Here is a 57671-nt window from a genome sequence, read left to right as displayed (position 1 = left end):
TCTAAGGTAATTAGCTCTGATGTTTATATGAAAGTGGAAAATACAAGTGCAAAGGAGAATAAGATAGTTGAGATTAAAATTTCTGTACCTAAAGATAAATTTGTGGTAAAAAAGCAATGTAAGTCATTTGAGGAGGCTGTGGATTCAGCTTGTAGTTCGCTGGAACGCAGGCTAATAAAACAAAAGCAGAAATTAAGATTACAAGTTTGAGAAAAATTTTTCAAAATTTGTTTTGAATAAATAAAAAATACTATACATTTGCAGTCCGTTAGAAATAGCGGGCTTTTTTATGACAGAAAAAGTCGTGAAATAAGCCGATGTAGCTCAGCTGGCTAGAGCAGCTGATTTGTAATCAGCAGGTCGTGGGTTCGAGTCCCTCCATCGGCTCTGAAGTTCTTTAAAATAATAGTTTGAGGGGAGATACTCAAGCGGCCAACGAGGGCAGACTGTAAATCTGCTGACTACGTCTTCGCAGGTTCGAATCCTGCTCTCCCCACAAATTTTTTTTAAAGGGTTTTATTGAAATATTGTAATATTATAAGCGGGAGTAGCTCAGTTGGTAGAGCGTCAGCCTTCCAAGCTGAATGTCGCCGGTTCGAACCCGGTCTCCCGCTCTATAAATTTTGACAGAAATGTCATTCCTGCGAAGGCAGGAATCTGCTATTTGGTAGATTCAACACTTTACGCCGGTGTAGCTCAGGGGTAGAGCGTTTCCTTGGTAAGGAAGAGGTCACGAGTTCAAATCTCGTCATTGGCTCAATTAAGGTATAAATTTGTACACTAATATAAACTAAGATTAAAATACATTAAACATGGCAAAGGAAACTTTCGATCGTTCCAAACCGCACTTAAATATAGGTACTATTGGACACGTGGATCACGGTAAAACTACATTGACTGCTGCTATTACTACTGTTTTGGCAAATGCAGGTCTTTCTGAATTGAGAAGTTTCGATTCTATCGATAACGCTCCTGAGGAAAAAGAAAGAGGTATTACAATTAACACTTCTCACGTAGAGTATTCTACAGCTAACCGTCATTATGCACACGTTGACTGTCCTGGTCACGCGGATTATGTAAAGAACATGGTTACTGGTGCTGCTCAGATGGACGGTGCTATTTTGGTTGTTGCTGCTACTGATGGTCCTATGCCTCAAACTCGTGAGCACATCCTTTTAGGTCGTCAGGTAGGTATTCCAAGAATCGTTGTATTCATGAACAAAGTGGATATGGTTGATGATGCTGAGTTGATCGAATTGGTGGAGATGGAAGTAAGAGAATTACTTTCTTTCTATGAGTATGATGGTGATAATGGTCCTGTGATCGCTGGTTCTGCATTAGGTGCATTGAACGGTGAGCAAAAATGGGTTGATACGGTTATGGAGTTGATGGAAGCTGTTGATAACTGGATCGAACTTCCTGCTAGAGATGTTGATAAGGATTTCTTAATGCCAGTTGAAGATGTATTTACTATTACTGGTCGTGGTACTGTTGCTACTGGTCGTATAGAAACTGGTATTGCAAACACTGGTGATCCTGTTGAGATTATTGGTATGGGTGCTGAGAAATTGAACTCTACTATTACTGGGGTTGAAATGTTCCGTAAAATATTAGATAGAGGTGAAGCTGGTGATAACGTAGGTATCTTGTTAAGAGGTATTGAAAAATCTCAAATTAGCCGTGGAATGGTAATCTGTAAGCCAGGTTCTGTAAAGCCACATGCTAAATTTGAAGCTGAGGTTTACGTATTGAAAAAAGAAGAAGGTGGTCGTCACACACCATTCCATAATAACTATCGTCCACAGTTCTACGTAAGAACTACTGACGTGACAGGTAACATTTCTTTACCTTCTGGAGTTGAAATGGTAATGCCGGGTGATAACCTTACGATTACAGTTGAGTTGATTCAGCCAATCGCGTTAAGCGTAGGTTTACGTTTCGCTATCCGTGAAGGTGGTAGAACAGTAGGTGCTGGTCAGGTTACTAAGATTATAGATTAATTTAGTCTTAAAAGAGTATTGTGTATAAGGGTGTTCTGCTCAAGCGGGACACCTTTACATGCAAATAATAGAATTGGTGATTTGGTTCACCGTTCATACGGGTGTAGCTCAGTTGGTAGAGCACTGGTCTCCAAAACCAGGTGTCGGGAGTTCGAGTCTCTCCTCCCGTGCACAATAGAATTTGGATGAATAATCCTATTTGTTGAAATTGTAAAACAGTATTTAAATGTTCACATATATAAAAGAATCCGTTGAAGAGTTAAGGAATAATGTTACTCTTCCTTCACGTGCAGAATCATCTAATTTGATGGTTGTTGTAGCTGTGTTTTCTATCCTTTTTGCTTTGGCTACTTGGGGTGTAGATACGGTCTTTAGTAAAGTGATAAAAGCATATTTCAACTACGTTTTAAACTAATAGGACTATGTCAGAGGTTTTAGAGAAAAAATGGTACGTTGTACGAGCTGTAAGTGGTCAAGAGAATAAAATCAAAGGATACATTGAAAGTGAAGTAGAGCGTCATGGTTTTTCAGACTATTTAGAGGATGTTCTTGTTCCTACTGAAAAGGTGGTTCAGATTAGAAACGGCAAGAAAATTAATAAAGAAAGGGTGTATTTTCCTGGGTATATCATGATCAAAGCCAATTTAGGTGGGGAGATGGTGCATATCATACGTTCAATAACCAATGTTATTGGGTTTTTAGGGGAAACTAAAGGGGGAGATCCTGTTCCTTTGAGGAAAAATGAGGTTAACCGTATGCTTGGTAAAGTAGATGAGTTAGCTGTGAATACGGATAGTGTTGCAATTCCATTTGTTTTTGGTGAAACGGTTAAGGTAATTGATGGTCCTTTTAATGGCTTCAATGGAACTGTTGAGAAAATTAACGAAGAAAAACGCAAGCTAGAGGTTATGGTTAAGATTTTTGGTAGAAAAACACCATTGGAGCTTAGCTATATGCAAGTAGAGAAGATTTAAGAATTTAGATTAAGTGTTACATACATATAATTAAAGTAGTGTTGCTTCCGTAAACACGCTTTTAATTTAATTTTAAACAATGGCAAAAGAAGTAGGTAAAGTAGTTAAACTACAAGTTAGGGGAGGTGCAGCGAATCCATCGCCACCGGTTGGACCCGCCTTAGGTGCTGCTGGTGTTAACATTATGGAATTCTGTAAGCAGTTCAACGCTCGTACGCAGGATAAACCAGGTAAAGTATTACCAGTTGTTATCACCGTTTACAAAGATAAGTCTTTCGACTTCGTTGTAAAAACACCACCGGCGGCAATTCAGCTATTGGAAGCGGCTAAGATTAAAAAAGGATCTGGCGAACCTAACAGAGTAAAATTAGGTAGTGTTACTTGGGACCAAATCAAGGCGATAGCCGAAGATAAAATGGTTGACCTTAATGCGTTTACAGTTGAATCGGCAATGAGTATGATTGCTGGTACTGCACGTTCAATGGGTATGAAGGTAGCTGGTAAAAGACCTTTTTAAAATCTTAAAAGTAATTAAATGGCAAAGTTAACGAAGAAGCAAAAGGAGGCGCATTCTAAAATAGAGAAAGATAAACTATACTCTGTTACAGAAGCTTCTGCTTTAATAAAAGAAATTACCAATACAAAGTTTGATGCATCAGTAGATTTAGCGGTTCGTTTGGGTGTAGATCCAAGAAAAGCTAATCAAATGGTTCGTGGTGTGGTAACATTACCTCATGGAACTGGTAAAGATGTAAAGGTTTTGGCTTTGGTAACCCCAGATAAAGAAGCGGAGGCTCAAGAAGCAGGTGCTGATTATGTTGGGTTAGATGAGTATTTGGAAAAAATTAAAGGCGGTTGGACAGATGTTGATGTTATTATCACAATGCCAAGCGTAATGGGTAAATTAGGACCGTTAGGTCGTGTATTAGGACCTAGAGGTTTAATGCCTAATCCAAAAACAGGTACTGTAACTATGGATGTAGCAAAAGCTGTATCTGAAGTTAAAGCAGGTAAAATAGATTTTAAAGTTGATAAAACAGGTATCGTACATGCTGCGATAGGTAAGGCTTCTTTTTCTGCTGATAAAATAGCGGACAATGCTAAGGAGTTGTTAGATACTTTGAATAAGATGAAGCCAACTGCGGCAAAAGGTGTTTACATGAAAACTATTTTCATGTCTAGCACTATGAGTCCTAGTTTGCAATTAGATCCAAAGTCAGTTTAACAGCTGGTAGTTAAAAATTAATAGTATGACAAGAGAAGAAAAAGCAACGGTTATAAAAGATTTGACTACGCAGTTGGCAGATAGTGCCACTATTTATGTGGCTGATATTTCTGGTTTAGATGCAGGTACAACTTCTGATTTAAGAAGAGCTTGTTTCAAAGCTAATATTAGACTGGCTGTAGTTAAAAACACATTGCTTGCTAAAGCAATGGAGGCTTCTGAAAAAGAATTTGGTGAATTACCTGAAACGTTAAAAGGAAATACTTCTTTAATGTTTTCAGATGTAGCTAACGCTCCGGCAAAATTGATAAAGAATTTTAGAAAAAAATCTAATAAACCTTTATTAAAAGGAGCTTTTGTTGAAGAAGCAATTTACATAGGTGATGAGAACTTGGATGCGTTAGTAAGCATTAAGTCTAAAGAAGAGATGATTGGTGAGATTATCGGATTGTTACAATCTCCAGCCAAAAATGTTATTTCTGGACTTAAGTCTGGTGGTGGTAAAATCGCTGGTATCCTTAAAACATTATCTGAAAAATAAGTACGCACAATAAACTAAGTATATTTTAAAAATTTTATTAAACGATAGAAAATGGCAGATTTAAAAGATTTCGCAGAACAATTAGTTAACTTGACAGTTAAAGAAGTAAACGAGTTAGCTGATATATTAAAAGAAGAGTACGGTATTGAGCCTGCAGCAGCAGCAGTAGCAGTAGCTGCCGGTGGTGGTGGTGAAGCTGGTGAAGCAGCAGAGGAAAAAACTGAATTCGATGTTATTTTGAAAGCAGCAGGTGCTTCTAAGTTAGCAGTTGTAAAATTAGTTAAGGAATTAACTGGTTTAGGATTAAAAGATGCTAAAGATATCGTTGATAGCGCACCAAAAGCTGTTAAAGAAGGTGTTACTAAAGACGAAGCTGAAGGTATCAAAAAATCATTGGAAGAAGCTGGAGCAGAAGTTGAGCTTAAATAATAGCAACAACCATATTACTTTTGGTTTAGGTCTTTGCGCTTTTTGCGTTTAGACCTAAGCCTTTTTATAGAATTAGGTATATTGAGAAGTATACAACCCAACTAGTACTCACGATCAAAACACTGTCCGTAGATGTTCACAAATAATACTGAAAGAATAAGCTTTGCTTCTGCAAGAAACACACCGGACTATCCGGATTTCTTAGATATTCAGATTAAATCTTTCCAAGACTTTTTTCAACTTGAGACTAAATCAGATGAAAGAGGTAATGAAGGTCTTTATAACACCTTCATGGAAAATTTCCCAATTACTGATACCAGAAATCAGTTTGTATTGGAATTCCTTGATTATTTCATTGACCCACCTAGATATTCTATCCAAGAATGTATAGAACGTGGTCTTACTTATAGCGTTCCCTTAAAAGCTCGTTTAAAATTATATTGTACAGACCCAGAGCATGAAGACTTTGAAACTATTGTACAAGATGTTTACTTAGGTACAATTCCTTATATGACACCTAGTGGTACTTTTGTTATCAATGGTGCTGAGAGAGTTGTAGTTTCTCAATTGCATAGATCTCCAGGGGTTTTCTTTGGTCAGTCTTTCCATGCAAACGGGACAAAATTATATTCTGCAAGAGTAATTCCTTTTAAAGGATCTTGGATAGAATTTGCTACCGATATCAACGGCGTAATGTATGCTTATATCGATAGAAAGAAAAAATTACCGGTTACTACTTTGTTTAGGGCTATTGGCTTTGAACGTGATAAGGATATATTAGAGATTTTTGACCTTTCTGAAGAGGTGAAGGTTTCTAATGCCGGTCTTAAAAAAGTACTAGGTCGTAAATTAGCGGCAAGAGTATTGAACACTTGGCATGAGGATTTTGTTGATGAGGATACTGGTGAAGTAGTATCTATTGAGCGTAATGAGATTGTTCTTGATCGTGATACTATTTTAGAAAAGGAGCATATAGCTGAAATCATTGATGCCGATGTGAAAACTATTCTATTACATAAAGAGAATAATGCTCAGTCAGATTATGCTATAATTCACAATACACTACAGAAAGATCCAACGAATTCTGAAAAAGAAGCCGTTGAGCATATCTATCGTCAATTACGTAATGCGGAGCCGCCAGATGAGGAAACGGCACGTGGTATTATTGATAAATTATTCTTTTCTGATCAACGTTATAACTTAGGTGAAGTTGGTCGTTATAGAATGAACAAAAAATTACAGTTGGATATTGGAATGGACAAGCAAGTCTTGACTAAAGAAGATATCATAACTATTATAAAATATTTAATTGAGTTAATAAACTCAAAAGCTGAAATTGATGATATTGATCACTTATCTAACCGTCGTGTAAGAACTGTTGGTGAACAATTATCTTCTCAGTTTGGTGTTGGTCTTGCGCGTATGGCAAGAACAATACGTGAGCGTATGAACGTTCGTGATAATGAGGTATTTACACCAATTGATTTGATTAATGCGAAGACGTTGTCTTCAGTAATTAATTCTTTCTTTGGTACGAACCAATTATCTCAGTTTATGGATCAAACGAATCCATTGGCAGAGATTACACACAAAAGAAGATTATCGGCATTAGGTCCAGGTGGTTTATCAAGAGAGCGTGCAGGTTTTGAGGTTCGTGATGTTCACTATACACACTACGGTCGTTTATGTCCTATTGAAACTCCTGAAGGTCCAAACATTGGTTTGATATCTTCATTGTCGGTGTTTGCGAAAGTAAACCCAATGGGATTCTTGGAAACTCCTTATAGAAAAGTGGAGAATTCAGTAGTAGACTACAAAAACTATACTTATTTAAGTGCTGAGGAAGAAGAAGGGATGAAAATAGCTCAGGCTAACATTCCAATGAAGGAAGATGGTACTATAGATGCGGAAAAAGTAATTGCAAGGGAAGAAGGTGATTTCCCAGTTGTGGATCCATCGGAAATTCAATATACCGATGTTGCTCCTAATCAAATTGCTTCAATTTCTGCTTCCTTGATTCCGTTCTTGGAACATGATGATGCAAACAGGGCTTTGATGGGGTCTAACATGATGCGTCAAGCAGTTCCTTTGTTGAAACCACAATCTCCAATTGTTGGTACAGGTCTTGAACGTCAAGTTGCTTCAGATTCAAGAGTATTGATCAATGCTGAAGGAGATGGGGTTATTGAGTATGTTGATGCTCAAAAAATCACTATCAAATATGATAGAACTGATGAGGAAAGATTAATCAGTTTCGAAGAAGATAGCAAGACTTATTTCTTGGTGAAGTTTAGAAAAACCAACCAAGGTACTAACATTAACTTGAAGCCAATTGTACAAGTAGGTGATAGAGTTAAGAAAGGACAAGTTCTTTGTGAAGGTTATGCAACTGAAAAAGGAGAATTAGCATTAGGTAGAAACTTAACCGTTGCATTTATGCCATGGAAGGGGTATAACTTTGAGGATGCAATTGTAATTTCAGAGAAAGTTGTACGTGAAGATATTTTTACATCTATTCATGTTGATGAGTATTCTCTAGAAGTTAGGGATACTAAATTAGGAGCGGAAGAACTTACACATGATATACCTAACGTTTCTGAAGAGGCTACAAAAGACTTGGATGAAAATGGTATGATTAGAATAGGTGCAGAGGTTAAGCCTGGTGATATTCTAATTGGTAAGATTACACCAAAAGGTGAGTCTGATCCAACTCCTGAAGAAAAATTATTACGTGCCATATTTGGTGACAAAGCTGGTGATGTAAAAGATGCTTCATTAAAAGCATCACCTTCTTTAAGAGGTGTTGTTATTGATAAGAAATTATTCTCTAGATCAGTAAAGGATAAGAGAAAACGTTCTGAAGATAAAGAAGAACTATCTAAATTAGAATTGGAATACGAAGTGAAATTCCAAGAATTAAAAGATATTCTTGTTGAGAAATTATTTACTATAGTAAATGGTAAGACCTCTCAAGGTGTTCTTAATGATTTAGGTGAAGAAGTATTACCTAAGGGTAAGAAGTATTCAATGAAAATGTTGAATTCTGTTGATGATTTTGCTCACTTAGTAGGTGGTAGTTGGACAACGGATGCAGATACAAATGCATTGGTAGCTGATCTTCTTCATAACTATAAGATTAAGCTTAACGATTTACAAGGTAACTTAAGAAGAGATAAGTTTACTATATCTGTTGGTGATGAATTGCCTGCTGGTATTATGAAACTTGCTAAGGTGTATATCGCCAAAAAGCGTAAGCTTAAAGTTGGTGATAAAATGGCAGGTCGTCATGGTAACAAAGGTATTGTTTCAAGAATCGTTCGTCACGAAGACATGCCTTTCTTGGAAGATGGAACACCAGTTGATATTGTATTGAATCCGTTAGGTGTACCTTCTCGTATGAATATTGGTCAAATCTATGAAACAGTTTTAGGTTGGGCTGGTCTTAAGCTTGGAAGAAAGTATGCTACACCAATTTTTGATGGGGCAACTTTAGAAGAGATAAACAAGTATACAGATGATGCGGGTATTCCAAGATTCGGACATACTTACTTATTCGATGGTGGAACCGGTCAACGTTTTGATCAACCTGCAACAGTAGGTGTGATCTATATGTTGAAACTTGGTCACATGGTAGATGATAAGATGCACGCACGTTCAATTGGACCATACTCTCTAATTACACAACAACCATTGGGTGGTAAAGCTCAGTTTGGTGGTCAGAGATTTGGTGAAATGGAGGTTTGGGCATTAGAAGCTTATGGTGCATCTGCAACTTTACGTGAGATACTTACGGTTAAGTCCGATGATGTAATCGGAAGGGCTAAGACTTATGAATCCATTGTTAAAGGAGAAACAATGCCAGAGCCTGGTTTACCAGAATCTTTCAACGTTTTAATGCACGAACTTAAGGGACTAGGTTTGGATATTAGACTGGAAGAATAGTTCAATAGTTAGTATTGAAGACTATTAAGTAAAACAAATTAAAACATTATCAGAACGCTATTATGGCTAGAATAAAAGATAATAACCAAGTAAAAAGGTTTGATAAAATTTCCATAGGTTTAGCTTCTCCAGAATCTATTTTGGCAGAATCTAGAGGTGAAGTTTTAAAGCCGGAAACAATTAACTATAGAACTCACAAACCAGAACGTGATGGTTTGTTCTGTGAGCGTATTTTTGGTCCTGTTAAGGATTATGAATGTGCTTGTGGTAAATACAAGCGTATTCGTTACCGTGGTATCGTTTGTGACCGTTGTGGTGTAGAGGTAACGGAAAAGAAAGTGCGTAGAGATCGTGTAGGTCATATTAACTTGGTGGTACCAGTAGCTCATATTTGGTACTTCCGTTCTTTACCTAATAAAATAGGTTACCTTTTAGGTTTGCCTTCCAAGAAATTGGATATGATTATTTACTACGAGCGTTACGTAGTAATACAACCAGGTATCGCTAAAGGACCTGAAGGTGAAGAAATCAATAAAATGGATTTCTTGACAGAAGAAGAGTACTTGAATATATTAGATACTATTCCTCAAGAAAATCAATATTTAGAAGATACTGACCCTAATAAGTTTATTGCTAAAATGGGTGCAGAGTGTTTAATTGATTTGTTGGGTAGAATAAATCTTAAAGAACTTTCTTTTGAGTTAAGACACAAAGCAAATACTGAGACTTCAAAGCAGAGAAAAACTGAAGCTTTAAAGCGTTTGCAAGTAGTTGAGGCACTTAGGGAATCTCAAGAAAATAGAGAAAACGAACCAGAATGGATGATCATGAAGGTAATTCCGGTGATTCCACCAGAATTACGTCCATTGGTACCATTAGATGGTGGTCGTTTTGCAACATCAGATTTAAATGATCTTTATAGAAGGGTAATTATTCGTAATAACCGTTTAAAAAGATTGGTTGAAATAAAGGCTCCTGAAGTAATTTTACGTAATGAAAAACGTATGCTTCAAGAAGCGGTAGATTCTTTGTTCGATAATACGAGGAAAGCGTCTGCAGTAAAAACGGAATCTAATAGACCTTTGAAATCTCTTTCAGATTCATTAAAAGGTAAACAAGGTCGTTTCCGTCAAAACTTACTTGGTAAGCGTGTAGATTATTCTGCTCGTTCGGTAATTGTTGTAGGACCAGAGTTGAACTTATATGAATGTGGTCTTCCAAAAGACATGGCTGCTGAACTTTACAAGCCTTTTGTAATCAGAAAATTGATTGAAAGAGGTATCGTAAAAACAGTTAAGTCCGCTAAGAAAATTATAGATAAAAAAGAGCCTGTAGTTTGGGATATTTTGGAAAATGTATTGAAAGGTCATCCTGTATTATTGAACAGGGCCCCTACTTTGCACCGTTTGGGTATCCAAGCTTTCCAACCTAAATTAATAGAAGGTAAAGCAATTCGTCTACACCCATTGGCATGTACTGCATTTAATGCGGATTTTGATGGGGATCAAATGGCGGTTCACTTACCATTAGGACCAGAGGCTATTCTAGAAGCACAGTTGTTGATGCTTGCTTCTCAGAACATATTAAACCCTGCTAATGGTTCGCCGATTACTGTACCATCACAGGATATGGTCTTGGGTCTGTATTACATGACCAAAGAGCGTAAATCAACTCCTGAAGTTCCAATTATCGGTGAAGGTTTAACTTTTTATTCTGCAGAAGAAGTAGAGATAGCTTTTAATGAAGGTAAAGTAAATCTTAATGCTGGTATTAAGGTTAGGGCTAAGGATTTTAATGAGGAGGGTGAATTGGTTAATCAAATTATACCTACAACTGTTGGGCGTGTTTTATTTAATAAAAACGTACCAGAGGAAGCGGGTTATATTAACCAAGTATTGAACAAGAAGGCATTAAGAAATATCATTGGTGATATTTTAGCTGTAACAAGTGTTCCTGCAACTGCAGCTTTCTTGGATAAGATTAAGACTATGGGGTATGAATTTGCCTTCAAAGGTGGATTGTCCTTTAGTTTAGGTGATATTATTATCCCGGCTGAAAAAATGGATATGATCGGTGAGGCCAATGGTCAGGTTGATGGCATTATGGCTAACTATAACATGGGTCTTATTACTAATAACGAGAGATACAATCAGGTTATTGATGTATGGACATCAACAAATGCTATGTTGACTGAGTTGGCTATGAAACGTATCCGTGAGGATCAGCAAGGTTTCAACTCGGTGTATATGATGCTTGATTCTGGAGCAAGGGGTTCTAAGGAACAAATTCGTCAGTTAACAGGTATGCGTGGTTTGATGGCCAAGCCTAAAAAATCAACAGCTGGTGGTGGAGAAATTATTGAAAACCCTATTCTTTCTAACTTTAAGGAAGGTCTTTCAATTTTAGAATACTTTATTTCTACACACGGTGCACGTAAAGGACTTGCGGATACGGCATTGAAAACTGCGGATGCTGGTTACTTAACGAGAAGACTTGTTGATGTTTCTCAGGATGTTATTATTAACACCGAAGATTGTGAAACATTAAGAGGGGTGGAAGTTCAGGCACTTAAGAAGAATGAAGAAGTTGTTGAAAGCTTAGGTGAAAGAATTTTAGGTCGTGTTTCTCTACATGATGTTTATAACCCAATGACAGAAGAATTGGTTCTTCAAGCGGGTCAACAGATTATGGAAGCCGATGTTAAGAGAGTGGAAGCATCTCCTATTGAAAAAATAGAAGTACGTTCTGCACTTACATGTGAGGCTGAGAAAGGTATATGTGCTAAATGTTACGGTAGAAACCTTTCAACCAATAAAATGGTACAAAGAGGTGAAGCTGTTGGTGTTGTGGCTGCACAATCAATTGGTGAGCCGGGTACACAACTTACACTTAGAACATTCCACGTAGGTGGTATTGCAGGTAACATTTCTGAGGATAATAAATTAGAAGTAAGATTCTCGGGTATTGCTGAAATTGAAGATTTAAGAACGGTTACAGGCGAAGGTTCTGATGGTAAACCAGCAGAGATCGTAATTTCTAGAACAACTGAGATTAAAGTTGTTGATGCCAAAACCGGTATTACTCTGAGTACAAGCAATATTCCTTATGGGTCTCAATTGTTTGTGGAAAATGGAGCTAAAGTTGAAAAGGGCGATGTAATTTGTTCTTGGGATCCATATAACGGGGTAATCGTTTCTGAATTCCCAGGTAAAATTGCTTATGAGAATATTGAGCAAGGTGTTACTTATCAAGTTGAAATAGATGAGCAAACAGGTTTCCAAGAGAAAGTAATTTCAGAATCTAGAAACAAGAAGTTGATACCAACTTTGTTGATTCAAGATGCTAAAGGTGAAACATTACGTTCTTACAACCTACCGGTAGGTTCTCATATAATGGTTGATGATGGCGATAAGATTAAAGAAGGTAAGACTTTGGTTAAGATTCCACGTAAATCTGCAAAAGCGGGTGATATTACAGGAGGTCTTCCAAGAGTTACCGAATTGTTTGAAGCTAGAAATCCATCTAACCCAGCAGTAGTATCTGAAATTGACGGTGTTGTTTCTTTCGGTAAAATAAAGCGTGGTAATAGAGAGATAATCATTGAATCTAAATTAGGTGAGGTTAAGAAATATCTTGTGAAATTATCTAATCAGATCTTGGTACAGGAGAATGATTATGTAAGAGCAGGTATGCCATTGTCAGATGGATCAATTACACCAGAAGATATTTTAGCAATAAAAGGTCCTTCCGCTGTACAACAGTACTTGGTAAATGAAGTTCAGGAAGTTTATAGACTGCAAGGGGTGAAGATTAATGATAAGCACTTTGAAGTAGTTGTTAGACAGATGATGCGTAAAGTAAGAATTCAAGATCCAGGTGATACTATCTTCTTAGAGAATCAATTGATTCATAAAGATGATTTCATTAAAGAAAATGATGAAATCTTTGGTAAGAAAGTAGTAATGGAGGCTGGTGATTCTGACAATCTTAAACCGGGTCAAATTGTAACTCCAAGAGAGTTAAGAGATGAAAACTCGTTGTTAAGACGTGGAGATAAGGCATTGGTTGAGGCAAGAGATGCAGTTTCTGCAACGGCAACTCCAATCCTTCAAGGTATCACTAGAGCATCGTTGCAGACGAAATCATTTATTTCTGCTGCATCGTTCCAAGAAACGACTAAGGTATTAAATGAAGCCGCTGTAAGTGGAAAAGTAGATACTTTAGAAGGTCTTAAGGAGAATGTTATTGTTGGTCATAAGATTCCTGCTGGTACAGGTATGCGAGACTATGATAGTATTATCGTTGGGTCCAAAGAAGAATATGATGAGATAATGGCCAGAAAAGAGGCATTAAGATTCTAATTATAATACTGACCCTCAAATAAAATTTGAGGGTCATTTTTTTTAATATGAAATAAACATGAGTGAACATAAGAACCCAAATCAAAAGCAGATAAATATTGAGTTGGACGAAAAAATGGCAGAAGGTATATACTCTAATCTAGCTATTATTAATCATTCAGTTTCTGAATTTGTGGTTGATTTTATTAGTATGATGCCAGGAGCTCCAAAGGCAAAAGTTAAAAGTAGGATTATTTTGACTCCTCAACATGCTAAAAAGTTTTTAAAAGCTTTAAACGATAATGTGCAACGTTTTGAGAAAGCACACGGAACAATAAAGGATTATGAGCAACCTTCAATACCAATTAATTTTGGTCCTACAGGAGAAGCATAAAAAAAGCCCAATTTTTAAATTGGGCTTTTTTTATTCAAATTCTGAAGTAAAATGTAGTTTTACTGATGGATATTTTTGCTGGGTCATTTGAAGGGAGAATTGAGAATCTGCTAAAAATACCAATTGACCTCTCTTGTCCTTTGCAAGGAATTTTTGCTTAACTCGTTCAAATTCCTTGAATTCATCTGATTTTCTGTTTTCGGTTCCTACCCAACATGCCTTATATACATTGAAATTTTCATAGCTACATTTGGCACCATATTCATGTTCCAATCGGTATTGGATAACTTCAAACTGTAATGCACCCACGGTACCTATAACTTTTCTGCCATTCATTTCTAAAGTAAATAATTGTGCGACACCCTCATCCATTAATTGGTCTATTCCTTTATTTAGCTGTTTAGATTTTAATGGATCAGCATTATTGATATATCTAAAATGTTCTGGTGAAAAACTAGGTATGCCTTTATAATGTAAGGTTTCGCCTTCGGTTAACGTATCACCAATTTTAAAATTACCCGTATCATGAAGACCTACAATATCACCGGGATAAGAAATATCAACTATTTCCTTTTTTTCTGCAAAAAAGGCATTAGGACTTGAAAATTTTAAATTTTTACCATGTCTTACATGTAAGTAAGGTTTATTTCTTTCAAATGTACCCGATACAATTTTAATAAAAGCAAGTCGGTCTCTATGTTTAGGATCCATGTTTGCATGTATTTTAAATACGAACCCGGTCATAGCTTTTTCGTTAGCTTCTACCAAACGTTCTTCAGCATTTTTAGATCGCGGTGTAGGGGCAATTTGGATAAAACAATCTAATAATTCTCGAACTCCAAAATTATTAAGGGCGGATCCAAAGAAAACTGGCTGTTGGTCACCTTTTAGGTATAGTTCTTTGTTGAATTTTGGATACACACCCCATACCAATTCAAGATTATCCCTTAATTCCGATGCGGCGTTGCTTCCTATAATTTTGTCCAGTTCAGGATTGGTAACGTCATCAAAAGCAATCGTTTCTTCAATATTCTTTTTACTATCCCCACTAAAAAGATTAATATTCTTTTCAAAAATGTTGTATATACCTTTAAAATCATAGCCCATTCCAATAGGAAAACTTAACGGAGTAACGGAAAGTCCAAGCTTTTGTTCTAATTCATCCAATAAATCAAAAGCATCTTGACCTTCTCTGTCCAATTTATTAATGAATACGAGCATTGGAATTTTTCGCATACGACAAACTTCTACTAGTTTGACCGTTTGTTCCTCTACACCTTTAGCAACATCAATTACAACTATGACACTATCTACAGCGGTAAGGGTTCTAAAAGTATCTTCGGCAAAATCTTTGTGTCCCGGAGTATCTAAAATGTTAATTTTCTTGTTCTTGTAGTTAAAGGCAAGAACAGAGGTTGCGACAGAAATACCTCTTTGTCTTTCAATTTCCATGAAATCACTGGTCGCGGATTTTTTTATTTTATTGTTTTTTACGGCACCCGCTTCTTGAATGGCACCTCCAAAAAGTAATAGTTTTTCAGTAAGTGTAGTTTTACCAGCATCGGGGTGTGAAATGATACCAAAGGTTCTTCTTCGTTCTATTTCTTGTTTGAAGGTCATATAAAAAATTTGTGCAAAAATAAGATAAAATAGATTCTTACCATTTAAGAAAGCGCAGTGATAATTTAAGTAAGATGTTTTCAATGTAGACTATAAACAAGATATGTGAATATTATTTACAATTGTTTTAATGAATATGATCCATATTGCTAGATTGATCGTATTTAAAAGAAATGTTAATATATTAACGTCTATTTGTCCATTTTTTATGCAGATTGCCTATTGAATTTGAGGGTTAATCGAAAAAGAATTTGAGTTGAATTCATTTTAATATATCTTAGCAACGTTTTAATAAGACTGCCCCACTTTCTTATCGAAAACATTAAAAACACTACCATTTGCCATGGTGATTAGTAAAACACTAACACTTATGGGTAAAATTACTTTTAGAAAACATTTTCTTTTTTCATTCCAATCTTTAGTTGTTGTGACAACTTTGTTTTGGACTATGTCATTTACTCCAAACAATTACCTAAATGACAATTATTTTAGTTTGTATTATATGGATTCAGATGGTGACGGTATTCCAGATGAAGAAGATATAGATGATGATAATGATGGTTTAGTTGACTTTAGGGAAGATAGTAACTTGGATGGAGATGATAATCATTTGACAAATCCAACTGATACTGATGGTGATGGGATTCCCAATTATTTGGATGTAGATTCGGATAATGATGGGTTATTGGATATTATTGAAGCCCAATTTTCTAAAAATATTGTTCTTTCCTCGGGAGTAGATAATGATAGAAACGGATTGGATGATATTTATCAAACAGAAATTGGAGAAGGATTGATACCCATAGATTCTGATAAAGATGGTGTGTTTGATTTTTTAGATTCAGATTCTGATAACGATGGAATATTCGATAGCCAAGAGTCAAGTGAGCTTAGTTTGGATTTTGATTGTGAAGTTGTACCAAACTTAGATTTTAGCAACACACCGATTCTTGAAGAAGGTGCTGCATTAAGTGAAGGTGCGGTATATCGATTTCCAAACATTACATCGGATCTTGATGCTATAGTAACTATTGAGGAAATTGTAAATGGTAGAATCAGTACACTCGATCAAAATTCTGTAGATCCAGAATTTTTTAAACCAGAAATCGAATTTACTACAACAGATGATATAAGAAGACCATATGTTGATTTACGTATTAGACTTGTTAAATCCGGTACCACAGAAAATGAATTTTTAGATGAGTTGATTGCTAATTTTATTGACGTAGATGGTAATGAACAATACCAGGAATTCAATAGATTTGATACTCCAGCTAGTTATACCTATGACAATCCAACTGATGTTGGAATTAATTATACTTCAGGGGGACTTTTGATTAATGGGGGAATGAGGGAGTATGATGGGATATCTAATTCGAATCCTTCTGTTAACGTTGCCGTAGAATTCATTAATATAAATACGTTTGTATTCCGTTTTGGAATAGAGACAGACACTTCTAATAATTTTACTACAAATGTACCTCGTCAATCTGGAATTCAATTTTCTTGTTTAAATAATTTTGTAGACCCTCAGACGATTTCTTTTAGTCAAGATGTTGACTCCGATTCAGATGGTTATCCAGATAGGGTCGATATTGATTCTGATAACGACGGCATACCCGACAACGTGGAAGCACAGACCACCGATGGTTATATAGCCCCTAACGAGGACGATGCCGCGACCTACGCTTCCAATGACGGGGTGAACAGTGCATATCCTGACGGATTGGTGCCTGTGAACACGGATGGTACGGATAATGTGGATTATCTTGATGACGATAGCGACAACGATCTTGTTCCTGACGATAATGAGGGCAACGACTTTAATTTTGACGGAGTTCCGGATCAGACCTACACCGGTGTGGATACCGATGGTGACGGTCTGGACGATGGTTACGAGGGTTCCGATGTGAACGATGGATTCGATGTGAACGATGAGATCGACGATCCGGCGAACGACCTACCGGATACGGACGGTACGGAGGACGTGAACTACCGCGACCTTGACGATGATGGTGACGGCGTTGATACCCCTGACGAGGATGTCGATAATGACGGCGACCCGACCAATGATGACAGTGACAATGACGGCACTCCTGATTATTTGGACCCTGATAGCCCGGGTCCGGATACGGACGGGGACGGAGTTCCGGACAGTGCGGATCTTGACGATGATAACGATGGTATCCTGGATACGGAGGAAGATCCCAATCTTGACGGTGACAATGATCCTTTAACGGATCCGCTGGATACCGATACCGATGGTATACCGAACCACTTGGATATCGACAGTGATAACGATGGTATTCCCGACAACGTGGAGGCACAGACCACCGATGGTTATATAGCCCCTAACGAGGACGATGCCGCGACCTACGCTTCCAATGACGGGGTGAACAGTGCATATCCTGACGGATTGGTGCCTGTGAACACGGATGGTACGGATAATGTGGATTATCTTGATGACGATAGCGACAACGATCTTGTTCCTGACGATAATGAGGGCAACGACTTTAATTTTGACGGAGTTCCGGATCAGACCTACACCGGTGTGGATACCGATGGTGACGGTCTGGACGATGGTTACGAGGGTTCCGATGTGAACGATGGATTCGATGTGAACGATGAGATCGACGATCCGGCGAACGACCTACCGGATACGGACGGTACGGAGGACGTGAACTACCGCGACCTTGACGATGATGGTGACGGCGTTGATACCCCTGACGAGGATGTCGATAATGACGGCGACCCGACCAATGATGATAGTGACAATGACGGTACACCGGATTATTTGGACCCTGATAGCCCGGGTCCGGATACGGACGGGGACGGAGTTCCTGACAGTGCTGATCTTGATGATGATAACGATGGTATCCTGGATACGGAGGAAGATCCCAACCTTGACGGTGACAATGATCCTTTAACGGATCCGCTGGATACCGATAACGATGGTATACCGAACCACTTGGATATCGACAGTGACGATGACGGTATACCCGACAACGTGGAGGCACAGACCACCGATGGTTATATAGCCCCTAACGAGGACGATGCCGCGACCTACGCTTCCAATGACGGGGTGAACAGTGCATATCCTGACGGGTTGGTTCCTGTGAACACGGATGGTACGGATAATGTGGATTATCTTGATGACGATAGCGACAACGATCTGGTTCCTGACGATAATGAGGGCAACGACTTAAATTTTGACGGAGTTCCGGATCAGACCTACACCGGTGTCGATACCGATGGTGACGGTCTGGACGATGGTTACGAGGGTTCCGATGTGAACGATGGATTCGATGTGAACGATGAGATCGACGATCCAGCGAACGACCTACCGGATACTGATGGTACGGAGGACGTGAACTACCGTGATCTTGACGATGATGGTGACGGCGTTGATACCCCTGACGAGGATGTCGATAATGACGGCGACCCGACCAATGATGACAGTGACAATGACGGCACTCCTGATTATTTGGACCCTGATAGCAATGTTGATCTAGATGTGGTAGACGATGCTGTGACCACTCCTGTGAATACACCGATAGAAATCGATATGTTGGATAATGATTTCGGTATTCCAACCGATGGAACGTTAACGATTACCGACCCTTCTAGTGGAACGGTTGAAATTAATGACGGAACGCCGGATGATATTTCGGATGATACGATTACCTATGTTCCAAATGATGGTTTTGAAGGAACCGATACTTTCGAATATACCGTATGTGATTTAGAGGGTAATTGTGATACTGCAACAATTACGATTACTGTAGGGGAGCCTATTGAATTAGATGTAGTAGACGATGCTGTGACCACTCCTGTGAATACACCGATAGAAATCGATATGTTGGATAATGATTTCGGTATTCCTACCGATGGAACATTAACGGTTACCGACCCTTCTAGTGGAACGGTTGAAATTAATGACGGAGGAACGCCGGATGATATTTCGGATGATACGATTACCTATGTTCCAAATGATGGTTTTGAAGGAACCAATACTTTTGAATATACCGTATGTGATTTAGAGGGTAATTGTGATACTGCAACAATTACGATTACTGTAGGGGAGCCTATTGAATTAGATGTAGTAGACGATGCTGTGACCACTCCTGTGAATACACCGATAGAAATCGATATGTTGGATAATGATTTCGGTATTCCTACCGATGGAACATTAACGGTTACCGACCCTTCTAGTGGAACGGTTGAAATTAATGACGGAGGAACGCCGGATGATATTTCGGATGATACGATTACCTATGTTCCAAATGATGGTTTTGAAGGAACCGATACTTTTGAATATACCGTATGTGATTTAGAGGGTAATTGTGATACCGCAACAATTACGATTACGGTAGGGGAGCTTATTGAATTAGATGTAGTAGACGATGCTGTGACCACTCCTGTGAATACATTGATAGAAATTGATATGTTGGATAATGATTTCGGTATTCCAACCGATGGAACGTTAACGGTTACCGACCCTTCTAATGGAACGGTTGAAGTTAATGACGGAGGAACGCCGGATGATATTTCGGATGATACGATTACCTATGTTCCAAATGATGGTTTTGAAGGAACCGATACTTTTGAATATACCGTATGTGATTTAGAGGGTAATTGTGATACCGCAACAATAGAAATAAATGTGGTGAATGATAATCCTACTGATCCAACTGACAATGCCATTGAGGTAAATCAATTGGTTACACCGAATGGGGATGGTAGAAATGAATTTTTGTTTATTAGAGGAGTTGATAAAATTCGAAATAGCACTTTAAGAATCTTTAATAGATGGGGAGTTGCGGTTTATGAAGGTGAGAATTACAACAATCAAAATAATGTTTTTGATGGAAGATCAAGAGGGCGATCAACCCTAAGTGTTGAAGAATATCTTCCATCCGGAATTTATTTCTATATTTTTGATTACACAACCCTTGATGGGGAAAGTAAAGTAGATAGTGAATATCTGTATATTAGTAGATAATAGATTATAAAATATGAATATTAAGAATAAGGTTTTAATTCTATTTGGAGGTTTACTACTTGTTTGTGGAACTTCTTTCGCCCAACAAGATGCACAATATACCCAGTATATGTTTAATACCATGAGTGTAAATCCGGCTTATGCAGGTAGCAGGGGACAATTAAGCATAACAGGTTTATACCGATCGCAATGGGTAGGTTTAGAAGGTGCTCCAAAAACACAAACCCTCAACATTCAATCTCCAATCAGAAACAGCAAGCTAGGTTATGGTGTTTCAATTGTAAATGATGAAATAGGTGATGGTGTTGTACAAGAAACATATTTTGATGCTGTTATTTCATATACCATAGATGTATCCGCAGAAGGAAAACTTTCATTTGGACTTAAAGCAGGAGGTAATCTTTTAAATCTTGATTTCAATAAATTAAGAAATTTTGATTCGGAGCCGGTTAATTCAGATAATATAGAAAATAGATTCTCACCAAATGTTGGCGTGGGTCTATATTATCATTCTAATGAATTTTATGCAGGACTTTCAGCACCTAATCTTTTCCAAACGGAACATTTTGATAATTCTCAGCAAGATGCCAATTCTGTTAGGTTTTTATCTAAAGAAAGAATTAACTTTTATTTGATTACCGGTTACGTTTTTGATTTGAACGGCAATTTAAAGTTTAAGCCCGCTTTACTTACTAAGGTAGTTGGTGGCGCTCCGTTACAAGTTGACGTATCTGCCAATTTTATGTTTAATGAAAAATTTACATTCGGTGCAGCATATCGTTGGGATGCCGCAGTCAGCGCTATGGCAGGTTTCCAAATATCAGACCAATTTATGATTGGGCTTGCATATGATAGAGAAACCACTGATTTAGGTGGTACACAGTTTAATGATGGATCATTTGAGGTACTCTTAAGGTATGAGTTGGTAAAATCATTTCAAAAATTGGTTTCACCACGATTTTTCTAAAAGGCAATTTTATATATGAAACATAAAGTAAAGTTTATTATCCTAACCTTTTTGATTTGTAACGGATTGGCATTTGCCCAAGAGCGATTAATTCAAAAAGGAAATGAGAAATTTGAATCATACTCGTTTAGTCCGGCAATAGATATTTATAAAAAGGTCTTGGAAAAAGGATATGTTTCTGCAGACTTACTACGTAAATTAGGGAATTCTTATTACTATAATGCCGACTATAAAGATGCAGCAAGTATATACATGCAGTTAGTATCGGATTACTCAAATGAAGTAACTGCTGAAGACTATTTTAAATATGCTCAAGCATTAAAATCAACTGGCGAGTATGACACCTCTAAGTCTATAATGAACAAGTTTATAGATATAACTAAGAAGGATGGTCGAGCAACTGCTTTTAATGATGAAGCGGATTTTATGGCTGATATAGAAAAAAATTCAGGGAGGTATAATTTGGGTCCTTTTGAATTTAACTCCCCTTATTCAGAATTTGCTCCTTCATTTTATAAAGAAGGTTTGATTTTTTCTTCTGATCGAGATACAGGTAATTTTGCAAGATATCGTCATACGTGGAATGCTAAAGATTTTTTAGACTTATATGAGGTAAATGCAGATAGTTCTTCCTTAAATCAAGTTAAAAAGCTTGGGGAAAATGTAAATACCCGTTATCATGAGTCGACTTCGGCAATAACAAAAGACGGTAAAACTTTATTTTTTACGCGCAATAATATAGAGAAGCGAAAGACTGTAAAAGATGAAAAGGGAATCGTACGTTTAAAAATTTTACGTGCGCAAATGACTGATGAAGGAATATGGGGCGAAGTAGAAGAGCTACCGTTTAATAGCGATTCTTATTCTGTAGCAAACCCTGCTTTAAGTCTAGATGAAAAAACCTTATATTTTGCTTCGGATATGCCGGGTACGTTTGGAGAATCGGACTTATTTATGGTTTCAATCAATCAAGATGGCACTTTTGGTACACCACAAAACTTAGGCTCTAATATTAACACGGAGGCAAGAGAGACATTTCCTTTTATAACAAGTGAGGAAATATTATATTTTTCATCTGATGGTCATCCTGGTTTAGGTGGGTTGGACGTTTTTGCAACCAAAATAAAAAGACAAGATTTTTCAGGCAAGATATTGAATGTTGGAAAGCCTATTAATAGTAATAATGATGATTTTACCTTTATTTTTAATGAAGATTTAAGAACTGGTTTTGTAGCATCAAATAGAGAAGAAGGGTTAGGTTATGATGATATTTATAGTTTTACGGAAACAAAGCCGTTAACTTTTGACTGTTTACAGAAAGTAACAGGTACGGTACGAGACAAAATTTCAAATGAAATTTTGGTTGGGGCTACGGTGAAAGTTATTAGTGAGGAGAATGAGGAGCTTTTATCGACCATAACAGATTCTGATGGAAGCTACACCCTTGAATTAGATTGTAATAAGGGAAATTTTGTAAGAGCTTTAATGGAGGGCTATATTCCATTTGAAGAATATATAGGTGCATCGGATGGAAAACCTAAAATTATTGACTTTTACTTGGAAAGAGATCGTATTACTGCTGGTTTTGGAGATGATTTGGCTAAACTACTTCAATTAAGTACAATTTATTTTGACTTTGATAAATACAATATTAGAAAAGATTCAGAAGTGGAAATAGAAAAAGTTATAGCCGCTATGGAAAAGTATCCTAGTTTGAAATTGAAAGTTAATGCTCATACCGATAGTAGGGGTACAGATGAATATAATTTGTGGCTTTCTCAAAAAAGAGCAGAATCTACGGTGAATTATATGATTAAAGAGGGGATAGACTCTACCAGACTTGTAAGTGAGGGCTTTGGTGAAACAAAATTGCTGAATGAGTGTGAAGATGGTATTAAATGTTCAGCAGCAAAACATGATATAAATAGAAGGTCTGAGTTTATTATTTTAGAATAATTTATATAAACTATTACAATCAAAAGCAACCCTATAAGGGTTGCTTTTTTAGTTGGTAATACTCTTCAAAGCCTAGTAAATTAGGTTGATTATAGACCAATTACCTAATAATTTTTTTATTTAAACAGCTCCATTTAAGGTATTCACTTAGGTTATTTCCAACTTCACAACATTTATTGTGCCCTACTTTAAGACATAGTTATTTTTACGGATGATATTGATTGTAGATAAACTTTGCATTTCAATACCCCCATTAATTTGATTATGAGATTAAAACATTTTTATTACTTAATTATCCTTTTATGTTCAACTAGTTTCTTTGCTCAAGAAACTTATCTGGATACATTTAGCAATACTTCTTATTCAAATAATAACGGGACACAAAATTTTAGTTCTAATTGGACAGAACAAAATGAGAATAGTTCTGCATTTGGTGGACGTATAACAATTACAGGTGGAAGATTACGTTTTAGAAACAATGATGATAGGTGGATTTATAGATTTGTACCTTTAGCTGGAGCTTCTACAGCGACATTGACATTGGATTATGATGCAAATTCTGCAAACGGGCAAGCATTGGATGTTTATATATATAATGCAGATAGTAATCAATGGGATTATGTTCAAAGAATAAATAATGGTACCGGTACTATTACGTACAATTTAACAGCGGCACAGATAGATTCAAATCCTGCAATAATTTTTTATCCTCCAAATACGAATTGGGGAAATAATAATATTATATATATTGATAATGTTCAATTTACCGCTACTTATGGTGCGGAGTTAGAAATAGACGATGTCACTGTAAATGAGGATGATGGAACAGCTATATTTACAGTTAGACAAATTGGTAGCAGCACAAGTGCTTATAGTGTAAATTATACAACCAACGATATATCTGCCATTTCCGGTCAAGATTATTCTGTTTCATCTGGCACTTTAAATTTTAATGGAAGCTTAAATGATACTGAGACTATAACTGTCTCTATTACTGATGATACTATTTTCGAAGGTGACGAAACCTTTGGTTTGTCATTTACTTCTACAACGAATACAGATGTTGATATTACAGATACCGCTATCGGTACTATCTTGGCAAATGACGCTTTAATTATGACTGATGGGGGCTCCGCAACCACCTGTGATGATACATTTTTAGATTCTGGCGGTATCAGTAATTACTCTGATAACGAAGATTTGGTTTATACTATTTGTCCAGATACGGCAAATAATTATACACAGGTTAATTTTGATCAGTTTGATGTAATTCCCGGCGATATCTTATTCGTATATGATGGTAATAGTACAGGTGCAACATTAATCGGGCAATATGATAATGATAATATACCCACACAAATTTTTGCAACCAATACAAATGGTTGTTTAACTTTTAGATTTACATCAAATAATAATACAACGGGTAATGGTTGGCAGGCTAGTGTTAGTTGTTCACCTCCCGGACCTAAAATTGTTGTAGAAGATGTATACGTAGATGAAGATTCTGGTAGTGCTATTTTTACGGTAACTCACGTACGTGATCGTCATGGTTACAGTTGGTTATTTGGTTTTGTTGAAACACCATTTACCGTAGAGTATATGGTTAGTGACGGTACTGCAAATAATGGTAGTGATTATATTTCTGTAAACGGAACACTTACATTTACCGGTGAGGTAGGCAACGTTCAAACTTTTTCAGTTCCCATTGTAGACGATGGGGTACCTGAATTAGTAGAGTACTTTACAGTAGGGTTTTCTGATGCAACAGCACAATATGCTTCTGTTGATTATAGTGATACCGCCAATGGTTATATTAATTCTCAAATATTGGCAAATGATCCCCTTACGTTATTTCAAGAATTTGACGGTTATTTTGATTATTCTACCACAGGTGGTTCGTTAAGAACAAATGATAATAATACAGATGCCTGTTCAATAACGACTTCATCTTCAAATACCCTAATTTCACCAATACCCAATACAGGCACAATAAAAAAAGCATATTTATATTGGGCGCACTCTAGTACGGTGGTAGACGGAACCGTTACTTTTGAAGGACAAACGGTTAATGCCAATTATCAATATCAAACTACGTTAACAAATAGAAATTTTTACGGTTATGTAAGTGATGTAACCGATATTGTTGAAAGTGTGGCAGACCCATCAACCAATGTATTTGATTTTTCTGACTTGTCAGTAGATAATTCCAACACCTATTGTTCTTCTGCTACGGTATTAGGTGGTTGGACGTTGTTCGTTTTCTATGAAGACCCAAATTTACCAGCGGTGAACATTAATTTATACCAAGGTTTTGATGGTTTAAGTAATGACGGCAATTCTTTTACTTTAGACAGTTTTTATGCTATTGCAGGTGCTGGAGCCAAGGCATCGTTTTTATCTTGGGAAGGAGATTCTACCCTTGACGGTAATAGTTCGGGTACAACCAATCCAAATGGAGAACGATTATCAATTACGAACCAAGCAAATCAAGATTTTACGTTAGCTGGTGATGGTGGTCAAACAGGTAATAACGCTTATAACTCTACAATGTATGATAATACCACCACACCAGATTATAATGATAATACAACGTATGGGGTAGATTTAGATACCTATGACATTTCAACATTTGTATCGCCTGGAGATTCTCAAGTTACGGCAAATGTAGATGTTGGTCAGGATTTTGTGATATCTGCGGCAGTTGTATTAAAAGTGCCTTCAAACCTTATTGCGGGTACTGTTTTTGAAGATGTGAATTACGGTGGCGGGCAAGGTAGAAACATGACCAATGCCAACGGTGTAGGTATATCTAGTGCCATTGTAGAATTATATGAAAGCGATGGAACTTTTGTGAGAAGAACTACTTCTAAAGTGAGTGGTGATTATAGCTTTGGGGGTATGGCAGATGGTGATTACTATGTAAAACTTGTAAACTCCACAGTTAGATCAACCCGAGCAAATGGTATTAATTGTACTACTTGTGTACCTGTACAAACTTTTAGAAGTTATGGGGATGTTAACAATAATATTGAGGTATTGGATGAAATTGGAGGAGCAGATCCAACTGCCTTCTCAGATTCTGCCTTAGGAGTTTTTGAAGATTCCCAGAGTTTATCAATGGTAAGTATTGAAAGTAGTGGTGTAGCTAATATCGACTTTGGATACAATTTCAATACTATTGTGAACACCAATGAATTTGGTCAAGGTTCTCTAGAACAGTTTATTCTGAATAGTAACACCTTGGGTGAGGTTGGTTTGGATATTGAAGCAAATGCTATATTTGATCCCGCAGCAGAAGAGGATGTATCAATTTTTATGATACCACCTACCGGAGATAGTTTTGGTCGATCTGCTGATGTAAATTATAATGCTGCAGGTTACTTTGATATTTTATTGGATAATGCAAATACCTTTTCTGTAATTACAGGAACAAATACTATCATAGACGGTAGAACCCAAACAGCTTATTCTGGTGATTCAAATGCTGGCACAGTTGGTTCTGGTGGAGCCGGTGTAGGCATTGCAAATACGGCATTGCCTAATTATACTAGACCGGAAATACAAATTCATAGAAATGGTGGTGATGTTTTACGATTAAACGGTTCAAATGTCACGATACGAGATATGTCAATATATGCGAATAATAATGCTGGGGTTAGAGTTCAAGAAGGTTCGGCAACCATTTCGAACAATTTGTTGGGAGTAAACGCGCTAGGTGCGTCTGCTGGAAACATAGATTATGGTATTGAGCAAACAGGTGGTGATTTATCGGCATTTTCAAATTATTTATCCTCAAATACCATAGCTGGTATTTTTATAGATGGTGGTACACGTAGCACCGTTCAGTTCAACCATTTAGATTCCAATGGGAGCACGGCATGTGATGATAATATTCTTATAGAAGATGGTAGTACAATTGTCATTCAAGAGAATCTTATAGAATCGGCAGCAGCATCAGGTATTGAAATTGATAATGTAAACGGAGTTACGGTTTCGAACAATAACATTCTTTTATCAGGTCAAAACGGAGGTAATTGTAGTGGAAATTATGAAGGTATGGCTATTAAACTCTCAGGTGATGATTCCGTAATTGATCAGAATAGAATTTATTCTAATGGCAGTGAGGGAGTGGTAGTTCTTTCTGGTGCATCAAACACCATATCCCAGAACAGTATTTATGCAAATGGAACCGTAGTGCCTAGCTTGGGTATTGACCTAGGTATGGATGGTGTAACCCTTAACGATAATTCCGATTCAGATTCCGGTCCAAACAATTTAGAAAATTTTCCAATCATAAATTCCGCATTTATTTCAGGATCTAATTTGGTGGTTACTGGTTGGGCATCTCCAGGTAGTACAATTGAGGTGTTTTTTACAGATGTTAATGAAGGTACAGCTACTTTAGGAGACAATCAGTTGGGGCTTACCCAAGATTATGGTGAAGGTCAAACCTATATTGGGACGGCAGTAGAAGGTAGTGGGGATGACCAAGATGCTACAACCTCTTCGTATGCAGACCCGGACGGTAATACTGACAATACCAATAAATACAAATTTGTATTTCCTTTACCATCAGGCACTGTTGTAGGAGATTTAATAACAACCACTGGTACAAGAAGTAATTCCACATCTGAGTTTTCACCAGAAATTATAATTAGTGCGTATACGGTAATTACTAATAGGAACATTACCTATCGTATTAAAGGAAATTAGATTTACAGGAAAGTTTTTTCTTATAAATATATTCTTGGCTAACCCTTTATTTTATTGGGATTTTGCGGCAGCCTACATATTTAAGAGTGTTTACAATTATCCTGTATAAATTGGCAACATAAATTTCATAACCCGGTTTGATTAGCTGAATTTTATTAAACAGAATCATGCTACTATTCCCTCTAATAGCATATCAAATATATGTTTATGGAGTTTTATCTGCTCAAAAGGATAAAATTTGGGGTTATAGGTGGTTTTATTATTGCAGCATTATCAGGTATAAAACTTAATGCACAAACGAGCTTTACAGAAAGCGCGGCTGCTTTTGGCCTAGATTTAGGATAAAAAAAAGACGGTGGGCACGCTTGGTCAGATTTTGATAACGATGGTGATTTAGATGTACTCGTTCTCGAAAATAATAATAATGCCAACGTAAAAAGTTTCTTAATGCGCAATAATGGTAACAATACGTTTACCAATGTGCAATCTTCATTAGTTCCAGGTATGCTTGGTGACTGGGCAGAAAGACAAGCAGTTTGGGGAGATATTAATAATGATGGCAAACCAGATTTTATTATAAATTCATCTGGTAATAGTAATGCTAGACAGGCTATTCAAATTTTTATTCAAAATTCAAACGGTACATTCGGTGATGGTATTGGGGGGTACAACCCAATAACCATAGGAAGATCGGGTTCAACAATAGTAGTACCTGCAGTAAATTCAGAAGGCGTTGGTTTTTTTGATTTTGAAGGTGATGGTGATTTAGACGTTTTTTTTGATAATCATGACATGGGTATTGAGTTGTTGCGAAATAACTTTATTGACCATACAACTCATACTGTTGCAAACCCGGCACCAAATGCCTTGTTCACTCATATTACGACCGGTAACGGTAGCGGCGTAACTGAATTTGGTCTAAACCAATTTGCCACGGATGGGGATTATGGTATCGCAGCCGATGTAAATGATGATGGTTGGGTTGATATTTTCATGCGTAAGCGAGATGAAAATGACTTTTTTTTAAATCAAGGTGGCTCATTTTCAAATGGAGCAGATCTAGGTCAGGCGGCCAACAATAATAAAGGAGGTAATGGATTATGGGATTTGGATAACGACGGTGATCTAGATGCGGTATGGACAGAGAATGGTCTTATGCAAATACATAGAAATGATGGGGGAGGGGTATTTACACCTTTAGGTGCAGCTTCTTTTCCAGGGTTACCACAACCGGGTAATGTAAACAATGGTAGTTCAGGCGCTCGTATAGATGCTTTGTCAGGTGGAGATATAGATAATGATGGTGACATAGATATTATTTTAGTAGGAAACAGTAGAAGTTATTTATACATCAATCAATTGAATAGTCCAACTCCCGCTCCAGGTGTAATTGGTAGTGGTGCGGCAATGAATTTTGCACTAGATGCTGAACAATTTAACTCAGGTAGAGACCGTGAAGGTACTACAATGGTTGATGTAGATGATGACGGTGATCTGGATATTTACATTAATATAAACAATAGTGCTAACCAATTATATATTAATAATTTACCGGCGGCCAATAGAAATAATCATCTATTGATAGATGTTACCGAAGATAGAGGTGCTAATGGTAATACAGGCGGTTTTTTAGGGAGGGTAGATATTGGTACAAATGTGTTGATCAGAGATTGTTCGGGAAATATTATTAGTGGATTAAGACAAGTAAATGGGGTATATGGTCATGGTACCCAACAACCGGAAGAAGTACATTTTGGTTTGCCTTTAGGTGAGAATGAAACTTATATTATAGAAGTTCATTATCCAAATTTTTATGATTCATCTGATCCTAGTGGCTATTCCAGATTAGTGGCTACTGCTATTGCGCAGCCAAGTACAATCGCAGGAACAAATCACTATACATTGACCACTACAGATGCTGAACTAATTGAAAATCCTAATGCCCCTGAGGCAAATAATGATCAAGAACAAGTATCTTATGGAAATAATATATCGGTTCAGATAGACCTATTTGCAAACGATTCTGATGCTGACGGAGATGATTTTTCCGTTGAAAGTATTACTCAACCATCAGTGGGTTCTGTGCTTATAGATGATGGGGATAATGGCTTGGTAACATATACGTATAATGAAGCAACACCTTTTCCCGGCGAAACTACTTTTGACTACACTATAATAGACTCTACCAATTCTCTTTGTCCCTCATTAGGAAAAAGTGATACGGCAACAGTACGAATCTTTGAGCCGTGTACGGACCCTACGGGTTTAGATACTGATGGTGACGGTATTAATGATGTTTGTGATCTAGATAATAATAACGACGGTATTTTAGATGTCGATGAATGTAACATATCGGCCGCATTGGTTGATAATGGCGATTTTGGATATTGGATTTTCAATGCTCCGGGATGGACAAGAAGCGGTAATCAATGGAATATGGACACCAATAGGGCTTGGTTTCCTCAATGGAACGGTATGGGTACTGCCAGTTTTTATCAGACTATAAATGTAGTGCCAGGTGTGGAGAATACTATCACCTTTGACTTAGGAGCTGACAACAGTTATGGTCGCGAAGTTACCTTGAATGTCTTAATTGGTGGGCAGGTTGAATTTACCGAAACTTCCAATCAAATAGTTTCAGCAAACGGAGGGAGGGCGCAAAATAATAATGAAACCTTGAACATGTCAACGAGGACATTTTCATTCATTCCAACTTCTAATAGTATAGAACTAAGGTTTAATGGTATTTCATCTGCTACAAATCATGATAGAATGTATGTGGATAATGTAGTTCTTTCAACTGGTTGTGGTGATACCGATGGTGATGGTATTGTGGATATTTACGATTTGGACAGTGATGGAGATGGTTGTTTTGATGCTTTGGAAGGTAGCGAGAGTTTAAATTTTTCAGATTTAAATGGCGATGGAAGTATTTCAGGAGAGGTAGATAGTAATGGTGTTCCTCTGACGGCAAATGGTGGGCAAGGTTTAGGTAGTAGTAATGATTATACGGTAACAGCAGATGAATGTGATGATGATGGTGATGGTGTGAACAATGCGAATGATAAATGTCCTTATTTTGATGATGCCATTGATAGTGATAATGATGGCGTTCCCGACGGATGTGATAACGATGATGATAATGATGGCATATCCGATTGTGACGAGTCTTTAGAAAGTGTTTCTAGTCAGTTTGCATGGACATTAAACTCACCTTCCGGAAATTTGAATATGGATGCTACCTACGCTTCGGAAACAAATGATTGGGTTTTGGAGAATACAGATGCCATGATATTGAATACGTCTATATTTAATGTAAATGGAAGTAATATAGAAATACGGCCAATAACGGCAGTTGATAAAGAAGAGGCAATAATAAATGAAGATTATATAGAGGTTTCTTTTACAACTGGTTCTGAGGTATCCTCGTTTGAATTGAGCGGAATTACTTCTGGTTGGTATCAACCTTACAGAGGAGATTCCTATTATTCATCAGCGGTATTTACAAGAACAGGTTCTAACGCGTGGACTACCCTTTCTACAGATGTTTTTCATACGGATAATGGTAGTAATTACGCCACATTTCAACATTTGGATATAGGGTCTGTCTATTTAGAGGCAAATACAGAATATACCTTTAGATTTTATGTCTATGGTCAAATTAATGATTCATCAGAAAACTACTCTATTATAGACGACATTCATTTTAATTTTATTGCATGTAGGTCTGGTAATTTAGATGGCGATGCATACCCAAATCATTTGGATGATGACAGTGACGGCGATGGGTGCAATGACGCAGATGAAGCCTATGCAAATACATCATCCGATGCAGATGGCAATGGTATGTATGGTTCTGGCATACCCACGGTAAATGAAAGTGGATTGGTAACGGCTGCTTCATATAGTGAACCTATTGACGGTGATAATAATGGTAATTATGATTTTTTACAGGTTGGGCAAGTACCTGTAATAACGGATCAACCAGTAGATGCCAACGCTTGTCCAGGTGGATCGGCTTCATTTAGTGTGAGCAGTTCGGCAGGAGATATGTATCTATGGCAAGAAATTATTAGCGGTACTTGGACTAATATCTCTGAAGGAGGAAAATATAGCGGTACCGATACAAATACCTTAACAATAACAAACACTTCGCTATCAGATCATAATAATAGATATAGGGTCGTGATATCTAATCCGGCTTATGTATGTGCAAATACTACATCAGAAGAAGCGGTACTAATTGTTCAAGTGCCGATAGCAAATGCTGGTTCAGATCAGACCATATGTGATGGCGAATCCGCAACATTAACAGCTTCGGCTACTGGAGGAAGTGGTAGTGGTTATACATATGAGTGGAGCACAGGCGCAACAACTCCAAGTATCACCGTTTCACCTTCAGGAAATACTAGTGGAAATGTAATGGTCAATTATACGGTTACCGTTACAGATAGTAGTGGATGTACAGATACAGATGAAGTCACCGTTACTGTTGAGCCTACACCTACCATCACGGTTACGAGCTCACCAAGTTGTAATTTTAGATTGTTTCAACCAACAACCTACTCTTTTGAAGTTACCGTTAGCGGTGGTACGGTAACTGCCACAGATGGTACGGTAACCAACGTTTCGGGTGATGTTTGGAGAATAGCGGATATTCCCGATGGTACAGATGTGGTTGTGACTTCAACACAAGGTAATTGTAGCAGAGATTTACCGGTAACGGCACCAAACTGTGTTTGTCCGGTGGTAGATCCTCCTACTAGTGACGGTAATAAAGAATATTGTCAAGGAGATACAGTACCTGAAATTTCTGCAAGTACGAGTGCAGGTACAGAAACTATAGATTGGTATGATGCTTCTTCAGGAGGTAACTTACTTCAAAATAATAGTTTAACATATCAGCCGTCTTCGGCAGGAACGTACTATGCCGAAGCAAGAAATACTTCTACAGGATGTGTTAGTGGTACTAGAACAGCTGTAACAATTATCGAAAATGCACCTCCTTTGGCGAATGCTGGTTCAAATCAAACCATTTGTGACGGTGAGTCCGCAACATTATCAGCCACGGCAACTGGTGGTAGTGGTTCTGGCTACTCTTATGTTTGGAGCACAGGGGAAACAACACCTACAATAACTGTAACTCCGAGAGGCAATCCAAATTCAAATACTACAACAACGTATACGGTAACCGTAACAGATGCTAATGGATGTAGTGATACCGATACTGTTAACGTTACTGTTTATTCTAATCCAACCGTAACCATAAGTACTGATAATGCTTCTTGTGGAATAGATAATGGTGCAATTACCTTTAATTTTCCAGACCACCCAAATAGAACCGGTATTAAGTTTAGTATCGATGATGGGGCAAATTATACCAGTGCGGGAGATAATAGTGGCAGTTATACGTTTTCAAACCTTCCTGCAGGAACATACCCGCTATGCGTACGCTGGGGTAATAACGCTTGCCCGGTAAGCTTGGGAGATTATGATATTAATACAACCCCGGAAGTTATGGTTGTAACACAACCAGTGGATCGGACTGTATTAACTGGTGAAAATGCCCAGTTTACGGCTAATGTAACCAATGCAGATACATATCAATGGCAAGTAAGTGTCGATGGGGTTAACTATGTAAACTTAGTGGATGATTCTGAGCATTCTGGTACTCAAACGTTAACTTTAAATGTGTTGAACGTTCCTAAGGAAAAAGAAGGGTATTCTTATAGACTTCTCGCCTCAAATTCCGGTACATCTTGTACGGAAACACCATCTAACGCAGCATTATTATTTGTAAATGTTAGAACTGTAATTACAAATAAACGTATAACATACCGTATAAAACCTAATTAAAATTTAGTGCTCCTTCTTTTGTAATTCGTTGAATGTGGAAACTCTAAACCAATGTTTTTTTAAGCATATAATTATAGGCTAAAGAAGGTTTGTTTAGAAGTTTAGGTTATCGTTTGCATTAATGTTAATCGGTACTTTTTTTAGTGGTCAATAAAAAGTCCTTGGTTTTTTATAGAACCAAAAACTACCCGAATAACAGTGTATACTCGACGAACGACAATAACATTTTGCAAAGTTTTAACATGTCTATACCTCATATATATAAGACTATATGTCATAAATATTGGCTTACACAACATTTATTTTAGTGAGCACTACTTAAAATGAATATTTGTGTATTGTGATTACCATAGATCCATCTAGTATGAATCGATTATTAATGTTTTTTGGTAATTACCTTTTTTTAAGACCTATATGATCAAAGAATTTTTGAAGGTGGAATTGAATATTAAAAGTATGAAAAGTCGAACTACTACAACCTTGGGTAATGCCATTAAATTTACAATGGTGTTATTTGCATTACTGCTATCTGGTATTTCTATGGCACAGACGACCGTGACCCTAGAGGATCAATGTAATTGTGAAGTACTTCAGGGAACTGATGTTACTGCACCAGGTGGTGTAACACCTGCAGGAGCGGATTTAGGAGATTTGTATGTAAATACGGATACCGGTACAATTTATTTCTGGGATGGTGATTCTTGGGAATATACATCTACAGATGCAAATACAACCAATGCTTCCTTGACCGAAGATGGGGTAAACTTGATTCTGACCGATAGTGACTTAAATACAGTTTCAATTCCTTTAGCGGATATAGCAGCAATTGTAGATACAAATACTACTAATGTAACTTTTACAGTAAATAGTACTAATGGGACTTTGGATATCATTGATTCTGATAGTAATGTAGTAGCTGTTCCTTTAGCAGATATTGCAGCACTTGTTAATACCGACGAACAAGAAGGTACGGAAGTCTTGTTGACCAATCCTTTGGATGTTGATGGCGATAGTGTAGACGAGACAACAGTGGAAGAGGCCATAGCGGATATAGCTGCAGCCAATGCATTAGATCTGGATATTGACCCAACGAACGAACTTACAACAAGTGGTGCAGGTGCACCAACAGGAACTCCGGCAAATAATAATCCTGGTGTAACGTATTTGGATACGGATACAAATGAACTATATGTTTACGATGGTACAAACTGGACAATGGTTACCGATAATCAAAATGCAGGTGAGGTTGAGGTAACCCCAGCAGGAAACATTACTACAACCAATGTACAATCCGCTTTAGAAGAGTTGGATGGCATTATCACATCAAGCGAGCTTACGACCACGGTTGTTGAGGGAGACGGTGTAGATGTAACATCAACGGTAGTCGGGAACAATACGGAATATACTGTAGCGTCTGAGATCAGTGCTGCAGCAGGAAACAATCTTAGCATAGAAACTGACGGACTTTTTGCAGCTGACGATCAGAATGCAGGTGAGGTTGAGGTAACCCCAGCAGGAAACATTACTACAACCAATGTACAATCCGCTTTAGAAGAGTTGGATGGCATTATCACATCAAGCGAGCTTACGACCACGGTTGTTGAGGGAGGTGGTGTAGATGTGACATCAACGGTAGTCGGGAACAATACGGAATATACTGTAGCGTCTGAGATCAGTGCTGCAGCAGGAAATAATCTTAGCATAGAAACTGACGGACTTTTTGCAGCTGACGATCAAAATGCAGGTGAGGTTGAGGTAACCCCAGCAGGAAACATTACAACAACCAATGTACAATCCGCTTTAGAAGAGTTGGATGGCATTATCACATCAAGCGAGCTTACGACCACGGTTGTTGAGGGAGATGGTGTAGATGTGACATCAACGGTAGTCGGGAACAATACGGAATATACTGTAGCGTCTGAGATCAGTGCTGCAGCAGGAAACAATCTTAGCGTAGAAACTGACGGACTTTTTGCAGCTGACGATCAGAATGCAGGTGAGGTTGAGGTAACCCCAGCAGGAAACATTACTACAACCAATGTACAATCCGCTTTAGAAGAGTTGGATGGCATTATTACATCAAGCGAGTTTACGACCACGGTTGTCGAAGGAACGGGAATAGATGTAACATCATCGGTTACCGGAAACAATACGGAATATACGGTTACGGTAAATCCTACGGATATCGTTGGTGACGGTAGTATTACATCAAGTGATATTGATATTACCGGTGGAGCTAATTCAACTTTGAACGACGTTACATTAACAATCGCAGATAACGCAATTACAAATGCAAAGATAGCAGATGATGCCATAACTACCACTGAAATTTTAGATGGTACCATTGCAAGTGAAGATATCGCGGCAGATGCGGTGAACGCGGCAACCATTAACACAGATGTAGCGGGAGCAGGTCTTGCACAGAATGCAACGACAGGTGCTTTGGAAGTTGACGAAGCGGCAATAGCCGACGGAACGATCTCGTCAACGAACAGTACCATAGATGTTACGGGAGGTGACGATTCAGTATTCAAGGACGTGACCTTGGATGTTGCGGACGATGCCATAACTACGGATAAAATAGCTGCGGGCGCAGTGGAATCTTCGGATATCGCGGCGGATGCGGTAAACGCGGCGACCATTAACGCAGATGTAGCGGGAGCAGGTCTTGCGCAGAATGCAACGACAGGCGCTTTGGAAGTCGATGAAGCGGCAATCGCCGACGGAACGATCTCGTCAACGAACAGTACCATAGATATTACGGGAGGTGACGATTCAGTATTCAAGGACGTGACCTTGGATGTTGCGGACGATGCCATCACCACGGATAAAATAGCTGCGGGTGCAGTGGAGACATCCGATATTTCGGATGATGCCGTAGCCTTGGAAAAATTGGCGAACGGTACTGCCAACGGTCAAGTAATGCAATGGAACGGTACCGATTGGATTTTAATCGATTTAGGTTCGGTAACGGTAACGGAAAATGATGGTATAATAGGAAATGAGGTAGTTGGTCCATCAAATGGAACATTAACTTTATCTGGAGCAGGCTCTACGGTAGACCCATTAAGATTAGCGGTTTCTTCGGACGGAATAACAACCAATGAAATAGCTCCTGGAGCAGTAGAGACAGCAGATTTAGCTGACGAGGCTGTAACATTGGGGAAATTGGCAGATGGTAACAATGCCGGAGAAATGATTCAATGGAACGGTACGGATTGGGAATATATAGACCCAAGTACCTTGATTCCGGCAACTACGGTATCCAACACAAGTACTGGCAACACTTTATCGACTACGGTCAATGGTGTTACCGGAGCAGGGGTTCCAATAGTTAATAGTAACGTACTAGGTTTAGATACTAATAATGATTTGATAAGTACGGTAAACGGAGAAGCCTCTTCAGCGTTGGATTTAACTCCGGCAATACAAGCAAATCAAACCACGACCACGGTTGTAGAAGGAACGGGAATAGATGTAACATCATCGGTTACCGGAAACAATACGGAATATACGGTTACGGTAGATCCTACGGATATCGTTGGTGACGGTAGTATTACATCAAGTGATCTTAATGTTGTAGGCGGTTCGAACGCAACTTTGAACGATGTTAGTCTAACAATTGCCGATGATGCAGTCGATGCGGCAACCATTAACGTAGATGTAGCGGGAGCAGGTCTTGCGCAGAATGCAACGACAGGCGCTTTGGAAGTCGACGAAGCGGCAATAGCCGACGGAACGATCTCGTCAACGAACAGTACCATAGATATTACGGGAGGTGACGATTCAGTATTCAAGGACGTGACCTTGGATGTTGCGGACGATGCCATCACCACGGAAAAAATAGCTGCGGGTGCAGTGGAATCTTCGGATATCGCGGCGGATGCGGTAAACGCGGCGACCATTAACGCAGACGTAGCGGGAGCAGGTCTTGCACAGAATGCAACGACAGGCGCTTTGGAAGTCGACGAAGCGGCAATAGCCGACGGAACGATCTCGTCAACGAACAGTACCATAGATATTACGGGAGGTGACGATTCAGTATTCAAGGACGTGACCTTGGATGTTGCGGACAATGCCATCACTACGGATAAAATAGCTGCGGGCGCAGTGGAATCTTCGGATATCGCGGCGGATGCGGTAAACGCGGCAACTATTAACGCAGATGTAGCTGGAGCAGGTCTTGCGCAGAATGCAACGACAGGCGCTTTGGAAGTCGACGAAGCGGCAATAGCCGACGGAACGATCTCGTCAACGAACAGTACCATAGATATTACGGGAGGTGACGATTCAGTATTCAAGGACGTGACCTTGGATGTTGCGGACGATGCCATCACCACGGAAAAAATAGCTGCGGGTGCAGTGGAATCTTCGGATATCGCGGCGGATGCGGTAAACGCGGCGACCATTAACGCAGACGTAGCGGGAGCAGGTCTTGCACAGAATGCAACGACAGGCGCTTTGGAAGTCGACGAAGCGGCAATAGCCGACGGAACGATCTCGTCAACGAACAGTACCATAGATATTACGGGAGGTGACGATTCAGTATTCAAGGACGTGACCTTGGATGTTGCGGACAATGCCATCACTACGGATAAAATAGCTGCGGGTGCAGTGGAGACATCCGATATTTCGGATGATGCCGTAGCCTTGGAAAAATTGGCGAACGGTACTGCCAACGGTCAAGTAATGCAATGGAATGGTACCGATTGGACATTGGTAGACCTAGGTTCAGTAACGGTAACCGAAAATGACGGAGTTATAGGAAATGAAGTTGTGAATGGTACAGATGGTACTTTGGTACGTTCAGGAGCTGGTACTACGGTAAGTCCTTTTACCTTGGATGTAGCCGCTGACGGTATTACCAATGCCGAAATAGCTGATAATGCCATAAACACAGAAAACATTACCGATGGTTCGGTAGGAACGGCTGATCTTGCCGATGGTAACAATGCCGGAGAAATGATTCAATGGAATGGTACGGATTGGGAATATATAGACCCAAGTACCTTGATTCCGGCAACTACGGTATCCAACACAAGTACAGGAAACACTTTGTCAACTACGGTCAATGGTGTTACTGGAGCAGGGGTTCCAATAGTTAATAGTAATTCACTTAGTTTAAATGGAAGTAATGAACTGGTTAGTACAGTGAATGGTGAAGCTTCAAACGTTATAGATTTGACTCCGTTCGTAAATAACGATACCAATGAAATTCAAGATTTACAATTAACGGGAGATAATCTAACATTGACAAATGACCCAACAGCTACTGCAATAGATTTATCAGATTATAGGGAAACTGTAACAGGAACAAATGATATCACCGTAACCGATGATGGCAATGGTAACTATACTGTTGATTATGTAGATGGCGATAAGAGTGATACCAATGAGATTCAGGATTTAACCTATGACCCTTCAACTCAAACTTTAAATATAACGAACAATCCATCGGCTACGGATATTGACTTATCCGCGTTAGTAAGTTCGGATAATCAGAATATTGAAAATTTGGCATTTTCTGGTACAACGTTAACCGTAGGAATTGAGGATGGAACTTCTCAAACAGTTAGTCTTGCTGAATTAGCGGATAATCAAAGTATTACTGGTTCAGGTTTATCGGGGAATACTTTGACAATTGGAATAGAGGATGGATCGAGTGAGACCGTCGATTTATCTCCTCTAGCGGATAATCAAAGCATTAGTGGTTCAATTTTATCTGGAAATACCTTGACTATAGGTATTGAGGATGGATCGAGCGAAACAGTAGATTTATCATCTTTGAATGAAACCGTAACTGGAACCAATGATATAACGGTAACCGATGATGGTAACGGAAACTATACTGTTGATTATATAGATGGTGATAACGACTCCACAAACGAATTAACGCAAAGAGGTACAGGCGGTCCAACAGGTTCACCTGCGGAGGGTACCACTTATGTAGACACTGCTAGTGGTCAACTTTATGTATACGATTCTGGCGCATGGCAACCGGTAGGTGGGAGTGCTACACCAGGAGATGCTAGTGATACCAACGAGCTAATAACTTCTTTTGGAGTTGTGGGTACTAATCTTCGTATTACCGAAGCAGGTACTGATTTTGATGTTCCTTTGAGTGATTTAGGAACGGACAGTCAAGATCTTTCTTTAACAGGAGATAATCTAACATTGACCAACGACCCAACTGCAACGGCTATAGATTTATCAGATTATAGAGAAACTGTAATAGGAGCAAATGACATAACTGTTACCGATGACGGAAATGGTAATTTTACTGTCGACTATGTAGATGGAGATAACGACGATGAAAACGAAATAGAATTACCAGAAGGAGGAAATAATGGTCAAGTACTTTCTACTGATGGTTCAGGAACATATACTTGGGTAGATCCAGATTCAGGTCCTGCAGGTGCTGATGGAGCTGACGGCAACGGAATAGCATCCACGACCAATAATGGAGATGGAACCTTTACATTGACTTACGATGACGGAACAACTTTCACCACGTCGGATTTAACAGGTCCTCAAGGAACTCCTGGAAATGATGGAGCTGACGGAACAAACGGAACAGATGGAGCAGACGGAGACGGATTTACCGGAGGAAACTATAATGCAAGTACAGGAGTGGTTACGTTCACATCCGATGACGGATTAGGATTTACAACAGGAGATTTAAGAGGTGCCGATGGCGCTGACGGAGCGGACGGGGCAACAGGTCCAGCAGGTGCTGACGGAACAGATGGTGCTGATGGAGACGGCTTTACCGGAGGAAACTATAATGCAGGTACAGGAGTGGTTACGTTCACTTCTGATGACGGATTAGGATTTACAACAGGAGATTTAAGAGGTGCCGATGGCGCTGACGGAGCCGATGGCGCTGACGGGGCAACAGGTCCTCAAGGTCCACAAGGAGAAGTTGGTCCACAAGGACCAGCAGGTCCAGCAGGAGCCGATGGAAACGATGGAGCAACGGGAGCGACAGGTCCTCAGGGTCCACAAGGGGAAGTTGGTCCACAAGGACCGACAGGTCCAGCGGGAGCAGACGGAAACGATGGAGCAACGGGAGCGACAGGTCCCCAAGGTCCACAAGGAGAAGTTGGTCCACAAGGACCGGCAGGTCCAGCGGGAGCAGACGGAAACGATGGAGCAACGGGAGCGACAGGTCCCCAAGGTCCACAAGGAGAAGTTGGTCCACAAGGACCGGCAGGTCCAGCGGGAGCAGACGGAAACGATGGTGCCACGGGAGCGACAGGTCCGCAAGGTCCTCAAGGAGAAGTTGGTCCACAAGGACCGGCAGGTCCAGCGGGAGCAGACGGAAATGACGGTGCAACGGGTGCAACGGGAGCGACAGGTCCTCAGGGACCTCAAGGGGAAGTTGGTCCACAGGGACCGGCAGGTCCAGCGGGAGCAGACGGAAACGATGGAGCAACGGGAGCGACAGGTCCGCAGGGTCCTCAAGGAGAAGTTGGTCCACAAGGACCGGCAGGTCCAGCGGGAGCCGATGGAAACGATGGAGCAACGGGAGCAACAGGTCCCCAAGGTCCACAAGGAGAAGTTGGTCCACAGGGACCGGCAGGTCCAGCGGGAGCAGACGGAAATGATGGTGCAACGGGAGCGACAGGTCCTCAAGGTCCACAAGGAGAAGTTGGTCCACAGGGACCGGCAGGTCCAGCGGGAGCCGATGGAAACGACGGTGCGACGGGTGCAACGGGAGCGACAGGTCCTCAGGGTCCTCAAGGAGAAGTTGGTCCACAAGGACCGGCAGGTCCAGCTGGAGCAGACGGAAACGACGGTGCAACGGGAGCGACAGGTCCCCAAGGTCCACAAGGAGAAGTTGGTCCACAAGGACCGGCAGGTCCAGCGGGAGCGGACGGAAACGACGGTGCCACGGGAGCGACAGGTCCTCAAGGTCCACAAGGAGAAGTTGGTCCACAGGGACCGGCAGGTCCAGCGGGAGCAGACGGAAATGACGGTGCAACGGGTGCAACGGGAGCGACAGGTCCTCAGGGTCCTCAAGGGGAAGTTGGTCCACAGGGACCGGCAGGTCCAGCGGGAGCAGACGGAAACGATGGAGCAACGGGAGCGACAGGTCCGCAGGGTCCTCAAGGAGAAGTTGGTCCACAAGGACCGGCAGGTCCAGCGGGAGCCGATGGAAACGATGGAGCAACGGGAGCAACAGGTCCCCAAGGTCCACAAGGAGAAGTTGGTCCACAGGGACCGGCAGGTCCAGCGGGAGCAGACGGAAATGATGGTGCAACGGGAGCGACAGGTCCTCAAGGTCCACAAGGAGAAGTTGGTCCACAGGGACCGGCAGGTCCAGCGGGAGCCGATGGAAACGACGGTGCGACGGGTGCAACGGGAGCGACAGGTCCTCAGGGTCCTCAAGGAGAAGTTGGTCCACAGGGACCGGCAGGTCCAGCGGGAGCCGATGGAAATGACGGTGCAACCGGTGCAACTGGGCCACAAGGTCCGGCAGGTCCCCAGGGTCCAGCAGGTCAGGATGGTCAGGATGGCGCAACAGGACCACAAGGTCCGGCAGGACAAGACGGTCAGGATGGTGCAACAGGTCCCCAAGGTCCGGCAGGTCCTCAGGGTCCAGCAGGTCAGGATGGCGCAACAGGTCCCCAAGGTCCAGCAGGTGATCCTGCAACTGATGACCAAACATTGGCAACAACAGGTGCGGCTGGTCAAATATCAATTTCTGGTGGTAACGCTATTACCTTGAATGTAAATGATGCTGATTCAAATGCATCAAACGAAATTCAAACTATTACGTCTACTGATGGTTCGGTAACGGTTACACCAAATGGAATCAATTATAACCTTTCCGTGCCAACGGCAAACGGTGCAGAAACCATAGTGGAAGCGGCACCGGATACAGATATCAGTGTTACTGGAACTGGTACGTCGGCTGATCCATATTTAATTGCCAATACAAGGCCGGATATTTTCTATCCACCTTCTATTGAGGTAGATGTGGCAACAACAGGTACAGGTAGAACAATTGATTTACATGCGGAGTATTTAGCTCAGTACGGTACACCGGCAGTGGTTAGCGCAGGTGCCCCAACAGCAATACCAACTTATGCTAATAATGAATTGTATTATTATGTAACATATTATGATACAACCGTATTTGCAAATGTTAGTGTGAACGTTACGGGTATAATGACTTACGATGTTATAGCGGCTCCAACAGATTATAATACACTGATCAATGTAGTTTTTGTAGCTCAATAATTAGCTAATTGAAACAAAGATCCCAAATCGATTTGAAAAAAAATTATACATATAGAACTATAATCCTAAGCATTGTTTTTACAATGCTGGGGATTTTTGTCTCAAACGCGCAGTTTTTATTGCAGGCTCCAACAGATAGTGATCAAAATAACTTTCGTTGGTACGAAGCCTCGGATACCGCAACAGTTTTGGGTACAGATTCTTTTTACGAAGTAACCCAACCTGGTATTTACTTTGCAACATACGATGGTACTTTATGTGGTTCTAATGCAACGGGATATTTTATTGTAACGGATTGTAATAATCCTGAGAATGAAGTAACCATGGATATTACCAACAATGTATCTACCGGAGCTACGGTAAATTGGAGTCCGGCTATTACGGGAGACCAATTAAGGCCAATGGTAATTGCAACCGATGCTGTTGTAAAATATACGGCGATGGTAACCAAGGCGGGCAATACGTTCAACCTCCCTAATTTTACTGTGGTTTGTTTACCACAAGCAGCAGACTTAGAAGACGATTTTGTAACCACTGATGAAGAAGTACCTATAGTTATAGATATTTATGGTAATGATGCCGATTTACCCGATGTTGGTGCTTTAACAGCGACCGATCCTTCTAATGGTTCGGTAAACATTGATGATGGTGGTACACCCAATGATCCTTTAGATGATATTGTAACCTACACTCCAGATACAGATTTTAATGGTACCGATAGTTTTGACTATACCATTTGTAATGCTTATGGAGATTGTAGCACAGCTACAGTAACCATTGAAGTTTTACCGGTTTTAGATACCAACGATGATTCCATTGCAATTGATATAAATGCAATTACTGCCATAGATACATGGCAATTGAACGATAATGATTTGCCAACAGATGGTTCGTTCAGTGTTACACAACCAACCAATGGTTCTGTTACCGTTGATGATAATGGTACGCCAAATGACCCATCAGATGATATTCCTACGTATTTTCCTAACAACAATTACTTAGGCACAGATGCTTTTGACTATACGGTTTGTGATACTGTTGGTAACTGTAGTACATCAACCATTACAATTATGATAAATCCATTAGGTGTAGATATGGATAGTGATGATGATGGTATTGTTGATAGCTTTGAAGATTTAAATTTAGATGGTGATAACGATCCATCTACCAACCCGACCGATACGGACGGAGATGGATTTCCGGATTATTTGGATATCGATGCAGATGGCGATGGTATACCCGATAATGTTGAAGCTCAGGCAACTGCTGAATACATTCCGCCATCAGGGATCGATGCGAATACCAATGGTTTAGATGATGCCTATGAAGCTAATGGTTTAACTGGAATATTCCCAGTAGATACTGATGGAGATAATCTGCCGGATTATTTAGATGAGGATAGTGACAATGATAATGTGCCGGATGCTATAGAAGGTCATGACTATGACCATGACGGTATTCCAGATGTTGTAGCAATTGGTTCTGATAAGGATAATGACGGTTTAGATGATGGTTATGAAGGAGCAATTTCTGTAGATACAGATGTCAACGATGAAATTGATGACCCGTATGCACAACTTCCTAATACCGATAGTGATGAAGAATCAGATTATAGGGATACGGATGATGACGATGATGGTATTGAGACTCGTGATGAAGATTTAAATCTAAACGGGGATTATGCAGATGATGATACGGACGGTGATGGTATACCTAATTACTTGGATTCAGATTTAGGTCAATTAGAAGAAGAAATTGAAGTTTTCAACGTTATTACACCTAACGGTGATGGTATTCATGATGTTTTAAGAATAAACGGATTGGAAAATTATCCTAATAACACCTTGAAAATCTATAACAGATGGGGAGTATCGGTTTATATGACCAAGGCATATAATACAGAAGGTAATGTCTTTGATGGTACTTCTGAAGGAAGGGTAACAGTAGATGTTGATCGTAAATTACCGGTAGGTACATATTTCTATATACTGGATTATGAACTGCCTAATGGAGAAACCGAAACATTGTCTGGTTACATATATATAAATAGATAAGAATAATGCTTAAAGATTTTATATACAATAATAAAGTACAACTACTAAAACGGGTTTTCACCGTAGTGATGCTTGGTCTTGGGGTATTTTGTTACGGCCAGCAAGACGCGCAGTACACACAGTATATGTATAATACCATTAGCGTGAATCCTGCATACGCCGGCTCTAGAGGGCATATAAGTATAGGTGCTTTACATAGATCTCAATGGGTGGGCTTAGATGGTGCACCAACTACACAGACTTTTAATGCACATTCCCCAATTGGATATAGAGGTGTAGGCTTAGGACTATCTATTGTTAATGATGAAATAGGACCTACGTCAGAAACTAATTTTGATATCGATTTTTCATACACCGTATGGACTTCTACCGAGGGTAGATTAAGTTTTGGTTTAAAAGCAAGTGCTAACTTGTTGGATATTAGGTTTTCAGAATTAAATCAATATACTACAGATCCTACTTTACAGCAAGATATAGATAATAGGCTTTCGCCAAATATTGGAGCGGGAGTATACTACCATACGAATAAATTCTATGCGGGTTTGTCCGTACCCAGATTTCTAGAGACCACACACTTTCAAGGATCAAATTTATCTACGGCAAAAGAACAAATGAACCTTTATTTGATTACCGGATATGTTTGGGATTTAAACGAATTTTTAAAATTTAAGCCAGCACTACTTACCAAAGTGGTAAGAGGAGCACCTTTACAAGTAGATTTATCGGCGAACTTCATGTTGAACGATAAGTTTATTTTAGGAGCGGCCTATAGATGGGATGCCGCCTTTAGTGGTATGGCTGGGTTTAATGTATCAAACAAATTTTTAATTGGTATAGCATACGATAAAGAAACAACAGAACTTGGTAATACAGCTTTTAACGATGGATCCTTTGAAGTTATTTTCAGATATGATTTCATAACTACCAAGAACAATTTAAAATCTCCTCGTTTCTTCTAGTATTTTCTTTTTATACATTTTTACGTAAAATAAGTTAAACGCCTTATTTTTACGTTATGAAGGAAGAACAGGTAATTCTCGTAAATCAAGATAACGAACAAATTGGTACCATGCCCAAAATGGAAGCTCATGAAAAGGCGGTGTTGCATAGGGCATTTTCAGTATTTATTATAAATGACAACGGAGATATCATGTTGCAACAAAGAGCGGCATCTAAATATCATTCTCCGTTACTGTGGACCAATACATGTTGTAGCCATCAGCGCGTTGGTGAATCTAATATTGAAGCCGGCAAAAGAAGGTTGCAGGAAGAAATGGGATTTCAGGCTGAATTGAAAGAGTTATTTTCCTTTATATACAAAGCTCCTTTTGATAATGGATTAACGGAACATGAATATGATCATGTAATGTTGGGGAATTTTAATTCAGAACCTAATATAAATCCTGATGAGGTAGAAGCCTGGAAATGGATGTCACCGGAAGCTGTAAAAGAGGATATTTCTAAATATCCCAACGATTATACAGCGTGGTTTAAGATTATCTTCGATAAGTTTTACGAACATTTATTTAATACGCCGGCGAAATGATGAAGGTTAAGGTAAGTAGAAAAGCACATTTTAATGCTGCCCATAGATTATATAGGAAAGATTGGGATGATAATAAAAACACTGAAATTTTCGGAAAATGTAATAACCCTAATTTTCACGGTCACAACTATGAAATGGTTGTAAGTGTAACAGGTGAGATAGATCCAGAAACGGGTTTTGTAATGGATATGAAGGTGTTAAAAGATTTGATCAAAGTAGAGATTGAAGATTATTTAGATCACAAAAACCTTAATGTTGAGGTAGAAGAGTTTAAAAGCTTAAATCCTACGGCTGAGAATATTGCAGTAGTTATTTGGAAAAGATTGCGTTCGCATATTCAAATAAGTCATGAGCTTGAAGTGGTTCTTTATGAAACACCAAGAAACTATGTTACATTCTCTGGATAAATTTAAAATGTAAGAAAAAACTTTATTTTTCGTTATTAGTTTAATTTAGTAGACCAACAAAAAAACTATCAATGATACATCCATTAAAATTTAAGCCTATTTTAAAAGAAAGGCTATGGGGAGGCACCAAATTAAAAGAGGTGTTTGGAAAACCAATAGAGAGTGATATTACTGGTGAAAGCTGGGAATTATCTACCGTGCCAGGAGATATTTCAGTGGTTGCCAATGGAAGCTTAGAAGGTAAATCGCTTCAAGAATTAATAGATTCCAATGGCGAGGAGTTGTTAGGGAAAAGCGTCGTTGAGCGTTTTGGAAAGGAATTTCCCATTTTAATAAAATTCATTGATGCAAAACAAGACCTATCTATTCAATTGCACCCAAATGATGCCTTGGCAAAAGAACGTCATAACTCTTTTGGAAAGACAGAAATGTGGTATATTATGGATGCAGATCCTAAGGCAGAGCTTATAGTTGGTTTCAATAAAGATGTTACCAAAGAAGAATATGCTGAAAGTGTTGCTAATGATATGCTACTTGATCTTCTTAATTATGAGCAAGTTAAAGAAGGGGATACATTCTTTATCAATACCGGAAAAATTCATGCTATAGGGGCAGGGGTAATGTTGGCAGAGATTCAGCAAACTTCAGATGTTACCTATCGTGTTTTTGATTTCAATAGAAAAGACAAAGATGGAAACCTTAGGGAGTTACATACAGACTTGGCGTTAGATGCTGTAGACTATGAAAAGAAAGACGATTTTAAAGTTTCTTATAGCCAGGAAAAGAATGAAGTAAATACCATGGTAGATTGCCCATATTTTAAAACGAACTTTATTGAGCTTACTGAAAACTTGGAATTGGATACGGTAAATAGAGATTCGTTTACCATTTTTATGTGTGTTGGCGGTAAAGCTAAGATCAGTACTGCAGAAGGTGAAGTAGCTATTAAGAGTGGCGAAACGGCACTATTACCAGCATCTACACAGAAAATTTCATTACAATCTACAGGAGCTAAATTGTTAGAGGTTACTATTTAAGCTGTAATTAACAATACGGCAAACCAAAAATTGTACTTTTGTAAAAAATAATTAGAGATGGCAAGTATTAAAAATTTAAAGAAAGATATTAATAATGTTCTTGGTGACATTATAGAAGGTGTTTATATAGTAGAGGCAACCAACGGTACTACGCATTCAAAAGAGGGTACTGCCATTATTGATGAGGCAATAGCTACATTTGATGAATTGGTGGCTAAAGTCAATAAGAATGATGTTGAGAACAAAAAAGCACATTTCAAAGAAGTAAGAAGTGATTTGGAAACAAAAGCAACTAAATTGGTAGAAGACCTAAACAAGTTGGCTTAATTCAAAATTCCTTTAGAAATAAAAAAGCATCCTAATCATTAGGATGCTTTTTTAGTTATACCAATTTGGTAAGTGCATTAATTCTTTCCAAGTAGTGCAGCTAGCTCTTTACCATATTTAGATGCCGCCACCTCTGGTGATAGCACACTATATATAGAATCTAAATATTTTTTGTTGGCATCTGGTATTTCCTTAAGTGCAACATAAGGCGCAATAAAGGATGATTTGTTGTTAAGAGCAAAATTGATGGCAAAAGCATAGCCGCGTTGTAAATTTCTATTGCTGATATTTTCTAGGGAATCAATACTCACAGCACTTACGTCACCCTTTGCTTGCGCGGCATTCATCATAATTTCAATATTTCTCTTATTAATGCCAGACATGGTCTCTCTGTATTCTTCAAGTCTTTTTTGAGTTTCAGAGCCCGTAATTTTAGCTGTGGTATCAAATGTATTCCAATCGGAATTTATGGTCATCGTACCTGGTTCCGCAAAGAAAGTAATACGGTCATTGATATCGTTATTATCTTTCTTATCTAAATACAAGTAAAATATTTCAGGACTGGATAATTTGGTTTTGAAAGAGAAATTTCCATCTCCGTTAATGGCAACCGAATCTACAGTAATTAAAACTGAATCTGGTACATGTTGCAGGTAAAGCGTACCTTTTTTTAAACCTTTTATTTTACCGTTTACAATTAGGGTTTCTTTTGTGTCATCACCACAAGAGCTCAACGCCAATAGTGCAGTAATTACGAATAATATTTTCTTCATTCTTCTGATTTAGGGCGCAAATATCTATAAAATTTGATAATTAAGAACGCCAACTTTTTAATTTGTTAGTAACTAAGGTCTGTTTATAAGCTTGAAGCCACTTCCATCAAATATGCACATAGCAATGCGCCTCCTGTACCTACAACGTAGCCTAAAACGGCCAATAGTACTCCTACCGAGGTCAATGAAGGGTGAAATTCAGCAGCTACAACAGGTGCAGAAGCAGCGCCACCAACATTCGCCTGGCTACCTACCGCTAGAAAAAAATACGGAGCTTTTATCAATTTAGCCACTAATATCATTAATCCTGCGTGAATGCTGATCCAAATAAAACCAACGGCGATCAATCCTGGATTTTCAAGAACTTTGCCCAGGTCCATTTTCATACCAATGGTGGCAACCAAAATATAAATGAACATTCCACCAATTTTGCTGGCACCCGCCCCTTCATAATTTTTAGCTTTGGTGAAAGAAAGTGCTATACCTAAACCAGTAGCGATTACCACCATCCAGAAAAAACTAGAACCTAAGAAGGATAAAAAACTCTTTTGGTCGCTTACTACATCAAAACTACTGGTTAAATATGTGCTCATGTAATCACCAAAAAAATGAGCGATACCTACTGCTGTAAATGCCAAGGCAAGCATAATCATATAATCGTTCAAGGTAGGTACACGGGTAATTTTCTCCGTAAACTCGGTCACCTTTATTTTTAAGGTTTCAATAGCAGAAGTATCTGCCTTTAACCATGAATCAATTCTTTTGGTTTTACCAACTCCCAATAATACAATGGCCATCCATACATTGGCTACCACAATATCAATTAATACCATACCACCATATTTTTCAGGGTTATATTGAAAAATTTCTAGCATGGCAGCTTGGTTGGCACCACCACCGATCCAACTACCGGCAATTGTAGATAGTCCCCTCCAGATAGCATCAAAATCGTTACCGCCAACTGTATCGGGTGAAAAGATAGATACAATAAGAATAGCAATGGGGCCACCGATAATAATACCTGCGCTACCGGTCAAAAACATAATAATTGCTTTAGAGCCTAAGTTGCTAATAGCTTTAATATCTATACTTAAGGTCATAAGTACCAAGGCAGCCGGTAAAAGATATCTACTTGCCATAAAGTATAAATTGGAAATTTCATCGGAAACTATGCCTGTACTTGTCAGTATTGCAGGTAATAAATAGCACATAAGAACAGCCGGGACTATGGAATAAAACTTGCTCCAGAAGCCCGTTTTTTTATTTGATGTGTAAAAGATGAAACCTAAGCAAAGTGCTAAAAGTCCAAAAACTACAGTGTCATTTGTTATTATGGGCTGGGCAATTAAGTGTGGCATATACATATAGGTAAGTTGCTAATTTCAAATATAGTTAATTCACTAAGTTTTCTGCAATGTAATGCGCTACACCATCTTGGGTGTTTTCTAATGTTATATAAGTTGAAATAGCTTTTACTTCTTCTCTTGCATTTGCTACGGCAACACCGCAGCCTACATTTGAAAGCATATCTATATCATTATAATTATCGCCAAATGCGATTACATCTTGCAATGATTCATGGTCTTTTAATAGCAGCTGTATAGCAGATAGTTTTGAAACTTCTTTTGGAGCAATCTCAATTAAAGTATCGTTAGAACGGTAAAGATTCAGTAATGCACCCAATTTTTCATTAAGAATAGGCATTAATTCATCTGCACTTTCTTTAGTACACATAAGCATAATTTTGTGAGCACCTATCTTTCGTTCATTCCAATCGCTTAAAGTAGTATCGGTATCTTGAAAAGTAGGGGTAGATTTAGTGTATTTAATTTCTTTTTCTACACGTACCGATGTTCTTGGAACGTACCATTCATTTTTATAATATAGACCTAAGTCTGCATTAAGCCCTTTACACAACAAATAAATTTGGTTTAAAACGGAAATAGGTATGAATACAGATGTAATTTCAGTATTGCCAGATAGTACCAAAGCACCATTATAACATATTATAGGCTGTTCTTTAATACCTAAATCTTCTTGAATGTAATACATAGCACTGGGCATTCTAGCGGACACTAGTATTATGTTGGTTTCATGTTTAATTTTATTGATTTGTTCAATAAGATATTTAGAAACGTCACTTTTAGAAGATAGCATTGTACCATCTAAATCTGAACAAAGGATTTTGAATTTCATTTTAAATATTTAACCAGTAGGTAAGTTTTAAGTTGATAGAACGATATTTGGGTTCAAACGAATTGACAAAATAATTGTCATTATACACTATAAATAAATCTGACAATGGAGCAAAACGCCATTGCAACCTAGAGTTAAAACCTAAATTATCTCTTTGGTTGCTATATTGTACCAGCGTAGACCAAAATATAGACTTGCTAAAGGTAACATCTATTTTAGGACTAATTAGCCAAATATCTGTACTTGAATAGGGTTCCGGTAACGATATTTTATCATAGTTCATGGCCAATGACAAAAAAACTTTGGGTTGAAATCTTAAAAACATTTCAGCTCCCAAAGAAAATCTATCTCCATTAAAAAAGCTTCCTAACGTAGGTTCAATGCTATAAGCAAATCTTTTTCTGCTGTCAGATTGGTATTCCAATGAAATAAAATTATAATGATAGCCAAGCATTCCGGGTAGTGGTATGGCATCATCTAAGTTGGTAGGGTCAAAATCTTCGAATAAATAGGTGTAGGAATGGGTGTATGATACATTTATTTCTGATTGGTCATTAAATTTAGATTCCCAGGCCCCCATAAGGTCATAGTCTGTATGTAAAAAATCATTTTCTGGACTCCAGGTCAACACTGGGAAAAATTGAAAACTGTGACTCTGTAAAGCACTGTTTTCCGGCCAAAAGACACGCTCAAACATTGTGGCTGTCTTAAAAATATCTGTTCTACGAATAAAACCAAGATCGGACCTAAAGTCTTCACCTATATAAACTAAGTCCTCAAAAAAATTCCAGTTTCTAGAATTGTATTGCATAAATGCTCCTGACGAAAGATTTGCCTTGCCTGCATCATGTGCAAATGATTTATGTAGATAGAATTTACCATTCCATATATTGTTATCCGATATTAAGTTATAATCAATACCGGCAACCCTATTATAGCGATCTTCATCATCTTGAAAATCATAGTCCTTAAACGTTTGTCTATTGATAAAGAACATTCCAATATTGGAACGTCCAAAAACATTTTGCTGAAGCGCCAACATGGTGTTGTTGTTCGAAGCTATATTTTCTTCAATATCTTCAGCGGTCTGTAGATTTAGAAAACCCAATCTAAGCCCTTTATTGATCTTGCCGCTTAAACGTACACCGCCAATTATTTTATTTTCTATAGTATTGTCTGCAGTATCTTTGGCTATACCTATACGTCTCGAGAAGAACGGATTTGCATCTCTACCACCACCAAAGCTGCCAAAAAGGTCACTGTTGTCAATAAAGAACTGTCTTTTTTCGGGCAGGGAAACTTCAAATCTGGTGAGGTTCGTAATCTGGTCGTCTACCTCTACTTGAGAAAAATCGGGATTTACCGTTACATCTAAATTCATACTATTGCCAATGGCAATTTTGGCATCTCCACCTACATTAAGTTTTGTATTGGCTTCATCCAATTCAAAGTCCTTTTGTGACCCCATATTTATATACGGAATAACAGCAAGTGGCGTACGGAATTTACCCAATGGTTGTTCAAAAATCATATCACCCATAAAGGTGAGACCGTAAATATTCTGGTTTTGGGGAATATTGATCCAAGTACTATTCTCGTTAGATTGTGTATCAAATCTATAACTATTAAAACGCCATTTTGTTTCCCCTTCTTTAAACTTGAAGGCAGTTAATGGTATAACCATTTCAGAAGTGTAGTAATCTTCATATATTTTAGAATCTCCCCTCCATTTCACATCCCATGAAATAGTAAATCCGTTAAGGTTTAGTCCGCCACCTGAAACTAGACCTTCTCGTCTTACACCATAAGGGTTTATACCGAATAGAAAAGCATTGTTTCCATCATTGAAAGTATCAAAGAGCAAGGTAATATTATCACTGTTGCCAGCTCTAAAATCTCGTTTTAGCGATTGTATTGAATAATCTTGGCCAGCTGTGTAAATGGTTATTCCAACGTAAAGATTCTTGTCGTCATAAAGCATTTTAATTTCTGATTGCTTTTTAGATTGTACAGAATCTGTTGGGAAGTATTGCCAAAATTTATCCGCTTTGTCTGCCTCTATCCATACGGGTTCATCAAGAATACCATCGGGAGTTATGTTGGCGGTTATTTTTTTTACAACAAATGATTTGTCGTTGGTTTGGGCATTTAAAAGTATGCAAAAAAGTATAAGCACTAAAGTACTTAGGTATTTGGTCATTTTGGTAAAAGTTTGGTAGTCAACCAAATTTAAGTTTTTGTTTGTTAAATAAGTTGTACAACTGTAATAAAAACACAAAAAATGTAACTAAAACCGAATTTTAATACCTGAATGATTTTAACCTTTAAACTTTTTACTCTTCTTTTTATTGGGGTTCTTAAATAGACGTTTAAAAAAACCATCGCGCTTTATTGGGTCGCAATTTAAAGCTTCTTGTACCGTAACAGTCGGTTTTGGAAAGGTCGGTTTTGTATATGTATTAAATTGCTTGTCCTTATTCAATTCTTTCATCCAAAGTCCAAACAAGGGTAGGGCAGCATTGGCACCTTGTCCAATGCTTGTATTGCTAAAACCAATTTCGTGTTGATCCAGGCCTACCCAAGTAACATGAACAAGTTTAGGGGTAAAGGCAACAAACCAAGCATCTTTATTATTCTGTGTTGTTCCGGTTTTACCGGCAATATCATTTTTGAGTCCATAGGTGCTTCTAAGTCTTGCTGCAGTTCCAGAATTAACGGTAGATTTCATCATTTCTATCATTATCTGTCCGGTTTCTTTTGAAAATGCTGACTTTTCGTTTAATTCAGAATTAAATTCAACTAAAACCGAGTCTCTATGATTAGAAATACTTTTGATCAGGTTTGGCTCAATGTGTTTTCCGTTATTGGCATAGCTGGTATAGGCCTGTGCTAAATCAATGATTTTTATTTCTCCTGTTCCAAGCGCAATAGAAGCTTCTTTAGGCAGTTCATTATTAATACCCATATTTTTTGCCATGAGAAGAACGTTGTTAATTCCTGCCTTTTCCAGAACTTTTACGGCAATAGTATTAATAGAGTTGCTAAGCCCTTCTTCCATAGAGTAGTTGAGGTAAGCTTCATCCTTATCACCAGAATTGGAAGGAGACCAGCCTTTTAAATTATCATATGCTATTTCTTCGGCAGAGAAATAGGTACAGGGTGAAATGCCTTGGTCTACTGCAGTGGTATACACAATGGGTTTAAAAGTAGACCCAACCTGGCGTTTACTTTGAGAAATATGATCATACTTATATTGCTCAAAATTAATACCACCAACCCATACCAAGATGTCACCATTTGTGGGGTCTACCGCAAGTGAGCCGGTATTTAGGAATTTGGTATAGTGTTGAATACTATCCATAGTACTTGCCATTTGTTCTTCGTCACCTTGCCAAGTTTTAAAAATTCTCTTTTGCTTGTCTTTAGATAGGCTATCAATAATCTGCTTATGAGTTAATCCGGATTTTTGTAATCTTTTATAGGTAGAAGTTCGCCTGGCAATTTTTTCCATCAACTTTTTATCCTTTAACCATGGTGCATTGGTACCGTAGCTTTTTTCAAAACTATTTTGAAGCTTAGACATATGTTCTACCATTACATCTTCAGCTAATTGTTGCATCTTGTAATTAAGTGTAGTGTAAATTTTGAGTCCAGAGGTATAGATATTATAATCTGTTCCACTTTCATTCTGTTCAGCGATCCAACGTAACATTTTTCTACGAACTTCTTCCCTAAAATAGGGGGCAATGCCAGCGTTGTAATCAAATTCCCTATAATCTAAATCAAGGTCTTCTTGAGAAAATTTTGTAACCTGTTCTTCCGTAATAAAATCATTGTTGTACATGGCACGTAATACCAAATTACGTCTGCCCAAACTTTTTTTGGGAAAAATTCTAGGGTTGTAGCCATACGTAGCTTTTAACATACCTACCAAAGTGGCAGCTTGTGGAGCAGAAATATCCTTGGTTCTGGTATTAAAGAATTTAAGGGCAGCGCTTTCTATGCCAAATGTATTATCACCAAATGAAACGGTATTTAAGTAATTGGTCAGTATTTCTTTTTTAGAGTAAGTTTTCTCCAATCGTTTGGCAATGATCATTTCCTTGACCTTATTGACAACTATATTTGTTTTATTTCTTTCTTTTCTTGGGTACAGGTTTTTCGCTAATTGTTGGGTTAACGTGCTGCCCCCGCCAGATGAATTATCTCCTAAAAGTATAGTTTTAAAACCTACCCGAACAAGACTTCTAATATCAATACCAGAGTGCTCATAAAAACGTTCGTCTTCAATGGCGATCAAGGCGTGTATCAAATGTTCTGGAAAATCCTCGTACGCCACCGGTTGCCTATCATATAAATAATATTTACCGATCAATACACTATCTGCGGTGAATACTTCTGATGCCATTTGATATTGAAAATTGGAAAGCTCCTTTTTTGAAGGAATTTTTCCCCATAACCCAATATTTATACTACCGATAAAAAGTATAAACAATGCAAAAAGACAGAGAATACCTAAGCCTATAATTTTAAGTAATCCTTTTTTTCTATTTGTGCTGCTACGTTTCTTCTTCATCATTTATGCAAGTTCTGATATAAATTTAATCTTACCAAGTTTTAACAATACCTTAAATTCTGATGTACTATTTTTGGGCAAAATTTAGACGATGAAGTATATCTTTTTTTTATTGGTACTAGCAGCCAATGTTACATTTGCAAATGATATGTATTGGTCAAAAACCGGGCATAGGGTAGTAGGTGAAGTTGCAGAGCAGCATTTGACTAAAAAAGCAAAGAGAGCGATCAATGATTTATTGGAAGGTGAAAGTTTGGCTGCTGTTGCAAATTTTGCAGATGAAATAAAATCTGATCGTGCCTATCGTAAATTTAGCGCATGGCATTATGTAAACATTCCTTTTGGGAAAACTTATGATGAAATAGAAAAGAACGAATATGGTGATTTGGTACAAGGGGTGAAAACCTGTTTGGAAATCATTAAGGACAAGAATAGCAGTAAGGAAGACAAGGCATTTTATCTTAAGTTTTTGGTTCACCTTATTGGTGATCTACATCAACCTATGCATGTGGGTAGAGCAGAGGATAAAGGAGGTAATGATATACAATTGCAATGGTTTGGCAATGGTACCAATTTGCATAGGCTTTGGGATTCCAATTTGATAGACGAAAATGGAATGAGCTTTACAGAGCTTGCTGTGGAATATCCTAAAATGTCCAAGCAACAAATTAAGTTTTTGCAAAAAGGATTTTTGTTAGATTGGGTTGAAGAATCTCACTTATTGGCAGAGAAAGTATATGCCTCAGTAGAGGTTGGTGAAAAATTAAGTTACCGTTATAGTTATGACTGGTGGCACACCGTAGAAGATCAATTGCAAAAAGGAGGCGTTAGGCTAGCGGCGGTTTTAAATGAAGCTTTTAAATAATTAGCGCTTAGATATTTTATTGCCAGAGATGTTTCGTTGTCTAGAACATCGAAATCTATCCGTATCATCTGTACGAAGTTTGGCGTGTTTTGTAGCACGACCTTGAACACGTTTACGCCACATTCTAAAACTGCTTGGTTTCATTTCGCGACGCATAACTTCTATAGTTTCTTGTTCGCTAATACCAAATTGAAAAGTTATGGCTTCAAAAGGAGTACGGTCTTCCCAAGCCATTTCAATAATACGGTCTAATTCTCTTTCTGTAAATTCTTTATTCATAGCGTGATAAAGGTACTACATGATATGATAAAGTAGAAACTTGTTCATATTTTGTTGTAGCTCAAAAAAAGTAAACAATAGGATAAAAAAACAAATCCGGATAGTGTATGAAAACACCATCCGGAAGCTGTAAAATTTTGATACTATATATAAGGTATAAAACTTACACCAAAACATTCTTTAATTCATTTCTATATTCTGAGGGGTTTTGCCCTGTAAATGCCTTGAACGATTTATTAAAATGAGAAAAGTTGTTGAAACCACATTCAAAACAAACTTCAGTAATGCTTAATGGTTTTTCCGCCAAAAGTTTAGAAGCGTGTACCAAACGGTATTCATTTACAAATTGTACAAAGGTCTTATTGGTAATCTTTTTAAAGTATCTACAGAAAGAGGGTATGGTCAT

At 38.5% G+C, this 57671-nt stretch carries 33 protein-coding genes, 5 tRNA genes and 1 pseudogene (2 of these 39 running past the window's edge); 31 read left to right on the top strand and 8 right to left on the bottom strand.

What is annotated here, in order from left to right; translation table 11 throughout:
* The 16 genes from hpf to YQ22_RS03200 form a co-directional block, all read left to right on the top strand.
* Nucleotides 1-210 carry the 3' portion of a ribosome hibernation-promoting factor, HPF/YfiA family gene (hpf, locus tag YQ22_RS03275; protein WP_058105998.1) on the top strand. 93 nt of this gene lie to the left of the window's left edge, so only the last 210 of its 303 coding nucleotides appear in the window; its start codon lies off the left edge, out of view; it ends in the stop codon at nt 208-210.
* A 103-nt stretch (nt 211-313) separates the two neighbouring features.
* Nucleotides 314-387, top strand: a tRNA-Thr gene (locus YQ22_RS03270).
* A 27-nt stretch (nt 388-414) separates the two neighbouring features.
* Nucleotides 415-496 (top strand) — tRNA-Tyr (locus YQ22_RS03265).
* Nucleotides 497-541: 45 nt separating this feature from the next.
* Nucleotides 542-614: transfer RNA gene (locus YQ22_RS03260), tRNA-Gly, on the top strand.
* Between the two features lie 71 nt (nt 615-685).
* A tRNA-Thr gene (locus tag YQ22_RS03255) sits at nt 686-757 on the top strand.
* Nucleotides 758-812: 55 nt separating this feature from the next.
* Entirely contained in the window at nt 813-2000 is a 1188-nt protein-coding gene (gene tuf, locus YQ22_RS03250) for an elongation factor Tu (protein ID WP_058105999.1), read from the top strand.
* A 97-nt stretch (nt 2001-2097) separates the two neighbouring features.
* Nucleotides 2098-2170: transfer RNA gene (locus YQ22_RS03245), tRNA-Trp, on the top strand.
* A 56-nt stretch (nt 2171-2226) separates the two neighbouring features.
* On the top strand, nt 2227-2415 hold the full coding sequence (gene secE / locus YQ22_RS03240; RefSeq protein WP_058106000.1) for a preprotein translocase subunit SecE: 189 nt from the start codon (nt 2227-2229) through the stop codon (nt 2413-2415).
* Nucleotides 2416-2422: 7 nt separating this feature from the next.
* Entirely contained in the window at nt 2423-2974 is a 552-nt protein-coding gene (gene nusG / locus YQ22_RS03235) for a transcription termination/antitermination protein NusG (RefSeq protein ID WP_058106001.1), read from the top strand.
* A gap of 79 nt (nt 2975-3053) precedes the next feature.
* A complete protein-coding gene (rplK, locus tag YQ22_RS03230) occupies nt 3054-3491 on the top strand; it encodes a 50S ribosomal protein L11 (RefSeq protein ID WP_058106002.1) in 438 nt (145 codons plus the stop codon).
* 18 nt (nt 3492-3509) lie between these two features.
* Nucleotides 3510-4199 (top strand): 50S ribosomal protein L1, encoded by a 690-nt coding sequence (gene rplA, locus YQ22_RS03225; RefSeq protein WP_058106003.1) that lies wholly within the window; start codon nt 3510-3512, stop codon nt 4197-4199.
* 25 nt (nt 4200-4224) lie between these two features.
* The gene (gene rplJ, locus YQ22_RS03220) at nt 4225-4740 is read left to right on the top strand and encodes a 50S ribosomal protein L10 (RefSeq protein WP_058106004.1); all 516 of its coding nucleotides are present in this window, start codon (nt 4225-4227) and stop codon (nt 4738-4740) included.
* Between the two features lie 51 nt (nt 4741-4791).
* The gene (gene rplL / locus YQ22_RS03215) at nt 4792-5169 is read left to right on the top strand and encodes a 50S ribosomal protein L7/L12 (RefSeq protein ID WP_058106005.1); all 378 of its coding nucleotides are present in this window, start codon (nt 4792-4794) and stop codon (nt 5167-5169) included.
* 132 nt (nt 5170-5301) lie between these two features.
* The gene (gene rpoB, locus YQ22_RS03210) at nt 5302-9111 is read left to right on the top strand and encodes a DNA-directed RNA polymerase subunit beta (protein ID WP_058106006.1); all 3810 of its coding nucleotides are present in this window, start codon (nt 5302-5304) and stop codon (nt 9109-9111) included.
* 62 nt (nt 9112-9173) lie between these two features.
* Nucleotides 9174-13472 (top strand): DNA-directed RNA polymerase subunit beta', encoded by a 4299-nt coding sequence (gene rpoC, locus YQ22_RS03205; RefSeq protein WP_058106007.1) that lies wholly within the window; start codon nt 9174-9176, stop codon nt 13470-13472.
* Nucleotides 13473-13530: 58 nt separating this feature from the next.
* Nucleotides 13531-13845: a DUF3467 domain-containing protein gene (locus tag YQ22_RS03200; protein WP_058106008.1), complete on the top strand. Its 315-nt coding sequence runs from the start codon at nt 13531-13533 to the stop codon at nt 13843-13845.
* Nucleotides 13846-13875: 30 nt separating this feature from the next.
* On the opposite strand, the gene YQ22_RS03195 is transcribed toward YQ22_RS03200, so the two are convergent.
* Entirely contained in the window at nt 13876-15465 is a 1590-nt protein-coding gene (locus YQ22_RS03195) for a peptide chain release factor 3 (RefSeq protein WP_058106009.1), read from the bottom strand.
* A 370-nt stretch (nt 15466-15835) separates the two neighbouring features.
* On the opposite strand from YQ22_RS03195, the gene YQ22_RS18800 reads away from it, so the two are divergent.
* From YQ22_RS18800 to YQ22_RS03135, 14 genes and pseudogenes are all read left to right on the top strand, one after another.
* Complete coding sequence (locus tag YQ22_RS18800) at nt 15836-20467, top strand: Ig-like domain-containing protein (protein ID WP_083414182.1); 4632 nt, start codon at nt 15836-15838, stop codon at nt 20465-20467.
* Nucleotides 20468-20480: 13 nt separating this feature from the next.
* Entirely contained in the window at nt 20481-21434 is a 954-nt protein-coding gene (locus tag YQ22_RS03185) for a PorP/SprF family type IX secretion system membrane protein (protein WP_058106079.1), read from the top strand.
* A 15-nt stretch (nt 21435-21449) separates the two neighbouring features.
* Nucleotides 21450-23390 (top strand): OmpA family protein, encoded by a 1941-nt coding sequence (locus YQ22_RS03180; protein WP_071340051.1) that lies wholly within the window; start codon nt 21450-21452, stop codon nt 23388-23390.
* A 264-nt stretch (nt 23391-23654) separates the two neighbouring features.
* On the top strand, nt 23655-28103 hold the full coding sequence (locus YQ22_RS03175) for a beta strand repeat-containing protein (RefSeq protein WP_071340050.1): 4449 nt from the start codon (nt 23655-23657) through the stop codon (nt 28101-28103).
* Between the two features lie 207 nt (nt 28104-28310).
* The gene (locus YQ22_RS19030; protein ID WP_156894525.1) at nt 28311-28448 is read left to right on the top strand and encodes a hypothetical protein; all 138 of its coding nucleotides are present in this window, start codon (nt 28311-28313) and stop codon (nt 28446-28448) included.
* Between the two features lie 39 nt (nt 28449-28487).
* A pseudogene (locus tag YQ22_RS19425) lies at nt 28488-28868 on the top strand (FG-GAP repeat domain-containing protein); the annotation flags it as partial.
* 27 nt (nt 28869-28895) lie between these two features.
* On the top strand, nt 28896-33959 hold the full coding sequence (locus YQ22_RS03170) for an Ig-like domain-containing protein (protein WP_335626986.1): 5064 nt from the start codon (nt 28896-28898) through the stop codon (nt 33957-33959).
* Nucleotides 33960-34415: 456 nt separating this feature from the next.
* A complete protein-coding gene (locus YQ22_RS19145; RefSeq protein ID WP_198033509.1) occupies nt 34416-43205 on the top strand; it encodes a hypothetical protein in 8790 nt (2929 codons plus the stop codon).
* Between the two features lie 83 nt (nt 43206-43288).
* Nucleotides 43289-45259 (top strand): gliding motility-associated C-terminal domain-containing protein, encoded by a 1971-nt coding sequence (locus YQ22_RS03160; RefSeq protein ID WP_071340047.1) that lies wholly within the window; start codon nt 43289-43291, stop codon nt 45257-45259.
* A 5-nt stretch (nt 45260-45264) separates the two neighbouring features.
* Nucleotides 45265-46218: a PorP/SprF family type IX secretion system membrane protein gene (locus YQ22_RS03155; protein WP_071340046.1), complete on the top strand. Its 954-nt coding sequence runs from the start codon at nt 45265-45267 to the stop codon at nt 46216-46218.
* 56 nt (nt 46219-46274) lie between these two features.
* Complete coding sequence (gene idi, locus YQ22_RS03150; protein WP_071340045.1) at nt 46275-46805, top strand: isopentenyl-diphosphate Delta-isomerase; 531 nt, start codon at nt 46275-46277, stop codon at nt 46803-46805.
* The gene (locus tag YQ22_RS03145; RefSeq protein ID WP_071342486.1) at nt 46805-47212 is read left to right on the top strand and encodes a 6-pyruvoyl trahydropterin synthase family protein; all 408 of its coding nucleotides are present in this window, start codon (nt 46805-46807) and stop codon (nt 47210-47212) included. The genes idi and YQ22_RS03145 overlap by 1 nt, the downstream gene beginning before the upstream one ends.
* A gap of 74 nt (nt 47213-47286) precedes the next feature.
* The gene (locus YQ22_RS03140) at nt 47287-48249 is read left to right on the top strand and encodes a type I phosphomannose isomerase catalytic subunit (protein ID WP_071342485.1); all 963 of its coding nucleotides are present in this window, start codon (nt 47287-47289) and stop codon (nt 48247-48249) included.
* 57 nt (nt 48250-48306) lie between these two features.
* The gene (locus tag YQ22_RS03135) at nt 48307-48576 is read left to right on the top strand and encodes a hypothetical protein (protein ID WP_058105671.1); all 270 of its coding nucleotides are present in this window, start codon (nt 48307-48309) and stop codon (nt 48574-48576) included.
* A gap of 77 nt (nt 48577-48653) precedes the next feature.
* Here YQ22_RS03135 and YQ22_RS03130 read toward each other — a convergent pair whose 3' ends face one another.
* The 5 genes from YQ22_RS03130 to YQ22_RS03110 form a co-directional block, all read right to left on the bottom strand.
* The gene (locus YQ22_RS03130; RefSeq protein WP_058105672.1) at nt 48654-49349 is read right to left on the bottom strand and encodes a DUF4369 domain-containing protein; all 696 of its coding nucleotides are present in this window, start codon (nt 49347-49349) and stop codon (nt 48654-48656) included.
* A gap of 83 nt (nt 49350-49432) precedes the next feature.
* Entirely contained in the window at nt 49433-50707 is a 1275-nt protein-coding gene (locus YQ22_RS03125) for a DUF819 family protein (protein ID WP_071340044.1), read from the bottom strand.
* A 34-nt stretch (nt 50708-50741) separates the two neighbouring features.
* Nucleotides 50742-51545, bottom strand: a complete 804-nt coding sequence (locus YQ22_RS03120; RefSeq protein ID WP_071340043.1) for a Cof-type HAD-IIB family hydrolase — start codon at nt 51543-51545, stop codon at nt 50742-50744.
* Between the two features lies 1 nt (nt 51546).
* On the bottom strand, nt 51547-53745 hold the full coding sequence (locus YQ22_RS03115; RefSeq protein WP_071340042.1) for a DUF5916 domain-containing protein: 2199 nt from the start codon (nt 53743-53745) through the stop codon (nt 51547-51549).
* Between the two features lie 117 nt (nt 53746-53862).
* On the bottom strand, nt 53863-56124 hold the full coding sequence (locus YQ22_RS03110) for a transglycosylase domain-containing protein (protein WP_071340041.1): 2262 nt from the start codon (nt 56122-56124) through the stop codon (nt 53863-53865).
* An 88-nt stretch (nt 56125-56212) separates the two neighbouring features.
* Between YQ22_RS03110 and YQ22_RS03105 the strand changes: the two genes are divergently transcribed.
* Nucleotides 56213-56986, top strand: coding sequence for a S1/P1 nuclease (locus YQ22_RS03105; RefSeq protein WP_071340040.1), 774 nt, complete (start codon nt 56213-56215; stop codon nt 56984-56986).
* On the opposite strand, the gene YQ22_RS03100 is transcribed toward YQ22_RS03105, so the two are convergent.
* Together YQ22_RS03100 and YQ22_RS03095 are read right to left on the bottom strand one after the other, a co-directional pair.
* Nucleotides 56987-57265: a TIGR03643 family protein gene (locus tag YQ22_RS03100; RefSeq protein WP_071340039.1), complete on the bottom strand. Its 279-nt coding sequence runs from the start codon at nt 57263-57265 to the stop codon at nt 56987-56989. It abuts the gene before it with no gap.
* 163 nt (nt 57266-57428) lie between these two features.
* Nucleotides 57429-57671, bottom strand: partial view of an AraC family transcriptional regulator gene (locus tag YQ22_RS03095; RefSeq protein ID WP_058105794.1) — the final stretch only. Its footprint extends 630 nt past the window's final position; only the last 243 of its 873 coding nucleotides appear in the window; the start codon falls outside the window, past its right edge — the gene reads right to left on this strand; it ends in the stop codon at nt 57429-57431.

Source organism: Maribacter sp. 1_2014MBL_MicDiv (assembly GCF_001865655.1).
Classification (GTDB): domain Bacteria; phylum Bacteroidota; class Bacteroidia; order Flavobacteriales; family Flavobacteriaceae; genus Maribacter; species Maribacter dokdonensis.
This window is presented reverse-complemented; position numbering and strand designations above follow the sequence as displayed.

What these genes read in the sequence shown, in the direction of transcription:
- YQ22_RS03110 (WP_071340041.1), bottom strand. Translation starts at nt 56,124, where the DNA reads ATGATGAAGAAGAAACGTAGCAGCACAAATAGAAAAAAAGGATTACTT.
- YQ22_RS03135 (WP_058105671.1), top strand. Translation starts at nt 48,307, where the DNA reads ATGGCAAGTATTAAAAATTTAAAGAAAGATATTAATAATGTTCTTGGT.
- rplJ (WP_058106004.1), top strand. Translation starts at nt 4,225, where the DNA reads ATGACAAGAGAAGAAAAAGCAACGGTTATAAAAGATTTGACTACGCAG.
- YQ22_RS03195 (WP_058106009.1), bottom strand. Translation starts at nt 15,465, where the DNA reads ATGACCTTCAAACAAGAAATAGAACGAAGAAGAACCTTTGGTATCATT.
- YQ22_RS03160 (WP_071340047.1), top strand. Translation starts at nt 43,289, where the DNA reads ATGCTGGGGATTTTTGTCTCAAACGCGCAGTTTTTATTGCAGGCTCCA.
- YQ22_RS03120 (WP_071340043.1), bottom strand. Translation starts at nt 51,545, where the DNA reads ATGAAATTCAAAATCCTTTGTTCAGATTTAGATGGTACAATGCTATCT.
- YQ22_RS03170 (WP_335626986.1), top strand. Translation starts at nt 28,896, where the DNA reads ATGGGTATTGAGTTGTTGCGAAATAACTTTATTGACCATACAACTCAT.
- YQ22_RS03175 (WP_071340050.1), top strand. Translation starts at nt 23,655, where the DNA reads ATGAGATTAAAACATTTTTATTACTTAATTATCCTTTTATGTTCAACT.
- YQ22_RS19030 (WP_156894525.1), top strand. Translation starts at nt 28,311, where the DNA reads ATGGAGTTTTATCTGCTCAAAAGGATAAAATTTGGGGTTATAGGTGGT.
- YQ22_RS03100 (WP_071340039.1), bottom strand. Translation starts at nt 57,265, where the DNA reads ATGAATAAAGAATTTACAGAAAGAGAATTAGACCGTATTATTGAAATG.
- tuf (WP_058105999.1), top strand. Translation starts at nt 813, where the DNA reads ATGGCAAAGGAAACTTTCGATCGTTCCAAACCGCACTTAAATATAGGT.
- idi (WP_071340045.1), top strand. Translation starts at nt 46,275, where the DNA reads ATGAAGGAAGAACAGGTAATTCTCGTAAATCAAGATAACGAACAAATT.
- YQ22_RS03145 (WP_071342486.1), top strand. Translation starts at nt 46,805, where the DNA reads ATGAAGGTTAAGGTAAGTAGAAAAGCACATTTTAATGCTGCCCATAGA.
- YQ22_RS03130 (WP_058105672.1), bottom strand. Translation starts at nt 49,349, where the DNA reads ATGAAGAAAATATTATTCGTAATTACTGCACTATTGGCGTTGAGCTCT.
- YQ22_RS03155 (WP_071340046.1), top strand. Translation starts at nt 45,265, where the DNA reads ATGCTTAAAGATTTTATATACAATAATAAAGTACAACTACTAAAACGG.
- YQ22_RS03115 (WP_071340042.1), bottom strand. Translation starts at nt 53,745, where the DNA reads ATGACCAAATACCTAAGTACTTTAGTGCTTATACTTTTTTGCATACTT.
- YQ22_RS03180 (WP_071340051.1), top strand. Translation starts at nt 21,450, where the DNA reads ATGAAACATAAAGTAAAGTTTATTATCCTAACCTTTTTGATTTGTAAC.
- YQ22_RS03125 (WP_071340044.1), bottom strand. Translation starts at nt 50,707, where the DNA reads ATGCCACACTTAATTGCCCAGCCCATAATAACAAATGACACTGTAGTT.
- YQ22_RS18800 (WP_083414182.1), top strand. Translation starts at nt 15,836, where the DNA reads ATGGGTAAAATTACTTTTAGAAAACATTTTCTTTTTTCATTCCAATCT.
- secE (WP_058106000.1), top strand. Translation starts at nt 2,227, where the DNA reads ATGTTCACATATATAAAAGAATCCGTTGAAGAGTTAAGGAATAATGTT.
- YQ22_RS03200 (WP_058106008.1), top strand. Translation starts at nt 13,531, where the DNA reads ATGAGTGAACATAAGAACCCAAATCAAAAGCAGATAAATATTGAGTTG.
- rplA (WP_058106003.1), top strand. Translation starts at nt 3,510, where the DNA reads ATGGCAAAGTTAACGAAGAAGCAAAAGGAGGCGCATTCTAAAATAGAG.
- YQ22_RS19145 (WP_198033509.1), top strand. Translation starts at nt 34,416, where the DNA reads ATGAAAAGTCGAACTACTACAACCTTGGGTAATGCCATTAAATTTACA.
- rpoB (WP_058106006.1), top strand. Translation starts at nt 5,302, where the DNA reads ATGTTCACAAATAATACTGAAAGAATAAGCTTTGCTTCTGCAAGAAAC.
- rplL (WP_058106005.1), top strand. Translation starts at nt 4,792, where the DNA reads ATGGCAGATTTAAAAGATTTCGCAGAACAATTAGTTAACTTGACAGTT.
- rplK (WP_058106002.1), top strand. Translation starts at nt 3,054, where the DNA reads ATGGCAAAAGAAGTAGGTAAAGTAGTTAAACTACAAGTTAGGGGAGGT.
- nusG (WP_058106001.1), top strand. Translation starts at nt 2,423, where the DNA reads ATGTCAGAGGTTTTAGAGAAAAAATGGTACGTTGTACGAGCTGTAAGT.
- rpoC (WP_058106007.1), top strand. Translation starts at nt 9,174, where the DNA reads ATGGCTAGAATAAAAGATAATAACCAAGTAAAAAGGTTTGATAAAATT.
- YQ22_RS03185 (WP_058106079.1), top strand. Translation starts at nt 20,481, where the DNA reads ATGAATATTAAGAATAAGGTTTTAATTCTATTTGGAGGTTTACTACTT.
- YQ22_RS03105 (WP_071340040.1), top strand. Translation starts at nt 56,213, where the DNA reads ATGAAGTATATCTTTTTTTTATTGGTACTAGCAGCCAATGTTACATTT.